49 protein-coding genes and 1 pseudogene (2 of these 50 only partly in view) are annotated in these 57,123 nt (G+C 65.9%); 23 read left to right on the forward strand and 27 right to left on the reverse strand.

From position 1 onward, the window contains the following. Both P5W99_RS16505 and P5W99_RS16510 read left to right on the forward strand, forming a co-directional pair. Positions 1-1,267, forward strand: the 3' portion of a protein-coding gene (locus tag P5W99_RS16505; RefSeq protein WP_434663859.1) for a cache domain-containing protein. Its footprint begins 278 nt before the window's first position; the window shows 1,267 of its 1,545 coding nt (coding positions 279-1,545); its start codon lies beyond the left edge, outside the window; it ends in the stop codon at positions 1,265-1,267. Next, on the forward strand, positions 1,264-1,914 hold the full coding sequence (locus P5W99_RS16510) for a response regulator (protein ID WP_421026274.1): 651 nt from the start codon (positions 1,264-1,266) through the stop codon (positions 1,912-1,914). The genes P5W99_RS16505 and P5W99_RS16510 overlap by 4 nt, the downstream gene beginning before the upstream one ends. A gap of 50 nt (positions 1,915-1,964) precedes the next feature. Here the strand turns inward: P5W99_RS16510 and P5W99_RS16515 are convergent, their stop codons facing one another. Then, positions 1,965-2,573, reverse strand: coding sequence for an MlaC/ttg2D family ABC transporter substrate-binding protein (locus tag P5W99_RS16515; RefSeq protein ID WP_421026275.1), 609 nt, complete (start codon positions 2,571-2,573; stop codon positions 1,965-1,967). 240 nt (positions 2,574-2,813) lie between these two features. Between P5W99_RS16515 and P5W99_RS16520 the strand changes: the two genes are divergently transcribed. Both P5W99_RS16520 and P5W99_RS16525 read left to right on the forward strand, forming a co-directional pair. Beyond that, positions 2,814-5,444: an MMPL family transporter gene (locus P5W99_RS16520; protein ID WP_421026276.1), complete on the forward strand. Its 2,631-nt coding sequence runs from the start codon at positions 2,814-2,816 to the stop codon at positions 5,442-5,444. Next, the gene (locus P5W99_RS16525; protein ID WP_434663864.1) at positions 5,441-6,547 is read left to right on the forward strand and encodes an MlaA family lipoprotein; all 1,107 of its coding nucleotides are present in this window, start codon (positions 5,441-5,443) and stop codon (positions 6,545-6,547) included. The genes P5W99_RS16520 and P5W99_RS16525 overlap by 4 nt, the downstream gene beginning before the upstream one ends. 82 nt (positions 6,548-6,629) lie before the next feature. On the opposite strand, the gene P5W99_RS16530 is transcribed toward P5W99_RS16525, so the two are convergent. From P5W99_RS16530 to P5W99_RS16560, 7 genes are all read right to left on the reverse strand, one after another. After that, a complete protein-coding gene (locus P5W99_RS16530; RefSeq protein ID WP_421027047.1) occupies positions 6,630-7,298 on the reverse strand; it encodes a phosphorylase in 669 nt (222 codons plus the stop codon). Between the two features lie 104 nt (positions 7,299-7,402). After that, positions 7,403-9,481 (reverse strand): squalene--hopene cyclase, encoded by a 2,079-nt coding sequence (gene shc / locus P5W99_RS16535; protein ID WP_434663866.1) that lies wholly within the window; start codon positions 9,479-9,481, stop codon positions 7,403-7,405. Next, positions 9,481-10,761, reverse strand: a complete 1,281-nt coding sequence (gene hpnE / locus P5W99_RS16540; protein WP_434663867.1) for a hydroxysqualene dehydroxylase HpnE — start codon at positions 10,759-10,761, stop codon at positions 9,481-9,483. The genes shc and hpnE overlap by 1 nt, the downstream gene beginning before the upstream one ends. 25 nt (positions 10,762-10,786) lie before the next feature. Next, complete coding sequence (hpnD, locus tag P5W99_RS16545) at positions 10,787-11,638, reverse strand: presqualene diphosphate synthase HpnD (protein ID WP_434663869.1); 852 nt, start codon at positions 11,636-11,638, stop codon at positions 10,787-10,789. A gap of 241 nt (positions 11,639-11,879) precedes the next feature. Continuing rightward, a complete protein-coding gene (locus P5W99_RS16550) occupies positions 11,880-12,818 on the reverse strand; it encodes a sensor domain-containing diguanylate cyclase (protein WP_421026281.1) in 939 nt (312 codons plus the stop codon). 50 nt (positions 12,819-12,868) lie between these two features. Continuing rightward, positions 12,869-13,486, reverse strand: a complete 618-nt coding sequence (locus tag P5W99_RS16555; RefSeq protein WP_421026282.1) for a chemotaxis protein CheC — start codon at positions 13,484-13,486, stop codon at positions 12,869-12,871. Continuing rightward, positions 13,479-13,847 carry a response regulator gene (locus tag P5W99_RS16560; RefSeq protein WP_421026283.1) on the reverse strand — a complete coding sequence of 123 codons (369 nt, stop codon included), beginning with the start codon at positions 13,845-13,847 and terminating at the stop codon, positions 13,479-13,481. The genes P5W99_RS16555 and P5W99_RS16560 overlap by 8 nt, the downstream gene beginning before the upstream one ends. A gap of 525 nt (positions 13,848-14,372) precedes the next feature. On the opposite strand from P5W99_RS16560, the gene P5W99_RS16565 reads away from it, so the two are divergent. Both P5W99_RS16565 and P5W99_RS16570 read left to right on the forward strand, forming a co-directional pair. Continuing rightward, positions 14,373-16,736, forward strand: a complete 2,364-nt coding sequence (locus P5W99_RS16565) for a response regulator (protein WP_434663873.1) — start codon at positions 14,373-14,375, stop codon at positions 16,734-16,736. A gap of 79 nt (positions 16,737-16,815) precedes the next feature. Then, on the forward strand, positions 16,816-17,532 hold the full coding sequence (locus tag P5W99_RS16570; RefSeq protein ID WP_434663876.1) for a hypothetical protein: 717 nt from the start codon (positions 16,816-16,818) through the stop codon (positions 17,530-17,532). 59 nt (positions 17,533-17,591) lie between these two features. Here the strand turns inward: P5W99_RS16570 and P5W99_RS16575 are convergent, their stop codons facing one another. Then, positions 17,592-18,146, reverse strand: a complete 555-nt coding sequence (locus P5W99_RS16575; RefSeq protein WP_434663878.1) for an NADPH-dependent FMN reductase — start codon at positions 18,144-18,146, stop codon at positions 17,592-17,594. A 397-nt stretch (positions 18,147-18,543) separates the two neighbouring features. Then, the gene (gene arsC / locus P5W99_RS16580) at positions 18,544-18,912 is read right to left on the reverse strand and encodes an arsenate reductase (glutaredoxin) (RefSeq protein WP_421026287.1); all 369 of its coding nucleotides are present in this window, start codon (positions 18,910-18,912) and stop codon (positions 18,544-18,546) included. A gap of 692 nt (positions 18,913-19,604) precedes the next feature. Here arsC and parA point away from each other — a divergent pair. Both parA and P5W99_RS16590 read left to right on the forward strand, forming a co-directional pair. Then, complete coding sequence (gene parA, locus P5W99_RS16585; RefSeq protein ID WP_421026288.1) at positions 19,605-20,267, forward strand: ParA family partition ATPase; 663 nt, start codon at positions 19,605-19,607, stop codon at positions 20,265-20,267. A gap of 24 nt (positions 20,268-20,291) precedes the next feature. Continuing rightward, positions 20,292-21,353: a ParB/RepB/Spo0J family partition protein gene (locus P5W99_RS16590; RefSeq protein ID WP_434663883.1), complete on the forward strand. Its 1,062-nt coding sequence runs from the start codon at positions 20,292-20,294 to the stop codon at positions 21,351-21,353. Between the two features lie 138 nt (positions 21,354-21,491). Here P5W99_RS16590 and P5W99_RS16595 read toward each other — a convergent pair whose 3' ends face one another. Beyond that, positions 21,492-22,850, reverse strand: a complete 1,359-nt coding sequence (locus P5W99_RS16595; RefSeq protein WP_421026290.1) for a replication initiation protein — start codon at positions 22,848-22,850, stop codon at positions 21,492-21,494. 1,959 nt (positions 22,851-24,809) lie between these two features. Here P5W99_RS16595 and P5W99_RS16600 point away from each other — a divergent pair. Further along, positions 24,810-26,021 (forward strand): DNA-binding protein, encoded by a 1,212-nt coding sequence (locus P5W99_RS16600; RefSeq protein WP_434663886.1) that lies wholly within the window; start codon positions 24,810-24,812, stop codon positions 26,019-26,021. Positions 26,022-26,163: 142 nt separating this feature from the next. On the opposite strand, the gene P5W99_RS16605 is transcribed toward P5W99_RS16600, so the two are convergent. The 3 genes from P5W99_RS16605 to P5W99_RS16615 all read right to left on the reverse strand — a co-directional run bounded on the left by P5W99_RS16605 (position 26,164) and on the right by P5W99_RS16615 (position 28,451). Further along, entirely contained in the window at positions 26,164-27,159 is a 996-nt protein-coding gene (locus P5W99_RS16605; protein WP_434663888.1) for a tyrosine-type recombinase/integrase, read from the reverse strand. A 77-nt stretch (positions 27,160-27,236) separates the two neighbouring features. Beyond that, the gene (locus P5W99_RS16610) at positions 27,237-27,641 is read right to left on the reverse strand and encodes a DUF2471 family protein (protein WP_421026293.1); all 405 of its coding nucleotides are present in this window, start codon (positions 27,639-27,641) and stop codon (positions 27,237-27,239) included. A gap of 93 nt (positions 27,642-27,734) precedes the next feature. After that, positions 27,735-28,451: a helix-turn-helix domain-containing protein gene (locus P5W99_RS16615; protein WP_421026294.1), complete on the reverse strand. Its 717-nt coding sequence runs from the start codon at positions 28,449-28,451 to the stop codon at positions 27,735-27,737. Positions 28,452-28,574: 123 nt separating this feature from the next. On the opposite strand from P5W99_RS16615, the gene P5W99_RS16620 reads away from it, so the two are divergent. Beyond that, entirely contained in the window at positions 28,575-29,801 is a 1,227-nt protein-coding gene (locus P5W99_RS16620) for a glycine C-acetyltransferase (RefSeq protein ID WP_421026295.1), read from the forward strand. An 18-nt stretch (positions 29,802-29,819) separates the two neighbouring features. After that, positions 29,820-30,851: an L-threonine 3-dehydrogenase gene (gene tdh, locus P5W99_RS16625; RefSeq protein ID WP_421026296.1), complete on the forward strand. Its 1,032-nt coding sequence runs from the start codon at positions 29,820-29,822 to the stop codon at positions 30,849-30,851. 13 nt (positions 30,852-30,864) lie between these two features. Here tdh and P5W99_RS16630 read toward each other — a convergent pair whose 3' ends face one another. Next, a complete protein-coding gene (locus tag P5W99_RS16630; RefSeq protein ID WP_421026297.1) occupies positions 30,865-31,572 on the reverse strand; it encodes a YceI family protein in 708 nt (235 codons plus the stop codon). 245 nt (positions 31,573-31,817) lie between these two features. On the opposite strand from P5W99_RS16630, the gene P5W99_RS16635 reads away from it, so the two are divergent. The 4 genes from P5W99_RS16635 to P5W99_RS16650 all read left to right on the forward strand — a co-directional run bounded on the left by P5W99_RS16635 (position 31,818) and on the right by P5W99_RS16650 (position 34,985). Next, entirely contained in the window at positions 31,818-32,651 is an 834-nt protein-coding gene (locus P5W99_RS16635; protein ID WP_421026298.1) for an AraC family transcriptional regulator, read from the forward strand. Positions 32,652-32,747: 96 nt separating this feature from the next. Beyond that, complete coding sequence (locus P5W99_RS16640; protein ID WP_434663894.1) at positions 32,748-33,713, forward strand: DMT family transporter; 966 nt, start codon at positions 32,748-32,750, stop codon at positions 33,711-33,713. Between the two features lie 53 nt (positions 33,714-33,766). Further along, positions 33,767-34,261 carry a DUF1348 family protein gene (locus P5W99_RS16645; RefSeq protein ID WP_421026300.1) on the forward strand — a complete coding sequence of 165 codons (495 nt, stop codon included), beginning with the start codon at positions 33,767-33,769 and terminating at the stop codon, positions 34,259-34,261. 268 nt (positions 34,262-34,529) lie between these two features. Continuing rightward, positions 34,530-34,985 carry a hypothetical protein gene (locus P5W99_RS16650; protein ID WP_421026301.1) on the forward strand — a complete coding sequence of 152 codons (456 nt, stop codon included), beginning with the start codon at positions 34,530-34,532 and terminating at the stop codon, positions 34,983-34,985. Between the two features lie 240 nt (positions 34,986-35,225). On the opposite strand, the gene P5W99_RS16655 is transcribed toward P5W99_RS16650, so the two are convergent. The 10 genes from P5W99_RS16655 to P5W99_RS16700 all read right to left on the reverse strand — a co-directional run bounded on the left by P5W99_RS16655 (position 35,226) and on the right by P5W99_RS16700 (position 46,801). Then, positions 35,226-36,215 (reverse strand): DUF1571 domain-containing protein, encoded by a 990-nt coding sequence (locus tag P5W99_RS16655; RefSeq protein ID WP_421026302.1) that lies wholly within the window; start codon positions 36,213-36,215, stop codon positions 35,226-35,228. Positions 36,216-36,332: 117 nt separating this feature from the next. Further along, positions 36,333-37,331, reverse strand: a complete 999-nt coding sequence (locus tag P5W99_RS16660) for an alpha/beta fold hydrolase (RefSeq protein ID WP_421026303.1) — start codon at positions 37,329-37,331, stop codon at positions 36,333-36,335. Then, positions 37,328-38,197: an alpha/beta fold hydrolase gene (locus P5W99_RS16665; protein ID WP_421026304.1), complete on the reverse strand. Its 870-nt coding sequence runs from the start codon at positions 38,195-38,197 to the stop codon at positions 37,328-37,330. The genes P5W99_RS16660 and P5W99_RS16665 overlap by 4 nt, the downstream gene beginning before the upstream one ends. A 6-nt stretch (positions 38,198-38,203) precedes the next feature. After that, positions 38,204-39,103: a metal-dependent hydrolase gene (locus P5W99_RS16670; RefSeq protein ID WP_421026305.1), complete on the reverse strand. Its 900-nt coding sequence runs from the start codon at positions 39,101-39,103 to the stop codon at positions 38,204-38,206. Next, positions 39,100-40,002 (reverse strand): SDR family NAD(P)-dependent oxidoreductase, encoded by a 903-nt coding sequence (locus P5W99_RS16675; protein WP_434663900.1) that lies wholly within the window; start codon positions 40,000-40,002, stop codon positions 39,100-39,102. The genes P5W99_RS16670 and P5W99_RS16675 overlap by 4 nt, the downstream gene beginning before the upstream one ends. Before the next feature lie 56 nt (positions 40,003-40,058). Further along, entirely contained in the window at positions 40,059-41,630 is a 1,572-nt protein-coding gene (locus tag P5W99_RS16680) for a flavin-containing monooxygenase (protein ID WP_421026307.1), read from the reverse strand. Positions 41,631-41,903: 273 nt separating this feature from the next. Next, the gene (locus P5W99_RS16685; RefSeq protein WP_434663904.1) at positions 41,904-42,845 is read right to left on the reverse strand and encodes a MerR family transcriptional regulator; all 942 of its coding nucleotides are present in this window, start codon (positions 42,843-42,845) and stop codon (positions 41,904-41,906) included. Positions 42,846-42,957: 112 nt separating this feature from the next. Then, complete coding sequence (locus P5W99_RS16690; RefSeq protein ID WP_421027048.1) at positions 42,958-43,791, reverse strand: OmpW/AlkL family protein; 834 nt, start codon at positions 43,789-43,791, stop codon at positions 42,958-42,960. Between the two features lie 210 nt (positions 43,792-44,001). Further along, positions 44,002-45,258: a DUF2957 domain-containing protein gene (locus P5W99_RS16695; RefSeq protein ID WP_434663907.1), complete on the reverse strand. Its 1,257-nt coding sequence runs from the start codon at positions 45,256-45,258 to the stop codon at positions 44,002-44,004. A 139-nt stretch (positions 45,259-45,397) separates the two neighbouring features. Beyond that, positions 45,398-46,801: a DUF2957 domain-containing protein gene (locus tag P5W99_RS16700; RefSeq protein WP_434663909.1), complete on the reverse strand. Its 1,404-nt coding sequence runs from the start codon at positions 46,799-46,801 to the stop codon at positions 45,398-45,400. Positions 46,802-47,498: 697 nt separating this feature from the next. Here P5W99_RS16700 and P5W99_RS16705 point away from each other — a divergent pair. Beyond that, positions 47,499-48,521, forward strand: a complete 1,023-nt coding sequence (locus P5W99_RS16705) for a hypothetical protein (protein WP_434663911.1) — start codon at positions 47,499-47,501, stop codon at positions 48,519-48,521. Between the two features lie 401 nt (positions 48,522-48,922). On the opposite strand, the gene P5W99_RS16710 is transcribed toward P5W99_RS16705, so the two are convergent. Together P5W99_RS16710 and P5W99_RS16715 are read right to left on the reverse strand one after the other, a co-directional pair. Next, positions 48,923-50,797 (reverse strand): ABC transporter ATP-binding protein/permease, encoded by a 1,875-nt coding sequence (locus P5W99_RS16710; RefSeq protein WP_434663913.1) that lies wholly within the window; start codon positions 50,795-50,797, stop codon positions 48,923-48,925. Between the two features lie 10 nt (positions 50,798-50,807). Then, a complete protein-coding gene (locus P5W99_RS16715; protein WP_421026313.1) occupies positions 50,808-51,692 on the reverse strand; it encodes an extracellular solute-binding protein in 885 nt (294 codons plus the stop codon). Between the two features lie 196 nt (positions 51,693-51,888). On the opposite strand from P5W99_RS16715, the gene P5W99_RS16720 reads away from it, so the two are divergent. The 7 genes and pseudogenes from P5W99_RS16720 to P5W99_RS16750 all read left to right on the forward strand — a co-directional run. Continuing rightward, entirely contained in the window at positions 51,889-52,317 is a 429-nt protein-coding gene (locus P5W99_RS16720; protein ID WP_421026314.1) for a TOBE domain-containing protein, read from the forward strand. A gap of 38 nt (positions 52,318-52,355) precedes the next feature. Next, positions 52,356-52,655: pseudogene (locus tag P5W99_RS16725) on the forward strand (nitrogen fixation protein NifQ); the annotation flags it as partial. A 46-nt stretch (positions 52,656-52,701) separates the two neighbouring features. Continuing rightward, the gene (locus P5W99_RS16730) at positions 52,702-53,100 is read left to right on the forward strand and encodes a winged helix-turn-helix domain-containing protein (protein WP_421026315.1); all 399 of its coding nucleotides are present in this window, start codon (positions 52,702-52,704) and stop codon (positions 53,098-53,100) included. 230 nt (positions 53,101-53,330) lie between these two features. Continuing rightward, a complete protein-coding gene (locus tag P5W99_RS16735; protein WP_421026316.1) occupies positions 53,331-53,783 on the forward strand; it encodes a zinc-finger-containing protein in 453 nt (150 codons plus the stop codon). Positions 53,784-53,969: 186 nt separating this feature from the next. Further along, the gene (locus P5W99_RS16740) at positions 53,970-54,425 is read left to right on the forward strand and encodes a hypothetical protein (RefSeq protein ID WP_421026317.1); all 456 of its coding nucleotides are present in this window, start codon (positions 53,970-53,972) and stop codon (positions 54,423-54,425) included. A gap of 863 nt (positions 54,426-55,288) precedes the next feature. After that, positions 55,289-57,040 carry an ABC transporter permease gene (locus P5W99_RS16745; RefSeq protein WP_421026318.1) on the forward strand — a complete coding sequence of 584 codons (1,752 nt, stop codon included), beginning with the start codon at positions 55,289-55,291 and terminating at the stop codon, positions 57,038-57,040. 13 nt (positions 57,041-57,053) lie between these two features. After that, positions 57,054-57,123, forward strand: partial view of an ABC transporter ATP-binding protein gene (locus P5W99_RS16750; RefSeq protein WP_421026319.1) — the beginning only. The gene runs 1,265 nt beyond the window's last position; the window shows 70 of its 1,335 coding nt (coding positions 1-70); its start codon is at positions 57,054-57,056; its stop codon lies off the right edge, out of view.

Consider the following 57,123-nt stretch of genomic DNA (forward strand, 5'->3'; position numbering starts at 1 on the left):
CGTCGCCGAGCGCCAGCGCGCCGCGCTCGCCGTGCTGCAGAAGATGGACTTCGGCCCGGACGGCTATTTTTTCGTCTACGACATGCACGGCCGCTCGCTCATGCATCCGCGCGAGCCGGGCCTCGTCGGCCAGGATCTCTGGAACCTGCGCGACCCGCAGGGCGCGCTCACGATTCAGCAGCTCGTGACGGCAGCTTCGCACGGCGGCGGCTTCGTGCGCTACATGTGGCACCGGCCGTCGACGGGCAAGCTCGCGCCGAAGCTCGGCTATGTCGTCGGGCTGCGGCGCTGGGGCTGGATGGTCGGTACCGGCATCTATCTCGACGACGTCGAGTCCACGCTCGCACGCACCGACGAGCGCGCCTCGGCCAATATCGAGCGCACGCTGCAATGGCTTGGCATCATCGCGCTCGCGGGCGTAGGCGTGTTCGCGCTCGGCGCGCTCGTGCTCAACGTAAGCGAGTACCGCAGCACCGACGCGAAGCTCAAGCGCCTCGCGCAGCAAGTGGTGGAGTCGCAGGAGCAGGAGCGGGCGCGCCTCTCGCGCGAGCTGCACGACGGCATCAGCCAGATGCTGGTTTCCGCGAAGCTGCTGCTCGAATCGGCGCTTGCGCGCTTCGAACGCGGCGCGGCGCGCGTGCCCGCGGCGGAGGCCTCGCTGTCGACCGGTCTCGCGCGGCTTTCGGAGACGCTGCGCGAGGTACGCCGCATCTCGCACGCGCTGCGCCCGGCGATGCTCGACGATCTCGGCCTCGCCGCCGCGCTCGAGCAGCTGACGCGCGAGCTTGCCGAGGAATCGGAGATGGAGATCGGCTTCACGCAGTCGGGCGAGAAACCCGCCGCGAAACCGGGCGCGTTGCCCGCTGCAGGCGATGGCGATAGCGGCACGACCCCAGGCGCCGCGCCCTTGCCCGACGCCGTGAACACGGTGCTGTTCCGCATCGCCCAGGAAGCGCTCACCAACATCGTGAAGCACGCCGGCGCGCGGCGCGCCGCGCTCACGCTCGACGTCGCGCCCAACGGCGTGATGCTCACCATCGCCGACAATGGCCGGGGCTTCGACGTCGCGCACGCGCTCGCCGATCCGCGCGCGGGCATGGGCCTGCGCAACATGCGCGAGCGGCTCGAACCGCTCGGCGGGCGGCTCTCGGTCAGCTCGAAGCCGGGCCACACCGTGGTCGACGCCTGGGTGCCGATCGCACTCGCCAGCGCGGCCGCCAAGGCACGCGGCCTCCAGGGCAACGCACTGAAAAGAAACACACCATGAACGAACCAGGCAAACCGGCGCGCCTCATGCTCGTCGACGATCATCCGCTCGTGCGCGACGGCCTGCGTGCGCGCCTCGAAGCCGTGCCGGGCCTCGAAGTCGCGGGCGAGGCGGGCAACGCCGACGAGGCCATCGGGCTGGCCGCCGCGCTCGAGCCCGATCTCGCGCTGATGGACGTGGGCATGGCCGGCATGAACGGCATCGCGCTCGCGGGCATCTTTCACGAGCGCTTTCCGGCGATCCGCGTGCTGATGCTCTCGATGCACGACAACGTCGAATATGTGGCGCAAGCGGTGCGCGCGGGCGCGAGCGGTTATGTGCTCAAGGATTCGCCGGCCACCGAGATCGTGCGCGCAATCGAAGCGGTACTGGCCGGGCAGACGTATTTCAGCGCGGGGCTAGGCGTGCGCATGCTGCAGGCATCGCTGAAGGAAACGCCCATCGAGCGCCTCACGCCGCGCGAGCTCGACATTCTCGACGCGCTCGCCGAAGGCCTGTCGAGCAAGCAGATTGCACAGCGCGCCGGGCTATCGGTGCGCACGGTGGAGACGCACCGGCTCAATCTCAAGCGCAAGCTCGATATCGAAGGCCAGGCAGAACTGATCAAATTCGCGGTGGAGAACCGCAGAAAGCGGGAAGGCGCCTGAAGGTATCCAAAGATATCTGAAGGCGTACTTCCCGCGCAGCGCGCTTCGCCTTAGCCGCGCGCGTTGTGATCGACGAGATACTTGATGAGCCCGTCGATGCCGCCCTTGGCGATCTGGTCGGCGAACTGGGTCTGATAGACCTGGATGAGCCACGCACCCATCATGTTGATGTCGTAGATCTTCCAGCCGTTGGCGCCGCGCTCGAGGCGATAGTCGATGGCATCGTCGCCGCCGTTGCTGAGCACGTGCGACTGCACGACGGTGTCCTTCGCGCCCGCGCCCGTGTTGGACGGCACGAACTTGAAGGTGACCTGCGCGTCGCGCAGCTGCGAGAGCGATGAGGCGTAGGTCTTCACGAGCAGGAGCTGGAATTGCTCATACAGCTTTTGCTGCTGCTCCGGCGTGGCCGTGGTCCAGGCCTTGCCGATCGCGATGCGCGTGGTGCGCTTGAAGTCGGTGGCCGGCACGAAGTGGGTCTCGACCACGCTCGTGATCTTGTTCATGTCGCCGCCGCGCGCCTGCGGGTCGGCTTGCATCGCCTTCACGGTGCCTTCCACCGCGCTCTTGACGACGGCGTCCGGCGAGGATTGCGCGAGGGCGGTGCCAGAGACGCCCGACAGAAAGGCGGCGGCGAGAAATGCGGTCAGATAGCGTTTCATACGTGTTCTTGAGCGTTCTTGAACAGTGAATATCAGGCGCCGGCACGGCGGCCCGGAACAAGCCCGGCCCAACGTTCGATCGACGTTGAACCGGCCCCATCAGGCCCGATCCCGCCCCGACCGGGCCAGTATAACGGCTTTAGTGCATGGCTCGCGTGCGCAAGCCGCGCCCGGAGGAGCGAGGCCGGTATACTTGGGCGCTTTCCGTCAAGAATTTATCGACAAGGCCCCCTCGCCTTTATGCTGAAGCCATTCATCATCCACCTCGTCGCCTGGTCGGTTCGCCGCGCGGCGTGGGTCATCGCATTCGCGCTCGTCCTCGCCGCCTTGAGCGGCGTGTACGTCGCGAAGCACTTCAAGATCAATACGGACGTGAGCGGCCTCGTCGAGAACAAGGCCGAGTGGGCCGCGCTCAGCAACGCCAAGGACAAGGCGTTCCCGCAGCGCGGCGCGTCGCTGCTCGTGGTGGTCGAGGCGCAGGCGCCCGAGCTCGCCGACGCCGCCGCCGACAAGCTCGCCGAAGCGCTCAAGCAGGATGCGCACGAATTCAGCGCCGTTTCGCAGCCCGCGGGCGGGCCGTTCTTCGAGCACAACGGGCTCTTGTTCCCGCCCACCCAGACCGTGCTCTCCACCACGGGCCAGCTCGTGCAGGCGCGCCCGCTCGTGAACCAGCTCGCGAAGGATCCGAGCCTCGCCGGGCTCGCCGGCACGCTCACGACCACGCTGCAACTGCCCCTCACGATCGGCCAGGTGAAGCTGCCGCAAATGGCGTCGCTGCTCGGCAGCGCCGCCGGCGTAGTCGACCAGGTGCTGGCCGGCAAGCCCGCCGCGTTCTCGTGGCGCGCGCTCGTCGACAAGGATTCGGCCGCAAAGCCCGCGTTTGCATTCGTCACGGTTCAGCCCGTGCTGAATTTTGCGGCGCTCAAGGCCGGCGCGAGCGCCTCGCAGGCGATCCGCGACACCGCCGCGCGCCTGCATCTGGACACCGAATACGGCGCGCACGTGCGCCTGACCGGCGAGCAGCCGCTCGCCGACGAGGAGTTCGCTTCGGTGCAGGACGGCGCCGCGCTCAACGGCATCGTCACGGCCATCGTCGTGCTCGTGATCCTCTGGCTCGCGCTGCGCTCGGGACGCCTGATCGGCGCGGTGCTCGTCACGCTCGTGATCGGCCTCGTCATCACGGCCGCGCTCGGGCTCATGATGATCGGCTCGCTCAACATGCTGTCGGTCGCGTTCATGGTGCTGTTCGTGGGCCTCGGGGTCGACTTCGGCGTGCAGTTCGGCGTGAAGTATCGCGAGCATCGTTTCGAGGAGGAGCGCCTCGAAACGGCGCTGCTCAAGACCGCGCGCACCATCGGCGTGCCGCTCACGCTCGCCGCCATCGCCGTGGCGGAAAGTTTCTTTTCGTTCCTGCCGACCGCCTACAAGGGCCTCTCGGAGCTCGGCCAGATCGCCGGCGTGGGCATGTTCGTCGCGTACCTCGCGAACATGACGGTGTTCCCGGCGCTCATCAGCGTGTTCAAGCCCAAGGGTGAGCGCGCCTCGCCGGGCTTCCCGTTCCTCGCGCCAGTGGACACCTGGCTCGCCGGGCATCGCAAGCCGGTGCTGATCACCACCCTCATCGTGGTGCTGGGCGCGACGCCGCTGCTGCTGCATCTGCGCTTCGACTTCAATCCGCTGCACCTGAAAGACCCGCATACCGAGTCGATGGCCACGCTCATCGCGCTCAAGAACTCGCCGGTCATCTCGATCAACGATGTGAGCGCGCTCGCGCCCAATCTCGCGGAGGCCGACAAGATCGCCGCGAAGCTCGCGAAGCTGCCCGAAGTGGCCCGCGCCACCACGCTCAGCTCGCTGATCCCCGACGATCAACAGCAAAAGCTCATGCTGATCTCGAGCGCCGCGCAGCAACTGCTGCCCGCGCTCACGCAGCAGCCGTCCGCGCCCGTCACCGACGCCGTGCGCGTGGACACGCTCAAGCGCGCGGCGCGCCAGCTCGCGCTCGCGGCAGGCGATCACCCGGGACCGGGCGCCGCCGAGGCCAAGCATCTTTCCGACAGTCTCGTGAAGCTCGCGAACGCCGACGCCGCCACGCGCGACCGCGCCGAAGCCGCCTTCAGCCTGCCGCTCAAGCTCGCCTTCGCGCAGCTCGCGCGGCTGCTGCAGCCTTCGCCCATCACGCGCGAGAACCTGCCGCGCACGATGGTCGACGACTGGGTCTCGCCAGTCACGGGCCAGGCGATCGTGGATATCGCGCCGCGCGTGCCGGCCGGCGTCGACCCCAACGACGACATCATGCTCGCGCGCTTCGCGCATGCGGTGAAGCAAGCGGAGCCGAGCGCCATCGGCGGCCCGATCTCGATCCTGCATTCGGCGAACGTGATCATTCTCGCGTTCTTCCAGGCCGCGGGCTGGTCGGTGCTGCTCATCACGGCGCTCTTGTGGATCACGCTGCGCAACTTCAGCGACGTGCTGCGCACGCTGATTCCGCTGCTGGTTTCGGCGCTCGTGACGCTGGAGTTGTGCGTTGTGTTCGGCATCCAGCTCAATTTCGCCAACATCATCGCGCTTCCCCTGATGCTGGGCGTGGGCGTCGCATTCAAAATCTACTTCGTGATGGCGTGGCGCGCGGGGCAGACCGGCCTCCTGCAGTCGAGCCTCACGCATGCAGTGCTGTTCTCGGCCGCCACCACGGCGACAGCATTCGGCAGCCTGTGGCTTTCGCATCATCCGGGCACCTCGAGCATGGGCAAGCTGCTCGCGCTGTCGCTGTTTTGCACGCTGATCGGCGCAGTGGTGTTCCAGCCGGTGTTGATGGGCAAGCCGCGCGCAAAGCGCGCACGAGCGCAAATCCAGGGGATTGATCAATGAAGAAAAAACAAGCCGCGCTCACGATGGCGGCGGCGAGCCTGGTGCTCCTCGTGACCTCGGGCTGCGCCACGGGCCCCGAGCGCAAGCCGGGCGACCCGTTCGAGCCCGCGAATCGCGCGATTTTCACGTTCAACGACAAACTCGACACCTACATCGCGCAGCCAATCGCGAAGGGCTATCAGAAGGTGACGCCGAAGCCGGTGCGCCAGGCGATCACGAACTTCTTCTCGAACCTCGGCGACGCGAGCAATTTTGCCAACAACCTGCTGCAGCTGAAGATCACCGACGCCACCCAGGATCTCATGCGGATGGCGATCAATTCGACCTTCGGGCTGGGCGGCCTGATCGACTTCGCCACGCTCGCGGGGCTGCCGAAGCACCATCAGGACTTCGGCCTCACGCTCGGCCACTACGGCGTGCCGGCCGGCCCGTACCTCGTGCTGCCCCTGTTCGGGCCGAGCGACGTGCGCGACGGCATCGGCATGGGCGTGGACGTGAAGTTCAACGTCATCAATTACTTTCAGCCCGCGGTGCGCAACCCGTTCTACATCATGCAGTTCGTGAGCGCGCGCTCGGACCTGCTTGGCGCGACCGATCTGCTCAAGCAGGCCGCGCTCGACCCGTATTCGTTCGTGCGCGATGCATACAGCCAGCAGCGCCAGTCGCTGATTCGCGGCTCGCAGAACAATGCACCGCCGCCGAATTACGGCGATCCGGACGCGGAGGGGACTGAAGGCGCTGGGGGCGCGTCGGGTGCCGCTGGCGCTGCCGGGGCCGCCGGGGCCGCCGGGGCCGCTGGTGGATCGGGCAAGCCGGGCAACAGCAACCTGCCGAATTACGAGGATCCGGGCGAGTCGGGCGGTTCGCCGGATGGGGCGGGTTCGGGCGCCAAGGGCGGATCGGGCGGATCGAGCGGATCGGGTGCTTCGAACAACGGGCTGCCGAACTACGAGGATCCGGGCGAGTCGACGGGCGTCGCCGGCGCGGCGACTGCGACTGCGACTGCGGCGAGCGGCGCGACGGCTGCCGCGCCCGCACCATCGGCATCCGCACCCGTGGCGGCCTCGGCTGCTGCTCCCGCGTCGGCGGTTTCGGCTCCGTGACATGGGGTGGCGCGCTTGCGCCACCGTGACGCCTTCTCCAGGCCCCCCGGTCATCCGATGCCCGCACCGCCCAGCAGCCAACTCACTCCGGAAAAAACGCGCCAGAGGCCGTCAGCACGCGCCGCGCCGCCGTAAGCGTCTTGCGCGCCGCGCCGGCGTCGGCGGCCACGCGCAGCAGGCCGCCCAGTTGCAGGGGATCGCGCGCGAGTTCGCGCAGAATCGGCAGAACGGCCGTGGAGCCGTCGTCGCGCAAGCCGGCCATCGCGGCCTTCGGCAGGCTGCGCCAGGCCGGATCCACCACCGCGCGGCAGACCGCGAACGGCAGGCCGCGTGCCGCGGCGGCAGCCGCAGCCAGATGCGACTCCATGTCGACAGCGAGCGCGCCGCCGCTCGACCGGTGCAGCGCCGCTTTGTCCGCCGCGCCGGTGAGCGGCGCTGACACGGCGGCCTCCACGCCGCGCCGCATGCGCGCGGCCAGCGGCGAGTCGAGCAGCGCCGCCGCCATGCGCTTGCTCCACACCGCATCGCAGGCGATGCGGCCGAGCGGACCGTCCACGGCGTCGGCAATGATGAGCGTGCCCGGTTCGAGATCCGGCCCGAGGCCGCCCGCCGTGCCGAAGCTGATCACGCCCGCTGCGCCGCGATCGAGCGCCGCCGCGAGCGCGCGTTCGAGCAGATCGGCGCGCGCGGCGTAGACCGCCGCAATGCCATCGCCGCCCTTGCCCGCCGCGATGCTTGCCTCGAAGGCCATGCCGGTCACGGCGATCACGGGCAGCGTGGCTGGCGTGCCATTCGTGCTTTTCGTGCGTTGCACGCGCGCTGCGGTGATGGCGGTTGCAGGTTCCACGGCCATCGTCACAAACCGGCCGTGACGTGCGTGGCGCCGTCGCGCTTGAGGTTGCGGTAGCGCGCCAGCGCCCACAGCGGGAAGAACTTGCGGTAGCCGTGGTAGCGCAGATAGAACACGCGCGGAAAGCCCGTGGCCGTGAAGCGCGTTTCGTCCCACAAGCCGTGCTCGCGCTGCGTGGCCTGCAGCCACGCCACGCCGCGCGCGACGGCCGGATGGTTCACCTCGCCCGCCGCCATCAGGCCGAGCAGCGCCCACGCCGTTTGCGACGCGGTGCTCGGCGCGCGCTCGTAGCCGCGGTATTCGAGCTTGTAGCTGGTGCCGTCCTCGCCCCAGCCGCCGTCGTCGTTCTGGATGCCGACGAGCCACTGCGCCGCGCGCTTCATGCGCGAATCGGTGTGCGCGAGGCCCGCGGCGTTCAGCGCGCACAGCGCCGTCCAGGTGCCGTAGATATAGTTCATGCCCCAGCGGCCGTACCAGCTGCCATCGGCTTCCTGCTCGGCGAGGAGGTAGTTGAAGGCGCGCTGCGCCGGCTCGCTCGTCGCGGGCAATTCGCCGAGCTGCGCGAGCATCGAGAGGCAGCGGCCCGAGACGTCGGCCGTCGGCGGATCGAGCAGCGCGCCGTGATCCGAGAACGGAATGCTGTTCAGGTACTCGTGCGTGTTTTCCGGCTCGAACGCGCCCCAGCCGCCATTTCCGCTCTGCATGCCGACCACCCATTCGCGCCCGCGCGCGATGGCTTCCTCGTAGGCGTGGGTCTGGTCGATCTGGTCCACGCGGCGCATCGCGGCCACGACCACGGCCGTATCGTCGACGTCGGGGTAGTGCGGGTTCGCGTACTGGAACGCCCAGCCGCCCGGACGCGTGGCGGCGCGGCGCGAGATCCAGTCGCCGCGCACGTCGAGAATCTGCAGCGGGCGCAGCCATTCGAGGCCGCGCCGCGCCGCTTCGTGCGCGCGCGCGTCGCCGGTTTCGATGAGCGCGTGCGCGGCGAGCGAGGTGTCCCACACCGGCGAGAGGCACGGCTGGACGTACGCTTCCTCGGCGTGGATGGTCACGAGCCTTTCGACCGACTGGCGCGCGATCGCGCGGTGCGGATGATCGGCGGGGTAGCCGAGCACCTCGTACATCATCACGGCGTTGGCCATCGCGGGGAAGATCGCGCCGAGCCCGTCCTCGCCGTTCAGGCGTTCGTCGACGAAGGCCACCGCCGCGTCGATCGCGCGCTGGCGCAGATAGTTCGGGAACAGCGGATCGGTGATGCGCAGCATGCCGTCCACGGCGCGAAAGAAGCCGAACCAGCCCTTGCTCTGGTGCGGCGAGCGCTCGTTCAGGCCCGTGGTGACGGGCGCGCCGCGGAACAGCTCGTCGATGCGCACGCCGCGCGGGTTCTTCGCGACCGGCCGCTTCGCGCCGAGCACGAGCAGCGGCACGATCACCGTGCGCGCCCAGTACGAGACCTTGGTGAGATGGAACGGGAACCACTGCGGCAACAGCATGATCTCGACCGGCATCATCGGCGTCGCGTACCAGCTGACCACGCCGTAGAGCGCGAGCAGGATGCGCGTGAACACGTTGGCCTTTTCCGCGCCGCCCGCCGCGAGGATCGCCTCGCGTGCGCGCACCATGTGATCGGCGTCTTCGGCATCGCCAATCATCTTGAGTGCGAAATAAGCCTTGATGGTCGCGCTCACGTCCATCTCGCCTTCGGCGAAGAGCGGCCAGCCGCCGCCGGGCAGCTGGATGCGGCGCAGGTAGCGCGCGATCTTCGCTTCGAGCTCGAGGTTCGCCTCCTCGCCCAGATAGTGCACGAGCAGCACGTATTCGGCTGGAATCGTGGCGTCGGCTTCGAGCTCGTAGACCCAGTGGCCGTCGGCGCGCTGGTCGGCAAGGATCGCGTCGGTCGCACGCGTGACCGCGGCGTCGAGCGCGTCGATCACGGCAACGTCTGCGCCGGCGGCAGGCGCGGATGCGTGGGGGGTCGCTACGTCGAGCATGGCGACGCCCGGCGTGGCGACGCCCGGCGTGGCGACGCCCGGCGCGTTCGCGAGGTCGTCGGCCGGTATGGCCTCTGAAAGATCGTTCATCAATACATCCTGGTCTCTAAAAGCAGGTCCGCGGCCTTGCGGCCTGAGCGGATCGCTCCTTCGATCGTGGCGGGCAGGCCGGTTGCAGTCCAGTCACCGGCGAGCGTCAAGTTGGTCCAGCGGGTGCGCGCCGCCGGGCGGCGCAATTCTTCTTGCGGCACGGCGGCGAAGCCCGCGCGGGCTTCGCGCGCGAGCTGCCAGGCGGGCAGCGGCTGCGCCGGCAGCGATGCGGCTTGCGCCACATCGGCCCAGACGCGCCGCGCGAGGTCTTCGGGCGCCAGCGCGTCGAGCGTATTGGACATGCCGAAGGCCGCGGCATCGTGAATCGTGGCGGAAATGCGGCCCGCACCCGCGAACAGCCATTCGGCCGTGCCGTTCACGAGCGCCATCGGCGTGGCCATGCCGGGCGGCGGTTCCACGGCGAAGTGCAGCGTGATGGCAGCCGTGTGGCGCTGCGGCGTCTGCAGCGCGGGCACGAGCGCGGCGGCATCGGGGGCCGGCACGGCCAGCACGACCGCTTCGTCCTCGCCCAGCGGGACGCAGCCACTCTCGAAATCGAGCGCGACGACGCGGCTCGCCGCGTCGTCGAACACGATCTCCTTTAACGGCGCATCGAGCCGGATCGCCGCGCCGCCATGCTGGAGCATGCGCAGCGCCGGATCGACGAACGCGCTCGACAAGCCATTGCGCGCCATCAGCGGCCGGAATGCCTCGCCGCCGGCGGACAGCACCTCGCGCAGCAACGTGGCCGCGAGCTCGGCGCTGGCCTCGCGCGGCTCGACGTTGAGCGCCGCGAGAAACAGCGGGCGCAGCAGGCGGTCCCAGAGCAGGCCGTCGCAGCGCATGGTCTGCGCCATCGTGCGGCCGGGCTTCGCGAACAGGAGCGGCAGCAGCGCGAGATAGTCCGACACCTTGGTGCCCGGCACGCGCGCATGGGCGTCGCCGATCCAGAACGGCACGCGCGAACGCGAAAAACGCACGCTCCAGCGCGAGCGCGCCGCGAGATCCATGAATGCGAAGGCCGACTCGCCCGGCCCCGTGAGCTCGTCGGCGGCACCGATCGTGCGCACGTAGTCGATCGTGGCCTCATGGCCCGCCAGCACGAGATGATTGCCGCTATCGAGCGTAAGCGCGAGCGTGCGGTCGTAGTACGAGCGGCATCGTCCACCGGCCTGGGAAGCGGCCTCGTGCAGCGCGACCTGGACCCCGTGCCGCTGGAGCCGGATCGCTGCGGCGAGGCCCGCGAGCCCGGCGCCGATCACGTGGACGAGCCGTGGCATTCGCATGCTCATAGGTAAGCAGACCCTAAAACAGCGCGTAGCGCGCGACGATCCACATGAGCCGCGCGCGCGGCTTGACGACCTTGGTGCGCGGCAGATCGAAGCCGCGCTCGACAGTGCACTCGAGCAGCACGCGGTACACGCCCGACATGATGCGCGGCGCTTTCACCTGCACGCGCGGCGTGCGGTCCATGATCGCGTCGGCTTCGGCGAAATGGGCGAGCGCGCGCTGCACGAGCGTCGCGCAGACGCGCGGCAGCGAAGGATCGGCAGCGATCTCACGCGGATTCGACGTCGCGATGCCCTCGCGCGCGAGCAGCTCGCGCGGCAGGTAGCAGCGGTTGATGTCCGCGTCCTCGTCGATGTCGCGCAGAATGTTCGTGAGCTGCAAGGCGCGCCCGAGGTGATGCGAGAGCAGGCGGCCGGGCTCGTCGGCCATGCCGAAGATCTTCACCGAAAGGCGGCCCGCCGCGCTCGCCACGCGGTCGCAATAGAGGTCGAGCGTGGCTTCGTCGGGCGCGCAGATGTCCTCGGCGGCGTCCATGGCCATGCCGTCGATCATCGCGTGGAAGTCCTCGCGCGCGAGCCCGAACGTATGGATATGGCGCGTGAGCGCCGCGAGCGAGTCGCGCGGCGTGCCGGCGTAGCACGCGTCGATGTCGGCGCGCCATTGGTCGAGCCCCGCCGCACGCTCGGCGCGCGGCAGGTCGCTGTCCGCGATGTCGTCGACTGCGCGGCAGAAGGCGTAGACCTGATACATGGCGTCGCGCTGCGCTGGCGGCAGAATCCGCATTGCCAGATAAAACGAACTGCCCGACGAAGCGGCGGCGGCGTCGGTTTGCTGTGTATCGTCCACGACGAGGTTGGAAACGGCCAAGACGATCTCCGCTGGGGGCGCCCCCGGCGGGGCTTTTCAGATATTCGGGCCCGCCTGTCGCGGGTCGCCCGCGCGCGCGGACACGCGCGAGGCACCGGCCCTATCGGAACGCCATTCAGGGTTCACGGCCGGAAACGGCCAAAAGTATAGCAATCTTTACTCGCCGCCGCAGGCGCGACCCGCCATGGACAGTGAGGAAAGCGCCAACATCTGAAAAGGGGCCAGACCCTACGGCCAAAGCTCAGGAAATTGCGTGCTCCCACGCGACGGAGCGATTGCGCCCCTCGCGCTTGGCGCTGTAGAGGGCCGCATCGGCCTCGTTGATCATGACTTCGTAACCGGTCGCGCCGGGCCGTGCGGCGGCGGCGCCCACGCTCGCCGTGACGGACACGACCATGCCCTCCACCTTCACGGGCACATCGCTGATCGTGTGACGAATCTTTTCGGCGACGCGCAACGCGTCGGCAAGCGGCGTGCACGGCAGCAGCAGCGCGAACTCTTCGCCGCCGAAGCGCCCGAACACGTCCTGCTTGCGCACCACCTGGGCCACGCGCTGCGCCATGGCGCGCAGCACGGTGTCGCCGGCGACATGGCCGAATTCGTCGTTGATCTTCTTGAAGTGGTCCAGATCGAACAGCAGCACCGACATCTCGCCGCCGTAGCGCTGCCAGCGCGCGAATTCGTCGGCGAGCCGCGCCTCGAAATAGCGCCGGTTCGCGATGCCCGTGAGGCCGTCGCGGTCGGCGTATTCGCGCAGCTTCGCCACTGCGTCCTCGCGCTCGCGCTGCATGACGCTCACGTGCGTGACGTCGGAAATGGTCACGCACACGGCGATCACCTCGCGCTCCTGCATGAGCGGCATGAAGGTGCAGTCCTGCTGCATGTAGTCCACGCCGCCCGTGATGGGGCGATCGTGATCGAAGCGGAACAGCCAGGGCCGCTGCTCCCAGGAGCTGAACGCGAAGCTGCCGAGCTGGAACACGCTCTCGACCTTGCGCGCGAGCCACGCGCGCGGCAACTCGGGAAAGTGCTCGAAGACGCAACGGCCGATCACGTCGGCCGCCGTCACGCCGCTGTGGTCCTGCATGAAGCGGTTCCACATCAGCACGTTCAGGTCGCGGTCGAGCACGAAGATGCCGAAGCCCACGCGCTCCACCACGAGATCGGAGAGTGACGGCATCGCCGCCGCCGGGACCGGGGTCGTCGCCGGGACAGACAGGTCGCGCGTGCTCATAGGCTTAGCAGCAGGGCGTCGATGGCGCGGCTCACGCGGTGGATCGATTCCTCGGCCATCAGCATGACGAGATGCGCGCGAAAGCGTTGATCTTCGAGCGCGAAATTGACCTCCACGAGCAGCGCGAGATCCCAGGCGAGCATGCCGGGCTGGAACACCTCGTCGAGCATGATGGCCAGGCCGAGCAACCCCGGCTGCGAGAACACGGGCATGCGCCCGAGCTGGTCGAGCATCGACGAAACGCACGCGCCGCAGAGCACGTTGGCCACGTCGAAGATGAGCTCCTGCCCGGTGAGCACGTCGCGCGCGGATGGCGGACCGCCGACCAGCGCGCCCAGCTCGTCGATCTCGCCGCTGCGGCAGATCACGAGCGCCTCGCCCTTGATCTCGGAGCGAAAACCCTGGCGCACCGCCGTGACCGGACCGTCGATGCCGGTCATCTCACGCAGCGCCTGCGCGGCCTCGCTCACGGCGACCACGCGCACGCGCGGCACCGAGAGTTCGATGAACGCGTCGAGGAGCCCCGACAGGCGCGTTGCAGCCTGGCCCATGCCGAGATTGGCGATCTCCTGGAGCGCGTCGCGCTGCATTTCCGTGAACACTTGATCAGGCATACAACCCGTACTCCCTGAGGATGGGCAGCAGCGCTTTCTGCGTAACCGGCTTCGGCACGAACGCCATCGCGCCGAGCGCGAGCGCGCGCTCCTGGGCGCGCGGCTGGACATCGGCGGAAACCACGATCACGAATGTGTTCAGGTCCTCGTGCTGCATGGCTTCGAGCACCTGGAAGCCCGTCATGCCGGGCATCGTGAGGTCGAGAAACATGACCGGCGCACGGCCGGCGCGGTAGAGCGCCAGCGCGTCCTGTCCGTTCGACGCGTAGGTAATTTCGACATCCCAGTCTTCGGGCAGCGCCTTCGTGAGCACCTTGCGGGCCAGCAGCGAATCGTCGGCGATCACGATGGGCAAAGACATGGTTATGCGAATTGAGTGGGCGTTGAACGGAATGCGTTAAAGCGTATTAACGGCCGCGAGCGCGAATTCTTTAGCGAGTGGAGGAATATTTATGCGTGTCGCATGGAATGCGCGGACGCGAAGCGCCCCGAAAAACACGGCATATTGCGCGGCATGCAACGCCGGCGCGCGTGCACGAGATTAATCGTGGTCGCGATTCTCGAAGCAAATCGAACCAAATGCAACTCGCCGATAATCATTAGACGAACAAAAACGACCCATTTTGCGGCCTTTCTGGAAATAAACAATCCGCGTTCGCATTAAAGACCCTCGATTATCCTTTTGTGTACGTTTGCGCTACGTGAAATGTCGCGCAATCAACGGAACCGTCGAGGAATGCCTCGAGCGCACCGATGTTCGCGCACGTTTCGCGTGCCTCGCGGCGGCGCACGATACGCCCGCGCGAACCGAAGCGCAACCCCGGTCGTTTATCATGTCGATAGCCATGCTCAACGCTCCGCCGCCGCCTTCAGCCTTATCTCTACGATGAATCCCGACCGGCCCTCAGGGCCCGACGACCGCACGCCGCCACCGCGCGCCGAGGAAGCGCCGTTCCCGGCTGCGCCCAGCCATGACTTTACGGTGCGCCGCCGCACGCTGATCGCGCTGCTGATCGCGGCGATCGTGCTGCCCTGCGTCTACGTCGCCACGATGGCCTGGAACGACCTGCGCACGCGCGACGCCGACGCCACCGACGCCACGCTGCGCACCGTGCGCGTAGCCGAAGAGCACGCGCTCAAAGTGTTCGACATGAACGATGCGCTCGACGCGCGCATCGTGGACGGCGTGGAGGACCTCGACGACAACGGCATCCGCGCGAACGAAGCGCAGATCCACGAGAAACTCGACAGCATCGGCGGCGGCTATCCGCAGGTGGCCGCCGTGTCGATCTTCGGCCGCGACGGCGAATTGCTCGCGAGCAGCCGCTACTCGCCGCCGCCGTCCGTCTCGATAGCCACGCGCGAGGACTTCGTGGGCATCCGCGCCGGCCGCATGCTCGACCACGTCTCGCGCGTCATGCAGGGCCAGGTGAGCGGCGAAACGGTGTTCAACACCGGCATCGCGCGCCACGACGCCGCGGGCGCGTTCGCCGGACTGGTGTCGGTCGCGCTGCGGCCAGGCTATTTCGACAAGTTCTACAACGAGCTGCTAGGCGACGACTCGCCGATGGCGCTCGGCCTCGTGCGCAGCGACGGCGCCGTTCTCGCCTTCGAGCCGCCACCCGGCGCGCGAGCCGCCCGTGGCAGGGGCGCCACGAGCGCGGCGAGCGCCACGCCTCGGGCTGCCAGCGCGACTACATTCAGCAACGCTGGCGGCACGAAAGCGCCGGCCACCGTCGCGCCGGGCTCGCCGTTCGCCGCCGCGCTCGCGCACGGCCAGGAATCGGGCGTCGTGCGCATGCATTCGCAGCTGATCGGCGACAACGCGATCGTCGCGTTCCGGCGCGTGGGCGCGTATCCGGTCTACGTCGCCTGTTTCTACCGCACCTCGGCGATCTGGTCCGCGTGGTACCGGCACCTGAGCGTGCTGATCATCTCGATGTTCACGCCGTCGATCGCGCTGTGGTGCGTGATCTGGCTCTCGCTGCGCCGCCTCGCCGCCGAGGAGGAGGCCTGGGAGCGCTGGCAGGCCGAAGCCGCGATGCGTCGCTCGATCGAATCGGCCTACCGGCAGTCGCGCAAGATGGAAGCGCTCGGCAATCTCGTGGGCAGTGTCGCGCACGACTTCAACAATCTGCTGATGATCGTCTCGGCCAACGTGCAGATCGCGCGACGGCGCGGCGTGACGGGCTTCGAGCGCGAACTCTCTGCCGTCGAGCGCGCGCTCAAGAGCGGGCAGTCGCTCACGCGCCAGTTGCTCGGCGTCGCGCGCAAGCAGCCGCTGCGCAACGAAACGATTTCGGTCGGCCGCTGGCTGCCCGCGTCGCGCGAACTGCTGCGCGCCTCGCTCGGCGCGAAGGTCGCGCTCGTCATGGACGTCGACGAGGCCGTGTGGACCGTGCTCGTGGACGTCGCCGAATTCGAGCTCGCGCTCATCAATCTCGCGGTCAATGCGCGCGACGCCATGCCCAACGGCGGACGCTTCACCGTGCGGGCGCGCAATATCGCGTTCCGGCCCGGAGAGGGCTTCCCGCTCGACGGCGAATTCGTGCACGTCTCGCTGGAAGACACGGGCGTGGGCATGTCGCCCGACGTGCTCGCGCGCGCCTTCGAACCGCTCTACACCACCAAGCCCAAGGGCATGGGCACGGGCCTCGGGCTGCCGCAGGTGTTCGCATTCTGCGAGCGCTCGGGCGGGCTCGCCGCGATCGACAGTGCGATTGGCGCGGGCACCTCGGTACATCTTTATCTGCCGCGCGCGAGCGCCGCGCCGGCCGCGCAGCGCGAAACCGAGCCGCGCGAACACAGCGCGAATCCGCCGCAAGGGCTGCGCGTGCTGCTCGTCGAGGACAACGACGAAGTCGCGGCGGGCACCGAGGCGCTGCTGCAGATGATGGGCCATCACGTGACCTGCGCGAACGACGCGCCGAGCGCACTGGAATTCGTGGATGCGGCCCGCACCGCGCGTGCGAGCGACGACGATGCGCCGCGCTTCGACCTCGTGCTCTCGGACATCCACATGCCCGGCACGATGAACGGCATCGATCTCGCCGAGGCGCTACAGGCACGCGAGCCGGGGCTGCCGGTGATCCTCGTCACCGGTTACGCGGAAGAGCTCGAGCGCACGCGCGGCGTGGACGCGCGCGTGCTCTCGAAGCCCTTCGACATCGCATTGCTGGAGAAGATGCTGGAAGCCATCCAGCTTGAGCGCCAGACGCGCGCGCGGCGGGAACGGGACGCGACGCTGTAGGTCGGAATAGATACGCCCGGCACGCGGATTGCGTCATGGGTCATGCGGCACGTGGAAACGGCTACAGGAGGATCAAGCCATGAAACAGACCGTGACCGGTCTCTTCGAGACCTACGACAAAGCGCGGCATGCGCAAGAAGCGCTGCTGCAATGCGGATTTTCTGCCAGCGACATCGAATTGCCCGTACACGAGTCAGGTGTGCTGGCCGGCATCGAGCGGCTCGTGTCGAGCTTCTTCTCTTCTACCGGAGACGGACGCGCGAACCCCGGCGCATCGCCCGAACCCGTCGCGCCATCGGGCAATGTGCTGATCGGCGTGCGCGTTGCCGACGAAGCCCACGCGGATCTCGCCAGCAACACGCTGCGCGGCAACGATGCACTCGAAGTCGCCGTGCGCGGCGGCAACTGGACTTGGCCCGCGACGGACGCCGACCCGGTCGCGCGCGAGCACTCCGCCCTCGACGAACTTGGCCTCGCGAATCTGGCCGAGGCGATGCGCCGCCGCCTGGAGCAGGCCGCCGACGATGAAGCAGGCGCCGCCAGCGACACGGTGCAGCCATCGCGGCCGATGAACGACGCTGAAGCCACCGTGCTCACATCGGCAAGCGCGCCGGGCGCCGGTGCGGTGATGGGCGCGCCCGCCGCCCCCGCAGCCGCTCGGGCGACGCAACCCGCGGAGGCCGCCGCGCCACGCATTCCCGACGAGTTCATCGAGTACGAAGAGGACTCGCACGACCACCGGGCGTCCGATGCGCCGGATCGGCCCGTGACCGGGCAGCCTCCGACACGTCATTGAAGGGCGATCGGGCGCGGCGGCGAGTTGCCGCCGCGCCCCGTCAGGCCAGGTGATGTGACTTAACGGCCCAATTGGCTCTTGACCCACTCGGCATAGCGGTCGACGAACGTTTGCAGGAACTTGCGCGTATCGTCGTTCATAATTTCGCCTTTTTCGTTGATCCGTGTTGCATCGTGCTTGATGAACATCTCGGGCTGGCCGAGCGTCGGCACATCGAGATACGCGAGCACATTACGCAAATGCGCCTGGGAAAGCGCCGTGCCAACGGCCCCCGGCGACGTGCCGAGCACCGCGGCCGGCTTGCCGGTCCACGAATTTTTGCCCCACGGGCGCGAGCCCCAGTCGATAGCGTTCTTCAGCACCCCGGGTATCGACCGGTTGTACTCGGGCGTCACGAAGAGCAGCGCATCGGCCGCCTCGATCTTTTGCTTGAGCTGACGCGCGGCCTCGGGGAAATCGGCGTCGTAGTCCTGGCTGTAGAGCGGCAATACGCCGATGTCGAGAAACTCGAATGAAAAATCGACGGGTGCAAGCGATGTCACGGCATGCGCGAGCTGCCGGTTCCACGAATCCTTGCGCAGACTGCCAACTACGACCGCAATTTGATAGGCCATCTCTGAGTCCTCCTCGGTTTCCTCAAATTGTGCGCGAAGCGCAGGGGAGAGAAACGCCATCATAGGCGCGAGAAAAATCCTCGGTGTGTCAAAAGGACGGCAGCATGAAGCGTGCGACCACTATCGACAATGTGGATAAGCAAGCTGAGCGGAAATTTATCCACAGATTTTCTGGACAACCTTGTGGACAAGTCCGCGCGAAGCCCGATCCGGCCGGACAAGTTTCGGGATCGAGGCATCCCCCGAAGTATGCGCAATGAGTCCGTCGCCGCGGCGGCGCCTCGTGGTGCCGCGGCACGCGCGCATGCGGTGCCGGGCTGGAAGGGCACGAAGGTGCGCCCGATGCAATGCCCGATTGGATCGCCCCAAGGAAAACGGTCACGCTGCCTGAGCAACCCTATGCAACTCGATCGAACAGCACAGCGATGTTTTCCGGCGGACGTCCAATCGCCGCGCGGCCGTTACGCACGACGATCGGGCGCTGCAGCAGAACCGGGTGGCTCGCGATTGCTTCGTATAACTGATTATCAGTCGCGCTATTGACATTGAGCCCGAGCGCAGAGTATTCCGCTTCGTTGGTGCGAACCATGTCGAGTAGCGGACCCCCGAGCATGGCATGCAGCGCCTTCAGCTGGTCGACCGTAAGCGGGGTTTTCAGGTACTCGACAACCTCGACGGGTTCATTGGCCTTGTTGTACGTGGTCGAGACCAACTCGCATGTGGAGCGGGACTTCGAGCAACGCGCGTTGTGGTAGATCGTGATCATGGATGCAGGTTCAGGACGTGAAGATCGGTTTGAATGGATTGGACATTGGAGGGGTAGCCGAGGCACCGGTTCGGTTACTCGGAGTGAGTGAGTTCTACCGGCCAAGCCAAATAGAAATGCGGCCGCGTTGGACGGGCTTCGCGCGGGTGGCTCATTTTACCGGTCTGGATGACGAGGGTAGAAGGCGGGGAGATCGTCTGATGCCTTCGCTCCGTTTAATGGCATAGCGACAACCCGTCTGGAGGAACCGACGGGAACTGATTCGATCGGCACTCGATACATGAGCGGACGGACGCCGGCCCAGCCCATGCCAGCACCTTTATGCGCATAAAGTCTCCGGTCTTTGAAGAAATGCAACCTGGCTCACAGACATGTTTCGCCAGGTTCAGACGGCAACAGACGGCATTGGGCACTCAGCCAGCAGCCATCTCGATGCTGCAATCTTTATGCGCATAAAGGCCGCCTGCTGACTACACACGACACGAATTGCTTCCGGCATGCACGCCATCCTCCCACGGACCTATCAAGCCAACATTCGGGGCAAATGCCGGCACCGCATCGACCTTTATGCGCATAAACCTTGGCCAAACGGCCAATGCTTCTTCGAATGCGATGAAAATCATACAACTGCCGTTGAATCGCAACTTAATCCAGGTAAAATCCAAAAGAATTAGCAAAAAGGAGAAAACCAATTGGCAGCAGAGATAATCGCAGTCACGCAGCAAAAGGGCGGGGTCGGCAAGAGCACGATCGCGATGCATCTCGGCGCAGCATTCCATGAAAAGGGAAAGCGTGTACTCGTGGTCGATGCCGACGGCCAGAACACACTGGTTCACTGGGCAAGCGCCTCTGCCGATGGCGAAACCGGCATCCCGTTCCCAGTGGTGAATCTTTCAGAGGCGGGCGGCCAGATCCACCGCGAGATCAAGAAATTCATCGGCGACTACGACATCATCATCGTCGACTGTCCGCCGTCGATTACCGAAAAGGTTTCTGGCGTGGTCCTGCTTGCGGCCTCCATCGCCGTTATTCCCACTTCGTCCTCACCCGCCGACTATTGGTCAAGCGTTGGGCTCGTCAAGCTGATCCAGCAGGCGCAAGTCATGAATGAAGATCTAAAGGCTGTCTTCCTGCTGAACAAGACAGAAGAGAAGCGCATGCTCACGCGCGAGCTGAAGCGCGCACTGGAAGAGCTCGGCTTCCCCTTGCTCAAAACCCAAATACCCACCCGCGAAGCGTACAAGCAGGCCATGGCCCTCGGTCAAACCGTCCTGCAGATGAGCGATCGCGGCGCACGGCTCGCTGCCGTCGAAGTACGGGCATGCGCCGACGAAATCGCGGCGATGCTCCCCTGACTTTATGCGCATAAAGGACCTTGAATGAAGCCATCACAATTTGCCAAAGGTTTTCAGGCACGGCCTGACACGACGAGCAGCGAAAAGCGCACGGCGCTCGATCGACTCAATGCCATCGACGGCCTCGTCCAGGAGAAGCCAAAGGCACGTGAACCGGTCGGCCGCGCAAACCAGCCGGAGCCGGTTGCAAATACAGAGGAAGCCACTTCTGCTTCGACTGAAAACGAATCCGCGGAATATCGTGCGTGGCGTATCGAGCACGGATATCGTGCCGGCCAAATCATCGAACTGCCACTGAAGGCGATCAAGTCGAGTCCGTTCAATCCGCGTCACTTTTATCTGAAGGCGTCGATTGCCGAACTCGCGGTCAATCTCGCCAAGCAGGGGCAGCAGCAGGCCATCCACGTGATTCCCGATTACGCCGCACCGGGCAGCTACTACGTCAGCGACGGTGGTCGGCGTGTGCGGGCGCTCAAGGAAGCCAACAAGGAGATCGTCAAGGCGATCGTTGTCGATCTGCCCATCGGGCTCGAGAGCTACAAGCTTGGTTACGATCTCAACGTCCAGCGCGATTCGCAAACGGTCTTCGATAACGCCATCGTCTGGAAGCGGTTTATTGACGAAAAGCATTTCCAGAGCCAGCGGGAACTCGCCGACCACCTCGGCCTTGATGAGTCGACCGTAGCCGTGGCGCTGTCCGTCGCCAAGTTGCCCGAAGCCGTCATGCACGAAATGGTTGCACGCCCCGACCGCTTCGGCTCGAACATGGCTTATCAGGTCGGCCGCTATCACGGTGCGCGCGGCACGGACGCCACGCTGCGCCTTATCAACCGGATTCTTGCCGACGATCTGAGCACCCGCCAGGTGGCGGACATCGTCAAGGGCCGGGCAGCGCCGCAAGAAAGCCCCAAGCCGGCCGGACGGCAGCGCTATGCCCAGCGTCTGGAGATCAAGCTCGACGGCGTGGCGGTGGGCGATCTGAAGTCCTACGGCGACGATCGACTCGAACTTCGTTTGAAGGGTCTCACCAAAGATCGGCGCGATGCGCTCCTTCACCAGATAGAAGAAATGCTGAAAGCGAAGTAATCGCAGAAAGCAGAAAAGCGGTCTTCACGAACGTGAAGACCGCTTTTCTTTTGGGAATTCGCCGCAAATCCAGCGTAAACCGGATCACCGCGAATGCTTGCGCTGTGCCCTCCTGCCAGCAACCGCAACGCTATCCGCTCAAGCCGCGCGCGACTGGCTCAGCGTAAAGGCGAGCAAATCGCCATCGGTGGGCTCGCCCCAGGTCTTGCGCGCAAGCCAGTCGAAGAATGCCGTATCGGCCAGTTTCGAGTCGAGGCCGCGGCGGCGCCAGTCATCGCGCAGATGCGCCCCTAGCGCCGGCAACTCGTCGTTCTCGAATGACGTGCGCGCAACCTCACGCTCGAGCTCGCCCTGCTCGTCGTAGAGCGCGCGCGCTTCCTTGCGCCGGTAGGCCGCGTACTCGTCCATCAGCCGGGCCTTCGGGTCGTCCGCAGCCACGCTTCCGGCCACGGCGCGCGTCGTGGCCGGTGCGCCCGCCGCGGAGTCCTCGACCGGCGGCGCGTAGCCCTTCTTCAATGCATCCTTGAACAGCGCTGCGGCGCTGCGCACGGGCGGCAGACTCGTGCTGCGCATGCGCTGCTCGGTCAACTGGAGCGCCGCACGAATACGGTTTTCCTCGCTGTCGGCGTAAAGCGACTGCGCTTCCTTCAGCGGAATGCCGATCTTGACCATGCGGTCGACAAGCGTGCTGTCAAAGACATTCGGATGCTCGTCGAGCGCGAGCATGGGCTGCTTGCGCTCGGTCACGCGAAACTGGATCTCGGCAACCCGCCGGCCTTCGCGATGCTCGATCAATTCGACAAAAATATTCGTGACCGCGTTGACTTCCGCGATGGCCGGACGCAGGTAATCGCGCTTGAAGTACTTGTACTCGCGCTTGGCTTCGTCGCCGGCCTCGGTATCGGGCGTGCCCGAGAGGATCGGCCGCCACCACTCCCACGTTTCGCGCATCGTCAGATGGCTCGGATTAGTGAGATAGCGCACGCAGATTTCGTAGAGCGCGAGCCCTGCGCTGCTGCGCAACTGACTCTGAAATTGCAGGCTGAGCCGGGCATACTGGACCGGATCCAGTAGCTTCTTCTTGATCTTGGGCGCGAACGAGAACTCCACCCAGACACGGCGTGTGGCCGGATCTTCGAGAATTTCGGCGTCGGCAATCAGCGTGGAGATGCCCCACTTGCGGCCCGGCTTCTGGCTCGAGGTGCCCTGGCTCCATTCGACCTGCACCGACACCATGCGCCGCAGATGCTCCTTCACGAGTGCCGTGTCGTTCGAGTCGAACGCTGAGTTCGCGACGATGTCGGACAGGAGCGCTCGATAGGTGTCGCCAGACTCGTCCGCCTGCTGCGCGACGGCGAGCAGGACGTTGAAGAGCTTGCGGGTCAACAGGGTGATCTTGCCGCTTTTCGGCTGAATCGCGATCGCCTCGACGGCCTTGCGCAATTCCGCCGAACTGGGGCTCACCACATCGGTTTTTTTCACGCGCTTTGTGGCCATGCGTCGGGTCGAGGTGAGATTTCGCGAAAGGATACCGCCTGTGGTGAAACGCGTCTACAGGTTCCCCCTCACCATTGCGGGTGAAGCAGCGCCACGACACGTGCCTCACCACGAAGTGCTCCCGGAAAGGCTCACCTTGACGGTATGCGCCTGTTCGCCGGGTTCCCGACCGGCTCGGGGTTCCGGCTTGCCACCCGCGTTCCGGTCTATTCGAAAGGTGTCGATCGTCTCCTGAATAGACTCACCTAAAAAATTTCCTGGCGCAAACACAACGGCAGGCTGGAACCTCGCCGCCCATCCAGACAGGCGCAATCGATCCGTCAAAAAAGCCCTGCCGGTTGCAAGACCGGCTCCCGACACGCTCGCGATGGATGCAACACCGGGCCAGGCCTGCGTGCTCACGATGAGCCAGCTGTACAGACTTGCCGCACCACACAAAAAGCGCTTCCGATGCTCTGATGTCCTTACAGCGCCTCGGTCCCGCGGCCTCGCTTCAGCCAGACCCGAGCCGTCGAGAGAACCGCCAACTCCCGGCTTGCCTCACGTCTCCCGAAAAAACTCACCTTCGGCGCTGCATAGGACCTGATCCAGCAATCCTTCTGGACAATGCAGCAAGCCGAATGCCGCCATTTCCAGTCCCGAAAACACTCACCTTTGAATCGGAAGAGGCCGGCTTCGAGCCACCACGATCCTTCCCGGAAAGCCTCACCTTTCCTCCGGCACACCAAAAAAGCCAATAGATTCCTAGGCTTATCCACAATGCACCGGAGGCCGCCAACGCGTCCTGCTGCTCCCGAAAAACCTCACCTCAAGATCTCGTGCGAGGCGATGAGCCAATCTCGACCGGGTGGCCAGATGCTCCCGAAAAATCTCACCTTTCAGAATTCACGGAAATCCCAACGGCAGTCCCTTGTCTTTGCCTGTCAACCTTCCGGCGTCCCCGAGCGCCGATTTGCACCTGAAAAAGCTCACCTGAGCAGCTTTTTTGGTCTCAATCGACTCCCGAAAAAACTCACCTCTTGCGTATGCCGGATCAAGAACGGGGCCCGTTTCGCGGCACTGCGACAAGTTCCCGTAAAGACTCACCCTCACACATGGATGGCGTCGAAAAACATTGAGAATCCCTTCCAGCACGACGCTTTACCGCGTGAACAAGGACTCTTGCTCTCCTGTAAAAGCTCACCTCAAGGTCCGCTCAGCCGAAAATTCGGTCAAAATACCCCTCGGCTCCCGAAAAACTTCACCTTCGCCAGGCGATATTTCCCGATCTATCTCACCCCAGTGCCCAGGCGACGTCGATTGAGTCCAAAAAACGGCCAAATGAGCCGTCCCGAATCCCCTCACCGTTGCAGTTCGTGTAACAACGTCCACTATCCCGATGTAGCCGGGCCCGCATCACGCATAGCCCCCGTATTGACTCACCTTTGCTTCCAGGTCAAGAATCGGGTCCATCCCGAACCCGCTCACGTCCTGTCCCGCAGGCGCTCACCGCTTTCCCCGAAGCCCATCACCCGGCTGTCCCGCAGAGTCTCACCACCGCTCCCGTAAAACTTCACCTCATCGGGCTGAAACCCATGCCAGGCAAGGGTTTGCCGTGGCGTTAACGTCTTTTAACAGGTATCAAGGGTGTTTACTTTTATTACTCTCAAGTACCTTTACCCCGCGAGCCCTTCGGGATATCCACACCCCCAACCGGGCTGCAAAGCCTTTATTGCCAGCACATCAGCCCGTGAAACAACCCCGATAAACAGCTAACCGTTGGAAAACCAAGCGTTTACAATGGCTTACAGGACAAACTTAGCTTTGTTTCACGAAACGCTAGCGTTGGCGACATCAAAATGGGCTTTTGCGGCTCCCCGGTCATGTGAATTTCTCATCCGCTAAAAATCAAGGCGATAAACGTATCATTCAATACGTAATTTGTTATTATTCGATCCGTTATCCCTCGTAGAGACGACCATGATTCGAGACGAAGATCGCCACGCCCTTCGCGAAGAACTCGATGCGTTGCGCAAAGATGGCGCAAGGCGTCAGGACTTGTCGCTGCATGCCTGCAAGCGGCTCTTTTTCGACTTCGGCATTCGTCCCTCAATGGCCACCGTCCGGGATCTGACCCAGACCGGCAGCGCCAGCGACATTCCGAAGGACATCGAGCTTTTCTGGCAACGCATTCGTGCGGCGTCGAAGGTACGCGTCGGCAGCGGCGCCATTCCACCCGCGCTGGAAGAACGCGCGGGCGAATTTCTCGGCGCGCTTTATGAAGAGGCCCTGTCGTTCGCCCGCCAGACCCTCGAAGCCGAGCGCAAGGAAATCGAGTCGGGTCGCCAGGAAGCCGAGCAGGCGTTGCGCGATGCCCAGGCCCGAAGTCTCGCCGCCGATGAAATGCTTCAGCGCAGCGAGGCGCGCATCGAAGCGGCCTGGACTCACGTGCGCGAACTCGAAAACCAGCTGGCGACGGCGTCTGCCCACGGCGCATCGCATCAGGACAGTCTGCAGGCAACCGTGCGCCGCCTCGAGGCCGAAAACGAGGCGCTTCAGAAGCGTATCGACATGGAGCAGACCACCAACGCCGGGTTGCGCGACCGGATCGACCGTCTGCACGAAGACATGCGCAAAAGCACCGAGCACTACGCGCAGCAAATCAAAGATGCGCTGGCTGAAGCCGAGCGCCGCGTGAAGCCGATGCTGGTCGAGCTCGATTCGCTGCGCACGATGTCATCCACCTGGCAGTCGGCGCAGCGCGACGCAAGCAAGAAGGAATTCGAATTCATCCAGCAACTGGCCACCGCCAAGGCCCGCGCGGACCGGCTCGACGCCGTGCTGCGCGAGCGCTCGGACGAGATCGACATGCTTACGCGTCAGGTGGCGACGTTGCGTGCGCAACAAGGTGTCGATGGCTCGGTGGCCGGCGTGCTGTGCGCGCTTGCGCAGTCGGGCCGTCTTGGCGACGAAGATCTGGCGCGGCTCGGCACGAGCATTGACGCCCAGGTGAGCTTGCCTGCGCATTGCCCGAACTGTGATGACGGCGAGCCGGAGTTGGCCGAGGTCGATGGCCGTTTCGAATTGTCGTGTCCCGAATGTGAGCACACCTCGGGACTGGGCGCGTCGCGTCTGGAGGCCGTCGCGCGCTTCGCCATCGGCAAGAAAGATGCCCGCACCGCAGTGAGGTGAGCATTTCCGGGAGGCGTCGGCCGCCCAGACGGTGAGCTTTTACGGGGTCACGGCGTGGTGCGAGGCAGGCGGGCAGCGCCTGCTCAGGTCATGCTGCGCGCCTCAGTGCGCCTCAGTGCGCCTCAGTGCGCCTCAGTGCGCCTCAGTGCGTGTCGGGCGCTGCATCCGTGGCTGGCACGGACGCTTTCCGGTCGGCCCAGACGCGCCACGCGCGATGCAGCCTCCCGGCGGAAATCGGTTGCAGGAAGCCGAGCCACTGGCCGACCTGATCGGCATCCACACCGCGCTCGAACAGATCCGCCGCGTAGCTGTTGCGCAGGGTTTGTGGACTCGCGCGTTCGGCGCGGGTTTGCGCGATGCCCGCCTCGTCCATGAGCGCGTCGATTGCGCGCAGCACGGTGGCTTTGTGCATCGGACGCCCATTGGGCGAGCCGGGAAACACGAGTTGCCCGGGCAGGCCCGCGAGACGGCGTGCTTCGAGCCATGCCCCCATCACGTCGACTGCGAACGGCGCGAGCTGTGTGCGGTGCGTGAAGGCCGGATTGTCGGCTTCGATGGTGATCCATTCCGAGCCGATCGCGGTGGCGTCGAGCTTGAGCGCAATGGCGTCGCCGGTCTTCAGGCCGCCGCCGAGAAAGACGGCGACGAGCGCGCGGTCGCGCCGCTCGCGCCAGCGCTTCGCGGCCGACTGTTCGGTGAGCGGCGCGAACAGCTGCGCGATCACGGCGGCGCGTTCCATCGCGGTCAGAAAACCGGTGGGCTCGTTCTCGCGTGCATTGCGCCACGCTGCCTCGCCGTCCTGGGCGATGAAGCGCGCCGGGTTCGTGGAGGCCAGCTCGATCTGGCGCACATGGTCGAGCACGCGCTCGATGAGGCGCAGATAGCGCAGCCGCTGCGGCTTCTTCACGTCGAGCCCCGCGACGAATTCGGCGATCGTGCCAGTGTCCACGGAAATAATCGTCTTGCGCCTGAGCGCGAGCCATTCGAGGAAGCGTCCCCATTGCACGCGGTAGACGTCGGCGGACGACTGGCGCAAGTCCTGGGCCGCGAGCCAGGCATCGAAGGCGGCGACCGGGTCGTCTTGCCAGTCGTTGCGCTGCTGGTCGAAGAGATCGCGGGAGGATTGGGAGGCGCTCATCACTATGCTTCCGTTAGTTGCGTAGCAGGAAGGCATTCTAGCGAATTCCCGTTGTTGCGGGGCTCATACCCTGCTCGTCAGCCGCCCCAGGCGCGCGGGCGCTTTGCGGTGGCTTGCCGCTGGGCGTCGCGCCGGGCCGCTTCCGCGCTTTGGGCCGCCCGCTCGTAGGCGTCGACGGCGAAGGCGAACACGGCAGGCAGGGCATTGGACTGGCCGAAATGAACCGTTTCGTCGGTTTCCGGATACGCGAGATCACCCGGACGCTGGAACAGGCCGAGCATGAGCCCGTCGTGACGGCTCGCGAACCCGAGGTCGGCGAGCGCTTCCGCTTCGATCGCATGCAGCAGGCGCCAGCTCAGCGGCACCTGCTGGGCGATATAGCGCTGCGCGATGTTGCGCACGATCTGTTCGAGGTCGCGTGCGGCTGCCTGAAAACGCAAGGCGGCCAACGCTTGCTCATTCGGGATTGGCGAGGTCTGCATGGGCTCTCCGGTCGTTCTTTTTACTGTATGAATATACAGTAGTCGGCGCGTTCGCGCAGCCTCATCCGTTCAGCCATGAATTCCGCCGTGAATTCAGCCGTGAATCACGACCAGCAGCGCACGCGCCTCGCCCTTGCCCACGTTGCGGATCGCATGCGGCTGGTCGGCGATATAGCGCGCCGTGTCCGCGGTCTTCAGGCGCTCGTGTGCGCTGGCCGCCTCCACCTCGATCGTGCCCTGCAGCACGGTGAGATGCTCGCGCGTGCCGGGCTCGTGCGCGCCCGACACCAGCGCGCCGCCCGGCTTGAGCGTGAGCTCGTACCACTCGAAATGGCCGGCAAGCTCGATCGGCCCCCACACGCGCAGCTGATAGCCGGCCTCGTGGCCGTGCAGGGTCGGGATGTCGTGCGGCCCGGCCACCGCGATGGCGTCGGGCGCGCGCGGCGCGGCGAACAGCGAGTCGAGCTTCACGCCCAGCGCGTTCGTGAGCCGCCAGGCCACGGCGATCGTCGGGTTTGCCTTGTCGCGCTCGATTTCCGATAGCATGGATTTCGAAACGCCAGCCGCGCGCGAGAGTTCGTCGAGCGTCATCCTGCGCTCGCTGCGCAGGCGCTGGATCTGCTCGCCCACGCGCGGCGGCGCGGCCGGCGCGGCGGCGCCCGACCGTTCCGCCGTCGGGCCGGCCGCGGCGCGGGTTTTGCGCGGGCGGGGTTTGACGCCGGCGCCGGTGTCGGCATGGGTGCCGGAATCGGCGTCTGCGTTGCTCCCCGCGCGGGAACCGGATGGGGAACCTGAGCCGGTGCTTGCCATGGACTGCCTCATCGATTAAAGTTGTTCGACATACCGAACACAAGTTCGGAAAAACGAATAAATTCGCCTGGAGCTGACGGCGACTATACCAGCCGCGGCTCCCCATGTGAGGAGCACGATGCAATGAGCACTTCCAGCACTTCCAGCCTGTCCAACACGCCCTGGCTCGATCATCTGCGCGCGACGCTCGACCAGATTCGCGCCGATGGTTTCTACAAGAGCGAGCGCGTGATCGCGACGCCGCAGTCGTCGTCCATCGGACTCGCCGACGGCCGCGACGTGCTGAACTTCTGCGCGAACAATTACCTGGGTCTCGCGAACGACGCGCGCCTGATCGCCGCCGCGAAGGACGGGCTCGATCGCGACGGCTTCGGCATGGCCTCGGTGCGCTTCATTTGCGGCACGCAGACGGTGCACAAGCAGCTCGAAAGCGCGCTTTCCGCATTCCTGCAGACGGAAGACTGCATTCTCTATTCGAGCTGCTTCGACGCCAACGGCGGCCTCTTCGAAACGCTGCTCGGCGAGGAAGACGCGATCATCAGCGACGAGCTCAACCACGCGAGCATCATCGACGGCGTGCGGCTCTCGAAGGCGCGCCGCTACCGCTACAAGAACAACGATCTCGCCGATCTCGAAGCGAAGCTGCGCGAAGCCGATGAAGCCGGCGCGCGCTACAAGCTCATCGCGACCGACGGCGTGTTCTCGATGGACGGCATCATCGCGGACCTGAAGGGCATCTGCGATCTGGCCGACCGCTACGACGCGCTCGTGATGGTCGACGACTCGCACGCCGTGGGTTTCATCGGCGCGCATGGCCGCGGCACGCCCGAGCACTGCGGCGTGGCGCAGCGCGTGGACATCGTCACGGGCACGCTCGGCAAGGCGCTCGGCGGCGCGTCGGGCGGCTACGTGGCGGCGAAGAAGGAAGTGATCGAGTTGCTGCGCCAGCGCTCGCGTCCGTACCTGTTCTCGAACACCCTCACGCCGAGCATCGCGGCCGCATCGCTCGCGGTGCTCGAGCTGATCGCGAGCGACGAAGGCGCACAACTGCGCGCGCGCGTGCAGGCCAATGGCGCGCATTTCCGCCGCGAGATGAGCGCACTCGGCTTCACGCTCGTGCCCGGCGAGCACCCGATCATTCCCGTGATGCTGGGCGACGCGCGGGTAGCCGCGCAAATGGCCGAGGCGCTGCTGAACGAAGGCGTCTACGTGATCGGCTTTTCGTATCCGGTCGTGCCCAAGGGCCGCGCGCGCATCCGCACGCAGATGAGCGCGGCGCACACGCCCGAGCAGATCGATCGCGCCGTGGCCGCGTTTGCGCGCACCGGCAAGCAGGTTGGCGTGATTTGAACAGGATGACGAAATAACATGAAAGCGCTTGCCAAACTCGAACGCGCGCCCGGGCTCACGCTGACCCGCGTGAAGAAGCCCGAAGTCGGCCATAACGACGTGATGATCAAAATCCGCCGCACCGCGATCTGCGGCACCGATATCCATATCTGGAAGTGGGACGACTGGGCGCAGAAAACCATTCCGGTGCCCATGCACGTGGGCCACGAATACGTGGGCGAGATCGTCGAGATGGGCCAGGAGGTGCGCGGCTTTGCCATTGGCGACCGCGTCTCGGGCGAAGGCCATATCACCTGCGGCTTTTGCCGCAACTGCCGCGCGGGGCGTCGTCATCTGTGCCGCAACACCACGGGCGTGGGCGTGAATCGTGAAGGCGCGTTTGCCGAATATCTCGTGATTCCGGCCTTCAACGCCTTCAAGATTCCGCCTGAAATCTCCGACGACCTCGCTGCGATCTTCGACCCGTTCGGCAATGCCACGCATACGGCGCTCTCGTTCAACCTCGTCGGCGAGGATGTGCTCATTACCGGTGCGGGGCCCATCGGCATCATGGCCGCGGCGATTGCGAAGCACGTGGGCGCGCGCAATGTGGTGATCACCGACGTGAACGATTACCGGCTCGAACTCGCGCGCAAGATGGGCGCGACGCGCGCGGTGAACGTCTCGCGCGAATCGCTGCGCGACGTGATGAACGCACTGCACATGACCGAGGGCTTCGACGTGGGCCTCGAAATGTCGGGCGTGCCGAGCGCGTTCACGGCGCTGCTCGAATCGATGAACCACGGCGGCAAGGTCGCGCTGCTCGGCATTCCGCCCGCGCAGACCGCCATCGACTGGAATCAGGTCATCTTCAAGGGCCTCGAAATCAAGGGTATTTATGGCCGCGAGATGTTCGAGACCTGGTACAAGATGGTCGCGATGCTGCAGAGCGGGCTCGATCTTTCGCCCATCATCACGCACCGCTTCCACGTGGACGACTACGAAAAGGGTTTTGCCGCGATGCTCTCGGGCGAGAGCGGCAAGGTGATTCTCGACTGGACGGCCGCCTGACGCCCCGAGGGGGTCATTGCGCCGTCGAGGCCGCCGCCGCAGCATCCGGCGGCGCCTGCTCGAACTCTGCCTGGATGCGCACGTCGATCTCGTCGCCCACTGCCGGATACCACGTCGACAGCCCGAATTTCGCGCGGCTGAACCTGCCATTCGCCGCAAAGCCGAGCGTCGGCTGCTTCGTGAGCGGGTCCGGCGCATAGCCGTTGAACACCACGTCGAGCGTGACCGGCTGCGTCACGCCATGAATCGTGAGATCGCCCGTGAGCTTGCCGGCGGGCTTGCCGTCCACATCCGCCGTGCGCTCGAAATGCGTGCTCGTGAAGCGGATCTGCGCGTAATGCTCGACGTCGAGCAACTGCGGGCCCTTCACCATGCGGTCGAGCAGCGGGACGTTGGTGTCGAGGCTCGCGGCGTCGATCACCGCGTCCACCTTTGCGCTTTCCAGCGCGTTCGCGGGCCAGTCGAGCTGCGCGCTTGCCCGGTCGAAGCGCATCACGAAGCGCGTGTAGTGCAGATGGTCGATGTCGAACACGATGCTCCAGTGATGCGCGTCGAGCGTGTAATGCCCCGCCGGCACCGACGCCTCGACGGGACTCACGCTGTGCGTCACCACGCGCAGCGGCATGCAGCCGGGCAGCAGGCAGGCCACGGCCAGCGCAGCGCACAGCATGCGGCGGCGCGCTTGCGGCGTGGCCCTGGCGGCGGCTAGGGAGGCGTCCATTTCATCTCCATGGCAATGGCGGCGAGTCATTGTAGTGACTGCAACGAATTTAGTGACGAGCGGCCATGCCGTTTTATTCCACCGACGGCTCGTCATGTTGGAGGGGGCCGACGGAGCGGCGTTCATACCCCTCATGCGGATTCGCACACCGATTTGCGCACCGAGTCGCATACCCATTGCCACGCGGCCCGTTTTCGGGTTTGATACGCGGATCGGAGCCTGTCCATCCTCGGGACGCATACCGCATGCCCGCCGCGAACGATTCGGTCTGCTTTCACAGCACGCACCTGCGCGAGGTCGACGCCATGACGGCCGCCACCGCGCACAGCTTCGCGCGCCATGCGCATGACCAGTACGGCATCGGCGTGATCGATGCGGGTGGGCACGTATCGCTCTCCGATGCGGGCGTGGTCGAGGCGCTGCCAGGCAACCTCATTCTCGTCAATCCCGGCGAAGTGCATGATGGCCGCCCGCTCGGCGCGCCCGCGCGGCGCTGGCGCATGCTTTATTTCGAGCCGCGCTGGATCGACGCGCTGCATGCCGACATCACCGAAGGCGACGACGTGAGTTTTGCGCTGTTCGCGCCCGTGATCGCCGATCCGCACCTGCGCGCGCTGTTCGATGTCGCGTTCGCCAGCGCCACGGCTGGCGGCGGCGATCTCGCGGCCATGGCGTTCGACGGCGCGGCGCTCGACGCCATGGCGCGGCTCGTGCGCGGGCTCGGCCACCGCCGGCCGCTCGCGCCGTGTTCGCCGCTGGCCGTGGCGCGCGTGCGCGAGATGATCGATGCTGATCCGGGCCAGGCGTTCTCGCTCGCCGATCTCGCGAGCGCGGCGGGGCTCAGCCGTTTCCAGCTTCATCGCGGCTTCGTGCAGGCGTTCGGCGTGGCGCCGCATCAGTACTTGTTGCATTGCCGCGTCGGACTCGCAAGGCGGCTGCTCAAGGCCGGCCAGGCGCCCGCCCAGGCCGCACTCGCGGCCGGCTTTTGCGACCAGAGCCATCTCAATCGCGCGTTCGCGCGCCAGTTCGGGGTATCGCCGGGCCGTTACCGGCTCGTGCACGGCGGCCCTCCGGCCTGACGGTTGCCGTGGGCGGCTGGCGGCCGCCGCACACCGATCCAAGACGGCGCAGGCGCCGCGTTTTATACAGGCGTTTCAGTCCCACGGAGCGCCTCCATGTCCTCTTCGTCCTCTTCGTCTTCTTCGCTGTCGTCCGCAAAATCGCTGCGCGCGTCGTCGTCGCGGTCCGTCGCGCATCTGCAGTTGTCCCTCGCGATGATCACCGTGGGCAGCACGGTGATTGCCAGCAAGATCATCGGCGCGGGGCTCGATCCCCTGCCGGCGACTGCCTTGCGCTTTGGGCTCGCCTTGCCCGTGCTGCTGGTGCTCATGTGCGTGACCGGCACCGCGTTCCCGCGCCCCGGCCTGCGCGATGCGGGCCTGCTGATCGCCCAGGCCGCGGTCGGCAGCGTCGGCTACACCGTCTTGCTGATCGCCGGAACTCAGCGGACCTCGGCCGCCGACGCGGGCATCATCCTCGGCACCCTGCCCGCCGTATGTGCGCTCACCGCCGCCGTGGTGCTGCGCGAGCGGCTGCGCGCAAGCACGCTGATCGCGGTGATGGTGGCGAGCCTCGGCGTGGCGCTCGTCACGCTCGCGCCCGCAGCGCATGGCGGCGGCTCGCTCACGGGCGATGCGCTGCTGATCGGCGCGGTGATCTGCGAAAGTTTATTCGTTTTGCTAAACAAGCGGCTCGCGATGCCCTGGCCGCCGCTCGCGCTGTCGACCGCGATGACGGGCATCGGCTTCATCGTCTCCGGCCTGGCGGCGCTGCACGATTGGCCGGCCACGCTGCACGCGCCGCCGCCGCATGCCTTGCTGGCCGTGGCGTACTACGCGCTGGTGCCGACCGTCGGCGGCTTCTGGCTCTGGTACGCGGGCGCATCGCGCGTGTCGGGCGCCGAGGCGGCCATCTTCACGGCCGTCGCGCCGGTTTCGGGCGTCGTGCTCGCGGCGCTGCTGCTGGGCGAGCCGCTCACGCTCGCCCGCCTGGCCGGGCTCGCGCTCGTGGTCGCGGCCGTGTTCGTGACTGCCGCGCCGGGCGTGCTAGTGTCACGAACACGCGGCGCGGTGCAGGACTAGCCGCGTGCTTTTCCGCCGCTTTCCGTCCTTCTCGCCATTCAAGGAGCCCACGCATGAGCACTACCCACCCCACGTCCCCCGCCGAAACCCGCCCGCCGCTGCCGCCCTTCACCCGCGAGACCGCGATCCAGAAAGTGCGTGGCGCCGAGGACGGCTGGAACACCCGCGATCCGCAGCGCGTCGCGCTTGCCTACACGCCGCAAAGCGTCTGGCGCAATCGCGCCGAGTTCGTGACAGGCCGCGAGGCCATCGTCGCGTTTCTCACGCGCAAATGGGCGCGTGAGCTCGACTACCGGCTCATCAAGGAATTGTGGGCGTTCACGGGAAACCGCATTGCGGTGCGCTTCGCCTACGAGTGGCATGACGATTCCGGCCACTGGTACCGCTCGTACGGCAACGAGAACTGGGAGTTCGACGAGAACGGGCTGATGGCGCGCCGCCATGCGTCCATCAACGACCTGCCGATTCGCGAGGCGGACCGGCTGTACCGCTGGCCGCTCGGCCGCCGTCCCGACGATCATCCGGGCTTGAGCGATCTCGGGCTCTGAGCGGGCTGTCCCGTCCCTTGCCAGCGCGCGCATCGTCGATCGTTCATCGCGGCGACTCATCGGACTGGCAACATGGGCGCGCCGAAGGTTGCGCCCGCGCTGGCTTGCTGTACAGTTTGCAGTCGCCGGAAGCAGACCCTGAACAGAACCAGCAGCAGACGAACCGAAGCGATTCGGCGAGCAAGAGGACGGAGAGCCCATGCGGTGTTGGCAAGTGCGAGGTGTCGGGACCCAAAAAATCGCCATCGCGTTGGCGCTCACAGCGCTGATGTCTGGCGTCGCAACGAGCGCACGCGCGCGCGACTGGTGCGGCGGCGGCCTGTGGGTGGACGCGATGGTCGGCTCATATCACATCCATCCCGACAAGGATTTCGAGCAATTCAATCCGGGCCTCGGCATCGAATGCTGGCCGGGCGAAACCTGGGCGCTCACGGCGGGCGGCTTTCGCAATTCGCTGCGGCGGCCCTCGTGGTATGGCGGCGCGGTCTGGGCGCCGGAATTCCTGCACTGGGGCTACGTGCGCCTCGCGGCGATGGGCGGCCTCATCTCCGGCTACAACTACGGCAACTGGGGGCTCGGCCACAATCACACGGTCGGCCCAGTGGCTGCACCCATCGTGATGGTCGCTTACAAGCGCGTGGGCGTGAACTTCATCGTCATTCCGCCGATTCCTTCCGACGACCTGCCATTCACGATCGGCTTTCAACTGAAGGTGAAGTTCTGAGCGTGCGCGGGTGTTGCGCGAGGGCGTCGAAGCACTCGCGATAGCGGGAGCATGGTGAGTCGCGAAGGATACGTCGACCTCACCGGCGATTGCGCAATGGTGAGGAATTCCAGGAGAGGCGGATGGTGAGTCGTGCAAAGCGCGGCAACCTCACCGGCGCATCGTGCAATGGTGAGGAATTCCAGGAGTTGGTGCTCCCGAAAAACCTCACCTTTGTCCTGGGTGGGGCGGATCGGCGTATCAGAACTTGTACTCGGGATTCTTCGGATCGAAGGCGTCGGTATCGAAGGTCTTTGGCGTGATGCTTTCGATCACGATTCTTTCGAAGATCTGGCCGTCGTTGTCATACGCCTCGACGGTGCGGAAATACGGGCGACGCAGGTCCAGCCCGAGCGTCTGTTTTTTCGCATAGAACTGCGGTTTGCCGGCTGGCGAGGCATAAGTGAGCGCCACCACGCGCACGCCGCTGAGCGTTTTCACTTCCACCTGCGGCTTGTATGGCGCGCCCACCTCGGCGTATTTCTTCGCGTCTGCCATGAACCGGCTCACGATGAGCTCCGTGCCGAGCTCGGTGATTTTGTGATTCGACTGCGAGCGCGCGAGCGAGCCGTCGATCGCCGTCCACATCGGCATGACGCCGAGCAGGCCGCCCAGATGACCGTACATCTGATCGGTGCGTTTGGTGGCGTCGTAGATCACTTCTTCGCCCGCATTCTGGCCGTCGGGCAGCCACTTCGCGTAGATGCGCAGCGGTTCGCGCTCGAGCTTCACGAGCATGTGCGCGGGCTTGCCGGGCCACTTGCCGTTCAGGCGTTCCCAGCGCGAGAGCACGAATTCGTACGACGGATACCCCGGCGGCCCGATCTGGATCAGCGCGGGCACGACGAGCGGATCGAACGCCTGAAAGAGCGCCGTGAGTTGCGCGTCGCTCATCTTTACGAGTGCGCCGCTCTTCTGTGCGCGGGAAAGCCAGCGTACCTGCTGTTCGAGCGGGAGCTTGCCGACCTCGGCGGCGTGATTGGCCGACGGGCTGGCTGTGGCTGTCGCGGGCGCGGCGTCTTGCTGGACGCTCGCTTGCATGCTCGATTGTGCGTTCGCACCGGCCGCTTCGTTATCCTGCGCATTGGCCGTGGCGCACGCGAATGCAAGCGCTGCGCACGCGAGCGGTGCAGCGAGGCGCCGCGCCGGCCGCACGCCTTGCGGCATCGAACGCAATGGATCGTTATTCATGGTTTGGCTCCCTGTGTCGCTATTTTCTTGAACGAAACGTTAAGCAGAACCGCAGAAGGCGTGAAGAAAAAGCGCGATGGTAACGGCTACGCGGTGCACTGCCTCTCAATTTCCCGATCATGCTGCGCGTGGCGCGGAATTGGCCTGAGTGGTACGCGCAATCGCGGCACGCAGCCACTCGCCGGTAGCAGAAGGCGCGGTGACGGGCAGCATATGGCCGCCGTTCACAACCTCGAGCGTCACGCGCGACGAGCGGCGGCGCAGCGCCTCGCCATGGCGCATCCAGTCGAGCACCATGTCGTCGCGGCCGAACAGCACGTCGGCGGGAATAATCAGGTCTGCGTAGCGTTGCTCCATCTGTTCGAGATCGTTCGAATCCTCGATAGCCACGAGATCGAGCGACGCGTTATGGAAAGCCTTGGGCCGCACGCTGAGCAGCGCGCCGCCACGGGTGCGGAAGTCCGCGGGCACCGCCTCGGGCGCGAACACGGCCTTGAGCGTCGCGGTGCTGGTGGCGAGGCCGAACGGCGTGGCCAGCGTGCGCGCCATGAAGCGGCGCACGCGCGCCGAGCGCACGGCGAGCGCGCGGAAGGCCCTGGGCACGTCCGTCTGCACGTGGGTGAGCGGGGCGATCAGCGCGAGCCGCGCGACCGACTCGGGATGATCGAGCGCGACGGCCAGCGCAATTGCGCCGCCGAGCGAATGCCCGACGAGCACGGGCGCTTCGAGGCCGAGCGCGTCGATGAAACGCGCGACCGTGCGAGCTTGCGCGCGAATGTTGGCGGGGGTCAGCGCGCCGCGCGTGGAATAGCCGGAACCGGGCCGGTCGATCAGAATCACGCGATGCTCGCGTGCGAGCGCTTCGAGCGGCAGCCAGGCGAAATTGCGCATCTGCCCGCACAGGCCGTGCACGAACACGAGAGGCGGCCCACCGCCGTCGCCATGGCCATATTCTGCGTAGTGGATGCGCTCGCCGTCGATATCGACGAGGCGGCCGTCCATCGGCACAGCCTGTTCGATGCGTCGCGTCATGCGCCGCGTGAACGACGCAAGTGCGGCGCAGGCCAGCACGGTCACGACGATTCCGGCGGCGAGGGGAAAAACGATGGCGTTCACGCGATCCTCCGCTGGCAAGATTGAATGAACCGCTCGACGCGAGCGGCAATGAGCGGCGCATCGTGCAGGATGGTCCAGTGCGATGCGTCGATGACCTCGCGCCGGTAGTGGCCCAGCCATTGCGCGACGTTTGCGGAAAGCGCCGGCGTCACATAGCGGTCCCTGCGCGGCACGATGAACTGCACGGGCACGAGCGTGCGCCGCTCGCGCGGCTGCCACGCGCGCGCGATGAAGTTGGCGCGATAAAGCTGTAGCCCGTTGATGCCGTTGCGCAACTGATCGGGGTCGCGCGGCGCGCGCACGCCTTCGGTCTTGCGCAGCCACCATGGCCACAGCGCCGCGCCGCCCAGGCGCCACACGAGCTGCGGCACGAGCGGCAGATGGAAGAGCGCGATGTACCACGATTTCAGCGACTGCGAGAGGCTCATGCGTGCACGAAACACGTGATCGAGACATGGCCCCGAAATCGACGTAAACGAGGCAATGCGCGCGGCGTTGGCAGGATCGGTCACGGCTTCCCAGCACTGGATCGAGCCCCAGTCGTGAGCGACGAGATGAAACGGACGCGTGTCACAGCTTGCATCGGCCACGGCGCACAAATCGAGCGCGAGCTGCGCGAGCCGGTAGTCCCCGCGCCGCCGGGGCGCAGCCGAGCCGCCCATGCCGCGCACGTCATACGCAATCACGCGAAAGCGCGTATCGAGTTCGCGGCGCAGCGCCTCCCATACGCGCGCCGAATCCGGATAGCCGTGCACGAGAATCATGGGCGGCGCGTCGGGCGGCCCGCTCAGGTACACGGCGAGCCGCACGCCGTCCGAATCGACGTCGAGCCTTTCGGGCGCCGCAGCTCCGTTCAGGTTGCGCATGGTGCGTCAGGCGGCGCGCGGCGTGCCCGCCGGATGCAGCGGCACGCGCCGTGGTGCGGCTTGTGTCGCGTAGTGCGCATTGGTCGCGTCGATCTGCGCAATGAGGCCATCGATTCGTTCGAGATGCTTACGATTGTTGTGATCCCATGGGTGAAAGCCGGGCTTGAAAAAGCGCAGCCATTCGAGCGCGATGCCGGGAAACACGCCATGGCGCGGACCATAGAGAAACTTGATGAGCTGCCAGCGCCCGCCGAACTTGCCGATGCTCCGCCTGTGCCGGCGCATGAGCGCGAGGTGGTAGTCGAATACGATCAGCCAGAACAGCACCGTGGTGGCCAGCATCGTGCCGGTGCGCATCAGGTAGCGCGCGGGGCCGGGCTTGATCACGAGATTCCAGACGTCGTACGAAACCGATTTATGCTCGGTTTCCTCGAGCGCATGCCATAGCCACATCTGCTTGTAGCCTTCCACCGAGCCCTCGATGCGCGCGCTGCCGACGGCGAGCAGCAGATCGGCGAGCATCGCGGTGTAGTGCTCGAGCGCGACCGTCTGCGCGAGCTGCAGCGAGGGCGGCAGCACCTTGCGCGCGAAGTTCAGGATGGCCCAGAGGCGCTTGTCGAGCTTGTGCGCGGGCAGGCCGGCCGCTTGCAGCAGGTCGTTGTACTCGACGTGCTCGCGCGTGTGCATCGCTTCCTGGCCGATGAAACCCATCACCTGCTTCTTGAGCTCGGGATCTTCGATGCGGTCGCGGTAATGGCGCACCGCGTCCATGAAAAAGCGCTCGCCGGCCGGAAAAAGCAGCGAAAGCGCATTGAAGAAGTGGGTGACCGGCACGCCCTCGACGTGCCAGTCACAAGCCCTTTCGGGCGGTAACGCGAAGCGGATGTCGCGCCGGATCGGCATCATGCTGTTTCTCCCTGATTGCTGTTGCCTGCGTTGTTATTCCTGGCGCGCTTGCGCGCCTTCGCGGCCTCGCGCCGCGCGCTCGTCACGACGAGCGCCTGATAGGCGGCGGGCAGCGTGCGCGCGAGCCAGTCGGCCATGCGCGCGTCGCGCCCGATCAGCACGCGCCGCGCGTTGCGGCGCACGCCGGCGAGGATCGTGCGCGCGGCCTCGTCGGCGGTGGTGATGAAGAACTTCTCGAACTCGTCCTTGCCCTGCTGCTCGCTCGCCACCATGAAGCCGACCATGTTCGTGGCCACGCGGCTCGACTGCGCGATGTTGGTGCGGATGCCGCCCGGATGCACGCAGGTGGCGGAGACGCCGCACTTCATCATGTCGAGCTCCTGGCGCAGCGATTCGGTGAAGCCGCGCACCGCGTACTTGGTGGCGTTGTAGCCGCTCATGCCGGGCTGGGCGAACAGGCCGAACACGCTCGACGTGTTGACGATATGTCCATCGCCCGAAACCTTCAGATGCGGCAGGAAAGCCTTGGTGCCATGCACGACGCCCCAGAAGTTGATGTTCACGATCCATTCGAGGTCGCTGTACGACATGCCCTCGATCGTGCTGGAGAGCGCGACGCCCGCATTGTTGAACACGAGATTCACGCGGCCGTGCTCGCGGGCGGTTTCGTCGGCCCACGCGAACACGGCGTCGCGCTCGCTCACGTCGAGCACGCGCGTGCTCACGCGCACCCTGGGGGCGAGCGCGCGCACGATGCGTTCGGTTTCGGCGAGGCCGGGCGCGTTCCGGTCCGCGAGTGCGAGATGGCAGCCGGCGCCCGCGAGCTGCACGGCGAGCGAGCGGCCCATGCCCGATCCCGCGCCGGTGATGGCGGCTACCTTGTTGTCGAAGTGCTTCATGAACGTGTTCTCCGTTGTGAACCGCGTTGGGGCGCTTGGGGTCACTTTGGGTCGCCTCAAGCGGCTTCAGTCGTATGCGTGGCGACGACGACAGGCGATTCGGCATCCTCACGATGCGGTGCGCGAAATGCCTGATAGTCGGCCATCGAGAAACGCGCGGTGGCCTGCCGGAAGCGCCATGTGAAGCCCGGCCAGAGTGTGGTGTTCTTGCCGTTGCGCGGATCGAGATACCAGCTCTTGCAGCCGCCCACGGACCAGATCGCGCGGCCGAGCTGGTCCTGAATACGCGCGTTGTAGCGCGCCTCCACCTGCGCTCGCACTTCGATCGAATCGGCGCGCTCCTGCTTCATGGCGTCGAGCGCGCCGAGGATGTACTCGACCTGCGACTCGATCATGAACACCATCGAGTTATGGCCGAGCCCAGTATTCGGGCCGACGATCATGAAAAAATTCGGATAACCAGGCAAAGTCGTGCCGAGGTAGGCATGCGCGCCGTTGCGCCATGTCTGCACGATGTCCACGCCGCCGCGCCCGATGACCGCGCCTGGCGGAAACGGATCGGCCACCTGGAAACCCGTGCCGTAGATCAGGCAATCCACCTCGTGATGCGTGCCGTCGGCGGTGATCACGCCGGTGGCGTCGATGCGCTCGATTGCAGCCGTGACGACATTGACGTTGGCGCGCGCGAGCGCCGGATAGTAGTCGTTCGAGATCAGCACGCGCTTGCAGCCGATCGTGTAGTCGGGCGTCACCGCATCGCGCAGCGCGGGATCCGCGACCTGATTGCGGAGATGGCGCAGTGCGAGCTTCTGCACGTTCTTCATGAGCGCCGGGTGGATCGCGAAGCCCAGCACGCGCGACTCCAGCATCCAGTAGAGGCCCGTGCGGGCGATTTTCTGCGTGAACGGCAGCGTGCGGAACATCCATTGCTCGAAGCGGGACAGCCGACGGTCGGGCTTGGGCATGATCCATGGCGGGGTGCGCTGGAACAGCGCGAGCCCGGCCACCTTTGGCGCGATCTGCGGCACGAACTGGATCGCGCTCGCGCCGGTGCCGATCACGGCCACGCGCTTGCCTTCGAGCGCATAGCCGTGGTCCCACTGCTGCGAATGAAAGGCCTTGCCCGCGAAGGTCTCCACGCCGGGGATCGCGGGCAGCGCGGGCCGCGAGAGGCCGCCCATGGCCGAGATCAGCACGCGGGCGGCGAGGCGCCTGCCGTTGGCGAAAGCCAGACGCCAGCAATGTGCGGTCTCGTCCCACTGGGCGCTGGTCAGTTCGTGATCGAAGTTCAGCCACCGCGAGAGCCCGAACTGCTCGACGCAGCGGTTCAGATACGCGCGAATCTCGGGCTGCGGCGCGAACATGCGGGTCCAGCGCGGATTGGGCGCGAACGAGAACGAGTACACGTGCGATTGCACGTCGCACGCGCATCCGGGGTAGTGATTGTCGCGCCAGGTGCCGCCCGCCGAGCCGGCCTTCTCGAATACGGCGAAGTCGGTATGGCCGCGCTGCAGCAGGCGGATCGCCATGCCGAGGCCGGCGAATCCGGTGCCGATGATGGCGACGCCGAGTGGCTCGCCGGTGCGGTCGTTGCCGGCTGCTTCGAAAGACCGGGTGGGTGCGTTCATCCGGAGCGTCTCCCTATGGTCCATTAAGAACTGTTACATTGAACGATGTAAACATAGCGGGTGCGACGCATGGACGCAAGGGACTAGAGGAAGCGTTCCAGGAAAAACGCGAGCGTCAAAAAAGCACGCGAGTGCGCGACTGGCTTGGGTTTCAGGCCAGTGAGGGGGAGCGGTGCGGGGGCAGGCGGGAGAGAAAAAGCGGGTCTTGAAGCACACCCGCGAAAGGAAGGATGCGTTCCTGGACGCACGGGCGCGCTTTCAGCGCGCGCCGGATCAGCGTTTCTTGCCGATGGTTTTACCAAGGACTTTGCGGGCGGTGGCGGCCTTGCCGCTGCCTTTACCGCCGGACTTCTTCGCAGCCACACCGGCCGCTTTATCCAGCTCGACCGGCGCATCCTCAGCCGGCGCCGAGCCCGCTCCCCCACGACGGCCCAGCGTCTGCTCGAGAATCGTCGCAACGCGGCCACCAAGATACGCGCTCGACTGCTCCTCGAGCGCGCGCAGAATCTCATTCTCGACGAACACCGTAGACAGCGGCCGCAGCCGCCAGATCGCGTCGACGAGCGCCGGCATGTCGGTCGCGGGCGGCAACGCGCCCGCGTCGTAGCGGTCGAGGTGCCGCACGACCATGGCCACCAGCGTGCCCGCGATCGCATCGAAATGCGGGCGCGCCTCTTCGAGCACGTCCAGAAGCTCGCGCGCCGGAATGCCTTCGCGCACCGTGGCCGCGGCGGCATCGAGCATGGCCGGATTGCGCGCGACGAACGACAGCCCCTTGCGTTCGAGCAGGCCGAGCTCGGCGAGCCGCGTGAGGCTATTGGGTGCTTGCGGACCGAACAGCTTGATCAGCTCGGGCAGCGAATAGGTTCTGGGCCGCGTATGCGACCACGGGCCGCCAATCGCGTTCTCGAGGCCGAGAATCGAGCGCAGGTCGCCGCCGTCGTCGATAGCCTTGATGAGGTCCTGGATGTTCGACAGCGTGTAGCCGCGCGCAAGCAGGTGATTGATGAGCTTCAGGCGCGCAACGTGGGAGTCGTTGTAGATGCCCACGCGGCCGCGCTTGTCGGGCGGCATGAGCAGGTCGCGGTCTTGATAGGCGCGCACGTTGCGCACCGTGGTGCCGGCCACGCGCGCGAGTTCGTCGACGGTGTATTCGCTGTCGGCGGCGCGCTCGGGCGTGGTGTCGGTGACGGGAGGCGTGGGCGATTTCGGCATGCGCCGATTTTAGCGCGAGCCGTCGCCCAAGCGCGAACCGGCGTGCGCCTGGCCATGCGCCGCCAGGCGTGCCCTACCAGGCGTGCCCCATCGGGCGTGCCCCACGAACGCGCTAGAACTTGTACGAGACCGCGAGGTACGAGATGAGCGGATCGGCCTTGAGCTCTCCACGGCTCACGGCCAGCTCGGTGCCGTCGGCGGCTTTCACGATCACCGATGATGTCGTTTTCAGCGGAATATAGGTGAGCGATGCCACGAGCCCCAGATGCGAGGTGATGTTGTATTCGGCGCCCACGTTGAACACCGGCTGCCACGATGACGACGCCTTCGCGGTGACCTGCGTCGTCCCCGGCTTGCCTGCGCCCGCCGCGAGCACAGAGCCCAGGTCGTCCTGAGTGGCTTTCACGAAGTTCGGATTGAGCTGGATGTCCGAGAACCAGTTGTACGAAACGCCGATGCCCATGAACGGGCGGAACTTTGCATCGGCATCCCGGAAGTAGTACTGAAAGAGCAGCGCCGGGCTCCACTGGCGCACGCTCTTGACGATGGGGTTGGTGGCCGGATCGCTGAGGTTCTGGCTGCCGAGCGCGCCCGCTGGGCCGGGCGGCTTGACCGTGCCGTGACCGTACAGCTTGAAGGTGGGGGGCACGCCCGCCACCGTCGAGACCGCGATGTGATCGGTCAGGAAATGGCTGAACACGAAGCCGACCGTGTCCGCGCTGCTCGTCGAAAGACCCGTGCCCGGCGACGTGGACGAATTCGGCAGGCGCAGCGGCGTGTTGATCGGCGAGGGCGCCACCGTGGTCGTGAGCGGTGTGCTGGACTGCTGCGGCGCGACGTGGAACCAGCCGAGCACGGCCACGTTGTCGCCCGCATGCTGGGCGTGGGCGGCCGTGCTCAGCACGACCGCCGCCCCTGCCAGCATTGGCGTTGCGATACGTCTCATCATTCCTCCCTGTCCTTCCTGTTTTCTTCGGCTGCTCTCAGGTTCGGGTGTCCCTGCCCGTCCGCTGTTTGCGCGCGGCGACCGTTTCGTGAACGGCCGTTCCTGCGCGCGCCCGGCGGCCCGCACGCGCCTCGCGTGCGAGAAGGCGGTCACCTCATGGGCTGCACGGCCCCGGTTTTATCGATGCATGATCGGGTCTCATCGCGCGGCTCACTGCACGAATGCGCCCGCCGTGAAGTACGGCGAGGATACATTCGTCATGTCCAGGAAGCCGAACACGCCGCCCGTGAAAATCATCTTGCCGGTCGGGGTGCTGCCGGTCGACGCGTTCACGTGCGTGGTCGTCACGACGCCTGCCACGCTTTGCGCGAAGTTCAGATCGAGCGCGGTGGCGAGCGCGGCCTGCGAGGGGTTGAACGGATCGAGCAGCGTGCCTTGCGTGCCGGAGAGCGCGAGCGTGCGGTAATCGAACTGGCTGTCCACGCCGATGTACTCGCCGTCCTGCGAGCCCTGCGCGATGTTCGTTTGCGGCGCGAGCACCGAAATGCCCGATTCGTCGTCGGCGACGGGACCGGTCGCGCCGCTCTGCGGATCGACGCCCACCTGCGGATACGCGACGCCCGTGCGCACGAGCACCGGCACGAGCTGCCCGCGCAGCTTGCCGACGATCATGAAGCCTTTCGCCGCGTTCTGTCCGGTCACGAGCGTGGGCTTGACCTGCCCCTGGAAGTGATCGGTTTCGAACGCGCCGCTGCCATCGGCCGACGGCGCGAGATTGGTGCCCGGCTGCATGCACTTGCCCGCGTTCACGCCGGTGTTGTCGCATTCGGTCCAGGAGCCGTCGGCATTGATGGTGATCTTCGCGTCCACGGCGGCGGGAAGGAAGTTCTGCGACGGCACCTGGTGATAGCCGAGCTGGTTATACGTGCCGGCAACCTTGGCGATATTCGTTTCGAGCGAAGCAAAGCCGATGAGCGGGTAATACGGAAACTTCGTGTCCGGCACTACGCCGATGCCGCCCGATCCCGCGAACTGGATCTCGGCGCCCGGAATCGTGCCGCCCGCCACGCCCTCGCCGATGAACACGCGCGCCGGACGGTTCGGATCGAGGCTCGCGCCGGTGAGCTGGAACGCGCACTGATTGAGCTTCGCCGTGGGTAGTGCGGTTTCCTGAGCAATCGTGCCAGACACTACTTGTCCCTTGCGCGTTGGCGTGACGGTGCCCGTAGTGGCGGGAATCGACGACTCCATATAGGTGATCTGCCAGGTCTTTTTCGTGGTGTCGAGCTGGAGCTTGACGACTTCGCCGTCGCCGCCGCCGCCCGTGTAGACGGTGTTGTAGTCGAGCGTCGTCGGGCAGAGCGAAGTCTCCACCAGCGGCGGGCTGCTGTTGCCGCCGCCGCATGCGCTCAACGTGAGCAGCAAGGGCACGCCTGCGCCCAGCGTCGCAAAGAAACTGGATTTCATACCGCATCTCCGGAATCGTTTTTGTAGGCGGAGCGCCGGCTCCCTGTGCATGGCGCCCCGGTCTGGCTTGTTTGAATCGCTTCGGCGGATTAATCAGGAATCCAGATAAATTTGGTCTCGGACGCCTGCCGCGCGACATTTATTGCGGCTGGATCAGCGCACCCACGCCGAAGTAAGGCTGGTTGGGCGTGGCGCTGTTTGCCGAGGTCGATGTGACGCCGCCGTTTTCCTGGCCATTCAGGAAGATGCCGTACAGCCCGCCGACCGCGATCACGTTGCCTTTGTTGCCGTTGTTGTCGATCGCATCGATCAGGCCCGGATGCGTCTGCGTGTAATCGAGCGTGAACGTGCTTTGCGTCGTCATCGTCGCGGGCTTGAGGAAGCCGGCGGTCTGGCCGTTGATGAGCGTGGCCGTGTAGGCGAAGTTCGAATCGGCGCCGATATAGCTGCCGTCGAACGCGCCCGACTTGAGCGTGGTGGCCGGCGCCATCATCGCGATGCCCGATTCGTCGTCCACATGAGCATTCGTGAGGTCTTCGTTCACGTAGCCGGTGCGCACGACGATCGGCACGATCGCATTGTTGAGCTTGCCGAGAATCAGATGCGCCGTCGCGCCGTTGCGCTGCACGACGAGCCCCAGCAGCGGGCCGACCAGAGGCGTGCCGATCGGCGTGGGCGTCTGGATTTGCGGTGCGTTGGAACTGTTGAAGTAGCCGCCGGTCGAGTTTGCAGTCCACGCGCTCGTGGCCGTCGCGCAACTCGTGTTGCTTGCGCCACCCGGCACGCTGCAGTTGCCGCTCGCGTCGTATTGTTCCTGCGTGACCTCGGCGGCGGGCGCGAAATTGTTCGACGGCAGGATGTGATAGAGCAGCGCGTTATACGAGCCCTTCAAGTCGGCGATATTCGTGCTCACCGACGAAAATCCGATGAACGGATAGAAGTCGAACGTGCGCGCCTTCACGTTGGGGAAGAGCGTGGAGGCGAGCTGGTCGCCGCTGAAGTCGACAGTCGCGCCCGGAATGCCGCCGCCGGCCACGCCGAAGCCCACATAGATGGTGGGCGGATTATTGGCGTTGTAGGCCGTCGTGTAGGTGCTGCCACCGATGGTGCCCGTGCCTTGCTGAAGCTGGAACGCACAGGCGATTTGCGCGGGCGTGGGCAGTGAGCCGGCGCTCGGATGCTGGACCGCACCCGTGATCGTGAGACCTGCGCGCGTGTTCTGCACCTTGCTCGAATTCACTGGAATCGGCGACGCGAGGAAGGTGAGCGAGTAGGTCATCTTCGTGGGATCGATGTTCAGGCTGACGACTTCGCCGCTGCCCGTACCGCCGAGGTAAGTGTTCTTCGCGATGTCGGCGGCGGCCGGGCACAGCGCGGTGGCAGCCGGCTGGCTCGCGGGCGGGCCCTGGTTCTCGCACGTCGATCCCGAACATTGCGCCGGGGTGATGGGCGCCGGATCGCTGGCGGTTCCGCCGCCGCACGCGACCAGTAATGGCGTTGCGACTGCGGCCAGCGCGCCGCAGCGGAGCATGCTCTCCCACATGTGTTATCTCCCTGTCTCGTAATAATTTATGCGCTGAAGATTGGATCATGACATCGGACGCTGTCAATTGAACGAAGCACTCTAAAACTGGCCGTGCGGCGGCGCGGCTCGCGCCGGCATGGCTCGAGCCGCTCGCAACCGGGGTTTTTCCCGATGCTTGCAAACGACCCGGCGGGGCCGCCGAGCAAACGATGTTCCCGATGGATGCGAGGCCTGCAAGCTATTTGAAGGACTCTTGAGGCATGGGTGAGGGCAGCCTGGATCGTCACCTGATTGATTTGGTATCCGAATGAAATGGCGGTGATATGGGGCAGTGGTTGTCGAGCCGCGTAACGAACTCAAAGGTGAGGGAATTCGGGAGCGGGTTTGCGCGCGCCGATTCCAAAGGTGAGTGTTTTCGGGGGCGTTTGTCGCAAACGCAGAAACATCGCTGACAAATCGGGCTAGGACACGCGCGAATGGTAAAGGTGAGTGTCTGCGGGAGCCAATATTCACTGAGCAGTACCAAAAGCTGCTTTTTACCTGATGTATTTAAGTTGCTTCGCAGATTTTTTTAATAAAAGCGTCTGGTATCGATTTGTAAAGGTGAGTATTTTCGGGAGTCGTGCGGCGCGGCAAGCTGTCATCGATATGTGAGCCACGCACGGTATAGTGATTCGCGAAACGCGCCGTCGGCGCAGCGCTATGGAGCGGCAACATGGGTTTTTTCGACCGACTATGGCCGCGCAAACGCGCGATGCCGGTGCAGGAGAGCGCGCAAACGCGCGCGCTCGTCGAGCGGCTGATCGTGCTCAGCCCCTCGCTGAAACTCGCGCGCGACTATCGCGAGCGGCTGGGTCCCACGCTCGCGCAGTCGGTCGCGTATGTGCGCGAAATCGTCGAAGCTTTGCCGCCCGCGTGCCAGGCGAGCGCCGCGAACTGGCTTGCCGATCCCTATATTCACGCATTCTTCGCCGCGCCCGACGAGGTCGCGCCGGTGCTGAGCCGCTCGCCCGAATTGCATGCGTGGTTCGAGAGCCATCCGCTCGCAAACGAAGCGTGGGCCGTGCTGGGCATGGCGATGGCCGAGCGCCGCAGCCTCGGCGTCGCGCAGCACGGTGACCACGTGCATACGGACGTTGCCCAGACCACGCTGAGCTTCGACGACCATCAGGTGCGCGTCTGCGGCGAATCCGAAGCGGACCTGCGCGAGCAGATCGTGCAGCGCGTGGTCGAGCAGATCGCGCTCGAAGGACTCGCGCAGATCGGTGCCGACGAGTCGCGCCGCGACGCGCTGGAGCAGGAGCGCGCGCTGTTGCGCACGCGCCGCCAACTGCTCACGCGCCAGGGCGCGGGCACGCAGAAGATGGTGGGCGAGCGCGCGGTCGCGAACGCCGCCGAACTCGCGCACCTGCAGGCGCAGATCGAGGCGAACGAGCAGGCGCTCGCGGAGCTTGGCTTGAAGACGGACGCGCTAGAACACGAAATGGGCGTGATTTGCGATGTGCTCGCGCATCCGGCGCAGCACGCGAACGTCGAGATGAAGCAGGTGCGGCTGAGCCCGATGAACGTCGTGATCGAGCACGACGCACCGGGCAGCGGTGCACAGATCGTGTTTCCGCTCGCGCGATTGCCGTCCGGTCCGCAGGGCGTGCGCGCGTTCTCGCTGATCCGCTTTGCGCGCGCGGACCTCATGCCGCTGCCGAAGCTATTGGACGGGGATAGCCGCTTCGTGATTTGAGCCGCAGACGGCATGGTTGAGCTATAGGTGAGCGTTTTCGGGAGTCGTGCGCCATTGCGAGCGGGCGGCCCCGCGTGATGTGAGGTGAAGCGCGCTGCTTCGGGAGCGCTCACCCGAGACGAGCCGCTGCGCAACAAATAACGCGATTCCAGGCCGAAACGCGGCAGAAAATTCCTGGTAGTCCCAGGTTAAGCGATGCGAAGCGTTCTCTCCCGCGACAGGCGAAGCCGCGTCCGAACGCCAAAGGTGAGGGTATTCGGGAGCGGTGCGCGCGGTTGTTTCGAGACACTAACCGTTCGGGAAAAAGTCTTGAAAACACTGGAAAACAAGGCTTTTCGAGCGATGCGGGAAGGCCCGGCGCGATGCCGCCGGGACCTCGGTAAACCGAAAGGTGAGGTTTTTCAGGAGTGTGCGGCGGGCCACGCGCTCACGCCCGCCGGGGCGATCTCGAAGCGCAGCGCGCCGGCGTGCGGGAGCGTCGCGTCGTCGGCGGGGATGTCGAAGATTTCGCCGGCCAGTTCGAGCGTGACATAGCGGTCGCCGTGGCGCAGCGAGACGCCCGCGAGACGGCCTTCGAGCGAACCACCGGGCGTCGCGCACAGCGCGCGCGGCGACACGCGCCACATTACGCGCGTGCCCGTGGCGAGCCGCGCGTCTTCGCAAGCGCGGCTGCACGGCAAGCGCAGCCCGCCCGCCGTTTCGATCTCGCCCGAGTCGAGCACGATGCCCGCGCCGATGTTGTGCAGTCCGAGCAATTCGGCCACGCGCGGCGAGGCGGGCCGCGCGAACACCTCGTCGACGGGGCCGGCTTGCAGCGTGCGGCCATGCTCGATCACGAGCACTTCGTCGGCGAGCAGGGCCGCTTCGTCGGGATCGTGCGTGACGATCACGGTGACCGCGCTGATCTCGCGCTGCAAGGCGCGCAGCGTTTGCTGCAGGCGTCGCCGCCGCGGCGTGTCGAGCGCGGCGAACGGCTCGTCGAACAGCAGCAGCTGGCTGTGCCGCGTGAGCGCGCGCGCGAGCGCCACGCGCTGGCGCTGGCCGAAGGAGAGCTGGCGCGGCAGGCGCTGCGTGAGCGTGTCGAGGCCCAGATGCGCGAGCCAGTAGCGCGCGCTGGTGGCGTCGGCATCGACGGGAAACGCCAGTTGCTGCGCCACCGTCAGGTGCGGAAACAGGCCGTAGTCCTGCGGCATGTAGCCGATCTGGCGGCCTTCGGGCGGCAATGCCCCGATGTCGGTTGCGCCGAGCGAGACGAAGCCCGCATCGTTGCGCTCGAGACCCGCGACGATGCGCAGCACGAGCGACTTGCCCGAGCCCGAGGGCCCGATGATTGCGAGCCGCCGCGTGCGCGGCTGCCAGGCGACGTCGAGCGTGAAGGCGCCGAGGCGCCGCTGCGCCGCGAACGCGAGCCGCGGGTTATCCAGATTCGCTGCCGCGGCGGCGGGCGTGAATGCGGTGAGCTCGTCGCCGTTGTCGGGGCTCACCGCGAGAATGACGCGCGCGCCGCGGCTATAGACCGAGAGCACCGCGCAGACGATCGCGATGCCAAGCGTCGGCAGCAGCAGCGGCATCATCGCGGGCAGCCCCTGACCGCCGAACACCACGTAGGTGTAGACCGGCAGCGAGTACGGGTGATAGGCGACCATCACCGTTGCGCCGAATTCGCCGAACGCGCGCAGCCACGCGAGCGCGAGCCCTGCGCGGATGGCGGGCCAGGCGATCGGCAGGGTGATGCGAAAGAAGCGGCTCGCCGCGCGATGGCCGAGCGTGGCGGCGACGTCGTCGTAGACGGGATCGACGACGGCGAACGCCGAGCGCGCCGCCACGATCAGGAACGGCGCGGCCACGAAGGTCTCGGCGAGCACGATGCCCGTGAAGGAGTCGGTGAGCGCGCCGTTGAAGAGCTGGCCGAGCGCGCTATACGGACCGATCAGGAACAGCAGCAGCACGCCGCTCGTGAGCGGCGGCAGCGCGAGCGGCAACTGCACGACGAAGCCGAGCAGCGCGACGCCGCGCGAGCGCGAACGCGCGAGCCAGTAGCCGAGCGGCACGCCGCTTACGAGGATGACGAGCGCGGCGACGCTCGCGCTCGCCACCGACACGCCGACCGCCGACCCCATGGTGCGCCAGTCGACACCCTTCCAGTCCGCCTGGCCGATCTGCGGAATGCTGGCGAAAAACGGCGCGCACAGGTAGACGGCGAGCAACGCGCCAAGCCACCAAAGCGGCCTTGCGGCGCGTTGCCTGGGCCGAGGGGGCCGAGCGGGTCGAGTCATGATTGCGGCGTCATTGCTGTGCGGCGTCGATCACGGCCTGCACCGCCGACGGCATGCCCTGGGCGTTGCCATTGACCGTGGGCTTCTTGATATCCACGCCGTGCTCGGCGAGCAGCTTGCGGCCTTCGGCGCTCAGCAGGAAGTTGACGAAGCGCGCAGCGCCCGCGCTATTGGGCGCGTCGTTGAGGATCGTGAGCGTGTAGCTCGCCTTGATCCCCAGTTCGGGCGCGGGATGGATCGACGGAATCTTCAGGTCCGACGTTTCGGTCGAGTAAAAGAAGCCCGCGTCGAGCTGGCCCGACTGCAGACGGCCCACGAGCGTTTCCTCCGGCAGCACCTGAGCGGGATTCTCCGGTGCGCCGAGCGTCTTTTCGACGAGGTCGGGCTGGTTGTACGCCTGGGCCGCCTTCGTCATGAGCTCGACCGTGAATGCGCCCTTCGGGTCGAGCTTGGGATCGGTGCGGCCAATGCGGATGCCGGGCTCACGCAGCACGGCGTCCCACTTCTTCGTCTTGAAGTCGGCGGCGAAACGGCTCTTCGGGTTGTAGCCGATCAGGAGCGGCGACTCGGCGAAATTCACGTACCACGAAACATGATTGCCGTTCGAGTCGCCCATGAGGTTCGCGTTGACCTTCGGGCTCGCGCTGATGAACACGTCGCCACGGCGCAACTTGCCTTTCACTTCATTGGCGATCTTGTTCGAGCCGCCCGCGTAGCCCTTGAAATGCAGGCCCGTTTCCTTCTCGAATGCCGGCCCCACGCTCTTTTCCATCAGGTTCACGAGCGAGCCTGCGTACAGCACGTTGACATCGCTGTGGTCGGCCGCGAACGCGCCCGTGCTCGTGGCGAGCACGCCGGACAGCACCACGACGGACGCGATCAGCTTGCGGATCATCTCTTCTACCCCGTAGCGTTATAAAGGTGCATATATTACGACGGACTGACGGTTTCACGCCATGCGCCTGGCCGGATGGTCAACGTTCCCGATAACCGCTGTGCATGCCCCGGCAGCGCCGCTACACTGGGCGCCTGCATTCGGACTCGCGCCGGCGCTTTCGTCGATCAATTTCGTCATCTATATGGAGGCTTTCATGCGTACCAGCGCACGCAATCACTTCTCTGGCCAGATCGCCGCGGTCAAGGCCGGCGCAGTCAACGATGAAGTCACGCTGCGCGTCGACGGCGGCCTCGAGATCGTTGCCATCATCACGCACGGCAGCGCCGCTTCGCTGGGTCTCGCGGCCGGCAAGAGCGCCTTTGCGCTCGTGAAGGCTTCGTCGGTGATCGTGATGGTCGACGGCGACGCCAGCAAGGTTTCCACGCGCAACGTCGTCGCGGGCACCGTCGCTTCGGTCACGAAGGGCGCGGTGAACGCAGAGGTCGTGATCGCGTCGGCGGCCGGCGCGCAGATCGCGGCCATCGTCACGAACGACAGCGTGGACCGCCTCGGTCTCGCGGCGGGCAAGTCGGCGGCGGCGCTGTTCAAGGCGTCGAGCGTGATCGTGGGCGTGGACGCCTGACTAGCTGACGTGCGAGGCGCGCGGCAACGGCGGCGGACATGACCGGGGCCTGGCCCGACGTCGCCGCCGCCGATGCCCAGTGTCTCGCCACGATACTCGCGCACGCGTGCCTGCGTCCCGATCGCCTGTGGCGCGATCTGGGGCTCGCCGGCCGCGACGACGTCACGCAAATGCTCACGCGCTTTTTCCCCCAGGTGGTCGCGCGCAATCGCGAAGGCTTGCGCTGGAAGAAGCTGCTCGCGCGCGAACTGGCGCGGGCCACGGGCGGCGTGCCGGGACCTGCGCCGGGGTGCCCCGGCTGCGAGGATTTTGGCTTCTGCTTTCCCTTGGGGCATTGAACGGCGCGGGCCATCATGGCTTGGGCCATCGTGTATGCTGGCGCCCATGACCTCCGCGAAGAAAAATCAGATCGAGGCCGCCACGCCAACGCCGCGCAGCGCGCCTGAAGTGCGTTTTCGCATGCGTGTCATTCATGACGACACCATCGCGCTCGGGCCAGGCAAGGTGCAACTGCTGGAGGCCGTGCGCGAGCAGGGCTCGATTTCAGCTGCGGCGCGCAGCCTGAACATGTCGTATCGGCGCGCGTGGCTCCTCATGGACGAGCTCAATCGCGCGCTCGCGTCGCCGGCCACCGTGTCCGAACACGGCGGACAAAGCGGCGGAGGCAGCACGCTCACGCCCGTGGGCGAAGAGATCATCCGGCTCTATCGCGGCATCGAGGCGCGCGCCGCTGCCGTGTGCGCGCCCGAGATCGAAGCGCTGAAGAAGCTCGTCAAGAGTTGACCCGCACCTCGGCCATCTGGCTTGGGCCATCCGGCCCGTGCGATTCGGCCTGTGCGATTCGGCCTGGGCCATCCGGCCAGGGTGCCGCTCGCTGGCGGTTTCCCGGTATCCTTTAGTCGATGGGCGCGTTTTGAAGTTTTTCGCGTTCACCCGGCAATTACCGAACCGCGATCCAACCGCATCGCAAGCAAGTCTATGGAACCATCGAATTTCGCCCGCGGGAGCCGCGCATGCGCGTAGGCCGCCCCGTCAAGGCGCTGCCGCAGCCGCTGTGCGACTACTGCGGCGCAAAGGCGCTGCTCGCCCGTTACGGCGAGGAAGCCTATCCGTATCGCGACGACCATGGCCCCCTCTGGGTCTGCGCGGCCTGCGAGGCCTGGATTGGCGTGCCTGCGCGCAGCACCCGCAACGTGCCGCTCGGGCGGCTCGCCAACGCCGCGCTGCGCGACGCCAAGAGCCGCCTGCACGACGCGCTCGAGCCGCTCGTCGCCGCCAAGGTGCGGCGCGACAAGGTGAACGTCTTCGAGGCGCGCGGACGCGCGTTGCGCTGGGTGGCCGGGGAACTCGGCTTCGAGCTGCCGAATCCGTCGATCCACCATCTGACACTCGAACAGTGCGAGGCGGCCATCCGCCACGTGGAAGCCTTCATGGCCGCGCGCCGCTCGCCCGACGACGCGCGCTAGCGCGGGCAGAGGAGATGGGGCTTCCCACCACAGATTCGCATAGGGCGTCGCGTGCACGCCACCGGCGCTTCGCGCGCCGGCCTGCCACTGACTGTTACATCGATCTTGAGCGGCGGCGCTCAACCTTGGCCGCTGCGTGCCGTTAATGAAGCTGCAAACGCACCTGACTCGATACCGATGGGCGACATGGCCAAGACGATCCCTTTTCCGCAGCACAAGACCACCCGCGCCCGGCGGCATAAGGCCGAGTTGCTGCCGATGCCGCGCGCGAGCGCGGACGAACTCGCGCTGCAGCTGCATCTGGCGCTCGCTTCGCTGCGCGCGGGCGGCACGCAGCACGACGCGCAGGCGCTCCTGCATGCGCACGTGCTCGCGCAATCGATTGCTGGCGCGGGCTACGGCGCGCTGACCTCCGAGCAGGTCCGCTGCGCCGACGAGGCGATCCTCGCATGCTTCGCGCGCGGCGCGGCCGAGAGCGTGTGGCGGCTCGATGAATCCGGGTTCGAGGCGGTCAGGACGATCGTCGGCATCTACGACCAGCAGTTGCAGAGCGCGCCATTCTGGGTGCTGGCCGAGGCCAGCGAGCGGCTGGAGCGCATGCGCGCGGGCGATTCCAGGCAGCCGATGCGCAAGCAAGCCTGACACAGGCGGCCAGGCGCTCGGATGGGCACGCGCATTGCGGGCCATCTGCGAGGCTGCCGGCCGATCCCGCCTGAGCTGTCTGACCGGTTCGTTTCAATCGGTCCGTCCGCACAGGAATCGCCGCCACGAGACCTCAATTGCTTATGTATCGCCGGCAAACAGGGCCGGATGCAGCGAGGGTGTCCAGCGCATCGTCCCGCGCCGCGGCGATGCGAGCGCAAGTGCCGTGCAGTGGCCACGTGGCGGCATTGGCACGAGATTTGACGGGCGGCGCGAATCGTGTTGACTTCCGGCAGTGGGCGTGACTAAAATTCGCCCGTCTTAACAAAAGGGGCTGACGCCTTGGACAGTAGCAGTTGTCGATCTTCGAATAGTTTCGCTGCCTGACTGGCACGACGTCCGCGCTCCCTTTCTTTCAGCCGCCGTCTTGCCAGCCAGGCAGACGGTGCGCGTCTAGCAGTCATTTCCGTGCACTTTAATTAGCGTCGACCCGGCGCAGCCGCGTTTCTATCGCGCGCCGCGCAGGGCCGACATTGCGCCGTGAGCGACTTTCTCGCTCGCGGCACGGTCCGTTCATGGCGCGCATCGCAGCGATGCGGCGCGAGGCACGGACCGCCACTTGCGTGGTGCTCGGCCCAGGCCGATGCGATCGGCGCCCGCCAGCGCGCGCCAGCCGCTTTGCCTTGCCGCCATTCGGGACTCGCCGCGCGCTGGCCGGACTGGCGCGCCGCGCGTTGCGGGGCGCAAGGGCGGATAAGAGCCAAATAGCAGCAAACAGGCCGCAACAAGCCGCAACATCCAGAAACGCTGGTGCTTCAAGACATGAATCAGTTCAACCTGTTATTCGCCCCGGGAGGCTGCTGATGGAGTTCAGATTCAACCTGAACCGTACGGCCAACGCCTCGGCGTGGCGCGTGCTGCCCAATCGCTGGGACTTCGTGGCGTTCCCGCTGATCATCTGTTTGATCGCCATGGCCGTGGTGGGCTTTCACGAGACCATGGCGCCCATCGCCACGCTCAAGACGCAGACGATCTCGCTCGACCCGGCCAACCTGCCCGAGTACGCCATGCGCACCACGCTGCGCATGCTCGCGGCCATGGTCGCCTCGCTCGCGTTCACGCTGGTCTACGGCACGCTCGCGGCCAAGAGCCGGCGCGCGGGCCAGGTGCTGGTGCCGATCCTCGACATCCTGCAGTCGGTGCCGGTGCTCGGCTACATCTCGTTCACGGTCACCTTCTTTCTCGCGCTGTTTCCCTCGCGCGTGCTGGGCGCGGAGCTTGCGGCGATCTTCGCGATCTTCACGAGCCAGGCGTGGAACATGACCTTCAGCTTCTACCAGTCGCTGCGCACGGTGCCGCGCGATCTGGACGAAGTCTCGCGCGGCTTTCACCTCACGGGCTGGCAGCGTTTCTGGAAGCTCGAAGTGCCGTTCTCGATGCCGGGCCTCATCTGGAACATGATGATGTCGATGTCGGGCGGCTGGTTCTTCGTGGTGGCCTCCGAGGCGATCACGGTGGGCAACAACACGATCACGCTGCCGGGCATCGGCGCGTACCTGGCGCAGGCGATCACGGAGAAGAACCTGCACGCGGTGGGCTGGGTGATTCTCACGATGACCGTGGTGATCCTGGCCTACGACCAGTTCCTGTTCCGCCCGCTGGTGGCGTGGGCCGACAAGTTCCGCATGGAGAACACCTCTTCGGGCGACGCGCCCGAGTCGTGGCTGCTCGACCTGATTCGCCGCACGCATCTGATTCATCAGTCGCTCGTGCCGATGGGCTTTTTGCTGGCCACGCTCGCGCGCGTGCCGATTCGCATCCGGCTGCCGAAAGCCATGCCCGCGGCAAGCGCGGTGCTCACGAAGCGCTCGCGCGTGGCTGACATCGTCTGGGCCGTGTTCGTGATCGTGCTTACGGTCTACGTGGTCTGGCGCGTGGTCGCGTTCGTGCGCACCGGCGTCACGCTCGACGAAGTCGGCCATGTGTTCGTGCTCGGCCTCATCACGCTGTTGCGAGTGGTGCTGCTGATCGCGATTGCCTCGGTGATCTGGGTGCCGCTCGGCGTGCTGATCGGCCTGCGTCCGGCGCTTGCCGAAAAGGTGCAGCCGCTCGCGCAGTTCCTCGCGGCGTTCCCGGCGAACCTGCTGTTCCCGGTGTTCGTGATCGTGATCGTGCGCTTCCACCTGAACCCGGACATCTGGCTCTCGCCGCTGATCGTGCTCGGCACGCAGTGGTACATCCTCTTCAATGTGATTGCGGGCGCAACGGCTTATCCCAACGATTACAAGGAAGCGGCAAAGAACTTTCGCATTCGCGGCTGGCAATGGTGGCGTCAGGCGATGCTGCCGGGCATCTTCCCGTACTACGTCACGGGGGCGATCACGGCGTCGGGCGGCGCGTGGAACGCGAGCATCGTGTCCGAGTTCGTGCAGTGGGGCGACACCAGGCTCCAGGCGCACGGCTTGGGCGCGTATATCGCGCAGATGACGGCAGCCGGCGACTTCCCGAAGATCATTCTGGGCATCGCGATGATGTCCCTGTTCGTTACGCTGTTCAACCGCGTGCTCTGGCGTCCGATGTACACGTTCGCCGAGTCCCGGCTGCGGCTCGATTGAGATGGAGTAAATCATGCTGAATCCCAGGATCGTCTCATCCGACCTGCTGCCGATGCGTCCCGTGCCGGGCCAGGAAGTGCTCG

Source organism: Paraburkholderia sp. A3BS-1L (assembly GCF_051125215.1).
In the GTDB taxonomy this organism is placed as follows: domain Bacteria; phylum Pseudomonadota; class Gammaproteobacteria; order Burkholderiales; family Burkholderiaceae; genus Paraburkholderia.

Excerpts from the sequence above, each read along its gene's own strand:
- P5W99_RS16510 (WP_421026274.1), top strand. The coding sequence starts at position 1,264 with ATGAACGAACCAGGCAAACCGGCGCGCCTCATGCTCGTCGACGATCAT.
- P5W99_RS16515 (WP_421026275.1), bottom strand. The coding sequence starts at position 2,573 with ATGAAACGCTATCTGACCGCATTTCTCGCCGCCGCCTTTCTGTCGGGC.
- P5W99_RS16520 (WP_421026276.1), top strand. The coding sequence starts at position 2,814 with ATGCTGAAGCCATTCATCATCCACCTCGTCGCCTGGTCGGTTCGCCGC.
- P5W99_RS16525 (WP_434663864.1), top strand. The coding sequence starts at position 5,441 with ATGAAGAAAAAACAAGCCGCGCTCACGATGGCGGCGGCGAGCCTGGTG.
- P5W99_RS16530 (WP_421027047.1), bottom strand. The coding sequence starts at position 7,298 with ATGGCCTTCGAGGCAAGCATCGCGGCGGGCAAGGGCGGCGATGGCATT.
- shc (WP_434663866.1), bottom strand. The coding sequence starts at position 9,481 with ATGAACGATCTTTCAGAGGCCATACCGGCCGACGACCTCGCGAACGCG.
- hpnE (WP_434663867.1), bottom strand. The coding sequence starts at position 10,761 with ATGCCACGGCTCGTCCACGTGATCGGCGCCGGGCTCGCGGGCCTCGCC.
- P5W99_RS16550 (WP_421026281.1), bottom strand. The coding sequence starts at position 12,818 with ATGCCGTCACTCTCCGATCTCGTGGTGGAGCGCGTGGGCTTCGGCATC.
- P5W99_RS16555 (WP_421026282.1), bottom strand. The coding sequence starts at position 13,486 with ATGCCTGATCAAGTGTTCACGGAAATGCAGCGCGACGCGCTCCAGGAG.
- P5W99_RS16560 (WP_421026283.1), bottom strand. The coding sequence starts at position 13,847 with ATGTCTTTGCCCATCGTGATCGCCGACGATTCGCTGCTGGCCCGCAAG.
- P5W99_RS16565 (WP_434663873.1), top strand. The coding sequence starts at position 14,373 with ATGAATCCCGACCGGCCCTCAGGGCCCGACGACCGCACGCCGCCACCG.
- P5W99_RS16570 (WP_434663876.1), top strand. The coding sequence starts at position 16,816 with ATGAAACAGACCGTGACCGGTCTCTTCGAGACCTACGACAAAGCGCGG.
- P5W99_RS16575 (WP_434663878.1), bottom strand. The coding sequence starts at position 18,146 with ATGGCCTATCAAATTGCGGTCGTAGTTGGCAGTCTGCGCAAGGATTCG.
- arsC (WP_421026287.1), bottom strand. The coding sequence starts at position 18,912 with ATGATCACGATCTACCACAACGCGCGTTGCTCGAAGTCCCGCTCCACA.
- P5W99_RS16590 (WP_434663883.1), top strand. The coding sequence starts at position 20,292 with ATGAAGCCATCACAATTTGCCAAAGGTTTTCAGGCACGGCCTGACACG.
- P5W99_RS16595 (WP_421026290.1), bottom strand. The coding sequence starts at position 22,850 with ATGGCCACAAAGCGCGTGAAAAAAACCGATGTGGTGAGCCCCAGTTCG.
- P5W99_RS16600 (WP_434663886.1), top strand. The coding sequence starts at position 24,810 with ATGATTCGAGACGAAGATCGCCACGCCCTTCGCGAAGAACTCGATGCG.
- P5W99_RS16605 (WP_434663888.1), bottom strand. The coding sequence starts at position 27,159 with ATGAGCGCCTCCCAATCCTCCCGCGATCTCTTCGACCAGCAGCGCAAC.
- P5W99_RS16610 (WP_421026293.1), bottom strand. The coding sequence starts at position 27,641 with ATGCAGACCTCGCCAATCCCGAATGAGCAAGCGTTGGCCGCCTTGCGT.
- P5W99_RS16615 (WP_421026294.1), bottom strand. The coding sequence starts at position 28,451 with ATGGCAAGCACCGGCTCAGGTTCCCCATCCGGTTCCCGCGCGGGGAGC.
- P5W99_RS16620 (WP_421026295.1), top strand. The coding sequence starts at position 28,575 with ATGAGCACTTCCAGCACTTCCAGCCTGTCCAACACGCCCTGGCTCGAT.
- tdh (WP_421026296.1), top strand. The coding sequence starts at position 29,820 with ATGAAAGCGCTTGCCAAACTCGAACGCGCGCCCGGGCTCACGCTGACC.
- P5W99_RS16630 (WP_421026297.1), bottom strand. The coding sequence starts at position 31,572 with ATGGACGCCTCCCTAGCCGCCGCCAGGGCCACGCCGCAAGCGCGCCGC.
- P5W99_RS16635 (WP_421026298.1), top strand. The coding sequence starts at position 31,818 with ATGCCCGCCGCGAACGATTCGGTCTGCTTTCACAGCACGCACCTGCGC.
- P5W99_RS16640 (WP_434663894.1), top strand. The coding sequence starts at position 32,748 with ATGTCCTCTTCGTCCTCTTCGTCTTCTTCGCTGTCGTCCGCAAAATCG.
- P5W99_RS16645 (WP_421026300.1), top strand. The coding sequence starts at position 33,767 with ATGAGCACTACCCACCCCACGTCCCCCGCCGAAACCCGCCCGCCGCTG.
- P5W99_RS16650 (WP_421026301.1), top strand. The coding sequence starts at position 34,530 with ATGTCTGGCGTCGCAACGAGCGCACGCGCGCGCGACTGGTGCGGCGGC.
- P5W99_RS16655 (WP_421026302.1), bottom strand. The coding sequence starts at position 36,215 with ATGAATAACGATCCATTGCGTTCGATGCCGCAAGGCGTGCGGCCGGCG.
- P5W99_RS16665 (WP_421026304.1), bottom strand. The coding sequence starts at position 38,197 with ATGCGCAACCTGAACGGAGCTGCGGCGCCCGAAAGGCTCGACGTCGAT.
- P5W99_RS16670 (WP_421026305.1), bottom strand. The coding sequence starts at position 39,103 with ATGATGCCGATCCGGCGCGACATCCGCTTCGCGTTACCGCCCGAAAGG.
- P5W99_RS16675 (WP_434663900.1), bottom strand. The coding sequence starts at position 40,002 with ATGAAGCACTTCGACAACAAGGTAGCCGCCATCACCGGCGCGGGATCG.
- P5W99_RS16680 (WP_421026307.1), bottom strand. The coding sequence starts at position 41,630 with ATGAACGCACCCACCCGGTCTTTCGAAGCAGCCGGCAACGACCGCACC.
- P5W99_RS16685 (WP_434663904.1), bottom strand. The coding sequence starts at position 42,845 with ATGCCGAAATCGCCCACGCCTCCCGTCACCGACACCACGCCCGAGCGC.
- P5W99_RS16690 (WP_421027048.1), bottom strand. The coding sequence starts at position 43,791 with ATGAGACGTATCGCAACGCCAATGCTGGCAGGGGCGGCGGTCGTGCTG.
- P5W99_RS16695 (WP_434663907.1), bottom strand. The coding sequence starts at position 45,258 with ATGAAATCCAGTTTCTTTGCGACGCTGGGCGCAGGCGTGCCCTTGCTG.
- P5W99_RS16700 (WP_434663909.1), bottom strand. The coding sequence starts at position 46,801 with ATGTGGGAGAGCATGCTCCGCTGCGGCGCGCTGGCCGCAGTCGCAACG.
- P5W99_RS16705 (WP_434663911.1), top strand. The coding sequence starts at position 47,499 with ATGGGTTTTTTCGACCGACTATGGCCGCGCAAACGCGCGATGCCGGTG.
- P5W99_RS16710 (WP_434663913.1), bottom strand. The coding sequence starts at position 50,797 with ATGACTCGACCCGCTCGGCCCCCTCGGCCCAGGCAACGCGCCGCAAGG.
- P5W99_RS16715 (WP_421026313.1), bottom strand. The coding sequence starts at position 51,692 with ATGATCCGCAAGCTGATCGCGTCCGTCGTGGTGCTGTCCGGCGTGCTC.
- P5W99_RS16720 (WP_421026314.1), top strand. The coding sequence starts at position 51,889 with ATGCGTACCAGCGCACGCAATCACTTCTCTGGCCAGATCGCCGCGGTC.
- P5W99_RS16730 (WP_421026315.1), top strand. The coding sequence starts at position 52,702 with ATGACCTCCGCGAAGAAAAATCAGATCGAGGCCGCCACGCCAACGCCG.
- P5W99_RS16735 (WP_421026316.1), top strand. The coding sequence starts at position 53,331 with ATGCGCGTAGGCCGCCCCGTCAAGGCGCTGCCGCAGCCGCTGTGCGAC.
- P5W99_RS16740 (WP_421026317.1), top strand. The coding sequence starts at position 53,970 with ATGGCCAAGACGATCCCTTTTCCGCAGCACAAGACCACCCGCGCCCGG.
- P5W99_RS16745 (WP_421026318.1), top strand. The coding sequence starts at position 55,289 with ATGGAGTTCAGATTCAACCTGAACCGTACGGCCAACGCCTCGGCGTGG.